Origin of the sequence: Shewanella oneidensis MR-1 (assembly GCF_000146165.2) — a bacterium.
Taxonomy (GTDB): Bacteria; Pseudomonadota; Gammaproteobacteria; order Enterobacterales; family Shewanellaceae; genus Shewanella; species Shewanella oneidensis.
Map to the genome: position 1 here is coordinate 114953 of NC_004349.1, position 46661 is coordinate 161613.

Consider the following 46661-nt stretch of genomic DNA (forward strand, 5'->3'; position numbering starts at 1 on the left):
GCTGTGTTTCCGTATGAGGAAAGATACTGGCTATGGCCTCAGGGAAACCGGTCAAGCCGTCAACACAGGCGATAAGAATATCTTTTACACCACGATGATTAAGATCGGTCAGTACGGATAGCCAGTAATTAGCGCCTTCATTTTCGGATAAGTGAAGCCCTAAAATGTCCTTTTTTCCTTCCATATTAAGCGCTAACAATGTGTAAACGGCTTTACTGACGTAGCGCCCATCCTCTTTGACTTTATAATGTATCGCATCAAGCCACACGATAGGATAATGGCTATCTAATGGGCGCTGCTGCCACGCTTTAAGTTCTGGGATGAGTTTGTCAGTGATAGCACTGACTGTTGCGTTAGACACATTGAGCCCATACATATCTTCAACATGTTGATTAATATCGCGATAGCTCATACCTATACTGAACATCGATAACACTTTACGTTCGATTTCATCGGTTAGTGTAGTTTGATTTTTCTTAATCAACTGAGGCTCAAAGGTGCCATTGCGGTCTCTAGGAGCGTCTAACTCAAAGTTACCGGACGGATGCTTAATGGTCTTAGGGGTTTTGCCATTTTTACGATTAGGCTGAGGATCATGCGCTAAATGCTGCTCAAGCTCAGCCTGGAGAGCGGCTTCAGTGAGTTGCTTGATCAGTGGGCCAAGAATGCTGTCTTTACCTGTGAGGCTTTTACCTGATTGCAGATCTTTAAGGGCTTGTTCGAAGTTAAAAGGTTGGGTCATGTGTCATTCCTGTTTTTGAATATTTTACTGAAATGACACAGAATTATGAACACTACCGTATGTGGCCTTATTACGACGGATACCTGTGGGCAGTCTATTACTGGGTAAACCATTTCAAGTGTTTGGTTATCAAGTGTAACTGATCCCTGCTCGACCAAAACCGTTTGCTAAAGCTGATTTACGCGGGTATGTTAAAGACCAGTTGAGCACTGGACTCACTAAAAATTTGGCGCTATCACAACTCTTAATCCATTTTTAATGGCTGCTTATAATACACTGTTAACCAGTGAAATTAACTTGAGGAAGAAGCTGTTTAAAATATGTGATTATCTGATATGAATTGTCAAATTATATTTATCAGAGTTAGCTATTATGGGCTGCGTTCAGCAAGGTTCTAACTGCCATCTTACATATTAAATATCTCGAGTTAATTCCAGCTTCTTATTGCTCATGTGCACTATGGCTTTGTTTTTTTTGTACATTATCACATAATAAATGTTAAATGGGTCTATTGGCCAATGTTCAATGATTCTAATTTTGTTAATCACAAAGCCATTTTTATTGCTTTTTCTAGAGAAAGGTATGTAAATAATTTTTTCATCAGTAAACTTAAGTGCTATAGCTATATTTATAAATATAGGCTCTGAGTCTACAGATGTTATTATAGTTGCAAATCCAGCTGTGTGTGATATTTTTGTTGAAATGCGTTTTCCATTTTCAACAAAAGATATCTGTCTAACTTCTGAAAAAAACACCCCTTGAATAAGGGGGTATAGTAATAAAACGAGAATGGTGAAGATATTCCAATAAAATATTTTTTTCATAGTAATATAATCCAAATGTATAGTTTAATGATCGTCATTAAAATAAGGCATGTAATGATGTTTAGAAGGAAAGTTGCCGGGTGATTTTTTATGCTGGTTAAAAATAAATTGATACCCTTTGATAATGAGTTTAAAGCCGCAGGATCATTAGATTCTTTTATGATTATTTTTTCAGAAAGTTGATAACCTTCACCTCTAAGGGTTACAATGAAATCTTGAATATTTTCTTTTTGAAAAAAACTTCGTATATTGCTGATTGCAACATTTACGGAATTTTCAGTAACGACTTTTCCTTCCCAACAATTTTTCAAAATCTCATCTCTATTTGATGCAAGTGGATAATTTTTTGCTAAAAAAGTTATTATTTTAATTTCGTTATCAGATAAACTCTCCATGGAAATATTTCTACCATCCGGCATGACTAACAATTTAAATTTTAACTGAATATAAGCCATGTATCTTTACCAATTTTTAAAGTGTAAAATCATGCAATGAGAATGCACGTTTGCATGCGGTTTAGTGTTCTGGGAAGCATAACTTCCTAAATCTAAATCTAAAAATTTGATTATAGTCTTTGCTGGTCTCGAATTGAACTATGAATGCTATAACCAGTAATATAAGCTGCTAATAAGTGAATTAGCTACTGTAATCCACTTAAAACTTTAAAAATTTTTGGTAGATAGTCTACTGTTCAACCCAAGTTGGACACTGATCTGATCCGTTAACTCTGGACACTTAACTAAGCACTATGTGTCAGTTCAAAATTCTCAGGGCTTAAATAGCCAAGTGAACTATGCCTTCTGGTTTTGTTGTAATCAACTTCTATGTACTCAAATACGGCTTGTTTCATGTTTTCCCGGTCCATGATTGGCTCGTACTAAATAGCCTCAACCTTCAGTGAATGGAAGAAGCTCTCTGCACAGGCAGTGTCCAAGCAGCAAGCTTTGCGGCTCACGCTTTGAGTAAGTTGTTGTTTTTTTGATCAGATTCCGATACGCATGTGAACAATATTGGCTGCCGCGGTCACTATGAACGATTACGTTTTTTGGAAACCCTCGACGAAACAACGCCATTGTCAGCGCGTCACAAGCCAACTGAGCCGTCATGCGATTACTCATCGACCAGTCAATCATGGCGCGCGAGTACAAATCGATAATCACCGCCAGATACAGCCAACCTTCGCTCGTGATCAGCTCCGCCCCATTTTTGGTTCGGGCCGGTGGCATCGAAGTTCTGCTCCAGCAGGTTTGGGGCGACTGTGAGCTGGTGAGCGCTGTCGGTTGTGGTTTTGAATTTACGCGCTGCTTTAGCCACTAAATTCTGCCTTGTCATGCTTTTTCAGATCCGCGTATTCTCCATCTTCGGCGAGGTCGACTTGAATACGCCGAGCGCCTGAACGCTCCTTGCTCTGGACAAAAATAGCTTTGATTTGCTCATCACGGTTGTGCTGTTTGAGCAAGTGTGCACTCGACTCTTTGCTTGAATTTTTGCCACGCATAATACCCACTTCGCGATGACTGGTTGTAGATTTCTTCTCAATGGCAGAGCGCCAGTTATAAAGTTGTGATTCGTAGATTTTGAGCTGCCTGGCCGCTTCAGCAACACCGACACGTTCAACTAACTTCATGGCTTCAGCTTTAAATTCAGCAGTATGGGTCTTGCGGGTCTTTTGGGTTGTCATATTCACCTCGTTAAGTCATTTTACTCACTTAGCGTGGTGTCCAAAAGTATTGGATCAGATCATTATCGTGCACTGGATAAATTCAGTGCTGTGATTGATTTTTACTTGAGTGAAACCCTTGATGAACCTGCCGCGCACGCTTTTTTTACTAAAGCTATCAATCAACATGGCTTACCTGAGAAGGTCGTCATTGATAAAAGTGGAGCCAATGCCGCAGCGTTAGATACTGTTAACATTCGGCTGTGGTTATCTGGATATAAGTTCTTCATGATTGAGGTGCTTGCCGTTAAATATATAAATAATATAGTCGAGCAAAGCCACCGAAAATTAAAGGGTAAAATGCATCAATGCCTAGGTTGGAAGTCCTGGGAAGGGGCGGAGTCTACACCCGCAGGAGTTGAACTTTGGTCCATTATTAGGCAAGTGCAAATGAACACTACCGAAAAGATGACACTATGGGAACAATTTTATTTAGTTTTATCTGAGGGATGCAGCCCCCTCAACTTGGAGCGCTAAGTTCTCAGTTTGCGACAGAACCGTAAATTCAGTTGGGGCATTCGCTGCCCTGTTTTGAATTGATCCTGCATTTGTGTAGACTCCGCTAGGTTTATGGTGTGAATAGTGCAAAGACTTATCAGCAAGGGAAGATTGGTATTATGGGTGTCAGATTATTAATGAGAAGTACCGCAATTTGGGCAAGCTTTGTGGTGCTGATGTGCGTTTTGCTGGGGAGCTTTTATTCCCCTCCCTCCCCTCCCTCCTTTGCCTCTATTTGGGATTTATTTACCAATATGCGAGGAGTGAGTCAGGCAAGCGTCCCTAAGGACAGTTCTCGTATTGAGCTCGTCGGTACGCTACCCGCAGATACTGAGCTAGAGCTTATCGGTTTTTATTATTCTTCGATTTGCACCGAAAAAGAGATGTATTTCCCAAACGGAGATATCGCCAATCCCCAGTGGCGCACCAACGGTACGACCTCTCAATTACGGCAAGTGGTCACCAGTTTGCACAATGCCAGTCATTTTACCCAATCCGTTGCGTTGCAGGGCGGAGGGGCATGTGAGTGGCAGTTGACTAATATCAAATTGAATATGTCACTTCTGCCCAGTCATCGCCTATGGCAGGAAGCACAATCCTTGAAAAAGCAGTATTTGGCTGAGTTACCTGTCGCCAAGGTGAAAGATGAAGCCCTTGACAAAGATGCTTTTAAGCAGTCTTTTGACTTGATACCTACCGCAAAGGAAGCTGATGCGGCCAGCGCGGATAGCAATGACGCCACCATCACCTTTTCACCAATTTATTATCCTATTTACAGTTATGCCCCCGAGGATAAGCAGCCCTTTGATGTTGGGCTGAAAAGCAGTTTGCAGCGCGAGGTTTCTGATCGGTGGAGTTTACAACACTCGAGGCGTATCCGTTTAGCCGATGAACGGGTAACGCGGGTGAATTTTACCCCTCAGATTGCTGAAGATTATGCTGTGAATATCCATATCTTGGACAGAAAATCCAAGGTAAGTTATCCCGATGGCACCGAGTTTACCTACATTAAGGCCGGTTTACGGCTTTATCCTTACGGTTCCGCAGAATCCCGCTTCAACAGCTTACAGCGCAGTGCGCGTCTTGAAGATAAAAGACAGTTAGCCAAGATTTACGATTCAGGCATTGAGCATGTGTTTGAAGGGGATAAAGCCAAGGCTGAAGTCCTGTATCGCGAGTTGGGTGAGGCAGGGGATATGGAATCAATCAACTGGCTGCGAGAACGGGCTCGTTGGGGCTACATTAAAGATGGCCAGTACTGGTTAGCGCGCGCTGCTAAGCTTGGCGATATTCAAGCCCAACTGGAATTAATTAATCAACCCTTATCCGTCATTCCTCAGGGTAAAGTGAATACTGGCCAAGCAAAAATCCGTGAGCAGCAAGCATGGCAAACGTTAACCGAACTGACCAAGCAGGGAATACCTCAAGCCGTCAGCACGATGGCGTATTATCAAGTGTTCTCTTGCTCGCCCTATTTTAATGCCTCCGCGGCGCTGGATAATTATCGTAAAAGTGTTAAAGCTCGGCCTGATTTAGCGCGAGATGCTGCCGAAACCTATTACTATTTTAAAGAGGATTTTGAGCAGAGCGAGGAGTTTTGGGAGATTGCTGCCGAGCAGGATCTTTTTGCCGCAGCCGAACTGGCCAATATACTATTGTTGGAACACCATCGAGATGCGACTAGTAGAGCGCGATACTGGCTAGGAAAAGTGACAACGCTTGGCGTCGATAAAGGTTTGCAGAAAGATATATTGGGTAACGCCTACTTCCAACTCGCAACTTTGTTAGATACAGGCGAGGGTGGAGCTGTAGACTCTAAAGCTGCTTTAGCGCTTTATCAGCAGAGCCCTGTAGGATCCCCTCATAATTCATAGCCCCAACAACCATGAGTTAATGAGAGTTGGGCTAGTTTCTTCGCAGCACAAAGCAAATCATCTGCTGATATGGGGTAGTCATGCCGTCGCCGCAGCAGTTCTTTGCCCATCCTGATTGTTGATAGCACATTCCTTTTCTTTACCGTGTTGGCTTGGAAGTGCCGCTGTAATTGCTGTGTTTCTCCGTATAATCCTACCCACCAAAATGCCAGTTGTACCAATAATGCTATCAATAGCAGTATGTCCATCCTCGCCGCATAACGTGTTCTGCTATGACGTAAACCAAAGCCATAAGCGGGGCTTTTTAAATCTCTAAAGGTTTCTTCTATTTGCATCCGTTTTTGGTAAATATTAACCAGTTTTTGAGGCGACATGGCTTCTATGGTCAAGTTGGTCACCAGTGCCCAAGGCTCTTTGGCGGTCAGTTCATACGTCCATTGCGCCGTATGGTGACAGTCTGTTGTCGTACTTCGCTGACCTTTTCTGCCTTTACTTGGAGCCCTGAACAATACCATCTCGCATAACAAGGGTTTCTTTACCGATAACGCCACTCGCCCAACATGTTTTGCGCGACGACTGGCTTTGGGATAAAGCGCTTTTAGCGAAAATTGGCGACCGAAGGGGTGCAGCCGATAGACACTTAATCCTCTGACACGACCCAGCCAATACCAACCGAGCTGCTCGACTTTTCGAAACCATGGATTACGGAAGCCCGCGTCAGTGACTATCAGCGGGGTAATATTGTCAGGTAACACTTTATGGAGTTCATTCAGAAACTGATTATGGGCAGTTTGTGTGCCTTGTAGTACTAACGGAAATGTTCGCTCGTAGAGCGTGATAGAGCGGCCCTTAATCGCAATAGAGGCGCGTAGTGCAATCAGTTCACGACCTTCACGCATATCAGACCAATCCACCAGTATGGTCGGCATCGTATGTGCTGTTAGCAGCCACTTTGCATGCCACTGATAAACAGCCAGTCTTTCATGGTGAAGGTGCGGGTTGCCCAATAATCTATCCATGCGTTTTATTGAGTGTTTAGTATGAGTGCTGGTGCCATCAATGTGCCGCCCTAAATGCGTGAGGGTGAGACAATCCGCGTTGATGAGGGCTTTGCAGGCGACCATGAGTGTATTCAGTCGCTTTTGATGGATTTCTGGACAATGTTGATAGAGAGATTGATGTAAGATAGTTAACACTTGCACCTTGATGCCCTGTGATTGATGTTTGTTCGCACTTCCATCTGATCACACTTCAAGGTGCAAGTTCACTCTAATTTAATGATTTATCTGAAAATCATCAGGGGATTCTTCAGAGCAGAGCCTTGATGTGGCGGGATACTTTTCAAATGACTATGAAGCAAAGGCAAAGGATAGAGTCCTAGTACTCCAAAGCATGAAGTTGTAGCTTAATACTTATATAGGCTTCTGTCGCAAAGTTGACGATAAGAGTTTCAGAATGGATAATCTTTGGATATAAATTTGGAGTATTCACTGCATGACACTCAATTTTTCTGGCAGGCATTATCCATCAGATATCATCATGCACAGCGTCTCAAGCAGTTACAGCGAGAGTTGGCTGGTTTTGAGCAAATCAAAAAATTTACCCTGCTGCCGGAAGCTTTTTCAATGGAGGCGGGGTTAATTACTCCGACGCTTAAGCAGCGCTGCAAAATGATTTATCACAAGTACGCCCATGAAATTAATGCTATGTATAATAATTGATTGTTAAACATTTGATCTTAAAAGGCCGCTTAGCGGCCTTTTTTGTCTCAGCTACTTCCTGACGCATAATTCTTAGCTTAAAATTCGCCCCGTTTACTGGTGCGCACGAGGCGCAAGGTGTCGGTGTAAAGGATAGTTAAATGGAACTTTCGATTCGTCGTTTATGCACCTCGGTCGGTGCGGTGTGGTTATCTTCTTTTGTGGTCATTCCTGCTGCGGTTGCGGCGGAATATGACAAAATGGTTCACGGTCCCGTGGATCTTCCCAATGGCTCAATTTCTATCAAAAAGATCATAAAGTGTGGGGCGAAATGCTCTATGGCGATGCGCCCGGCGTGCGTCTTGATGATTATGGTTCTGCTGAAGTGGTTGCGGTTTTTTACCTCGATTTTGATAAAGGTGGCAACAAAGAAGTGGTTGTCATGCTGAAAGATGCCGATGGTCAGCATTTACGGGGCTATGGTTTTGAAGGGGATGATCTCACAAAACTCCCCCGTCTACAGGTTGTGCTCGATGAAGTGGCACCAACCTTAACCTCGTTTACCGTAGGTAGCGTTCGTAAAGTACTAAGCCAAATTCCGCCGCAACAATACCGTATGACCTATGATGTTGACGCGATTGAAGATCCCGCCATTAAAGCGATTGTCGATGGTTCTACTAAGCTCAAGCCGACCTTAGTGGGTTATCGTAATTCCGAAGGTTCACCCGTAGATGTGAAGACCGCCGTCGAATATAAATTACGTTATCCACTGACTCGTAAAGATAAAGATGCCCAAGGTAATGAGCATCAATATAGCCTTGTGACCACCTTTGATCGCAGTGGATATAGTGAAGAAGACGGCAGTTTTGTATTGGTGAGCGTGGCCTTTGAGGCTGATGACTTTGATTGGCTTAAAAGTGGTGGTGCCGTGATCCCTAAAACTGGCCCATCCTACGATTTTATGAGTATGGGCATGGGGAGCACTTGGGCAGGGCTTGCCAGTGAAAGTCATTATGCCCAAGGCGTGCTCGATGGCCCGTATGCAGCCTACGATGGTCGCAATGGTAGCGTGGTTTACTCTGGTAACTACAAACAGGGCAAAAAAGTCGGTAAGTGGATGGAGACAGAGAACCAAGCCATTTATTGGGAAGGCGAATATCTTGACGGTAAAAAACAGGGTAAATGGGTTTTACAGTCAGTCATGGATGATGCCGACAACTATGGCTTTATCCATTACAACAAGGGCGTGCCTGATGGCCCGAGCGAAATCTATACCCCAGATTACGATTCGGGCACCGAAGGCGCGAAGAAATTGTCCGAAAAGGGCATTTATCTTAATGGCGTAAAAGACGGTGAGTGGCTTGAGTCCGATGGCAGCAAAGGCCTGTATCAAAAGGGTGTGAAGCAAGGCGCTTGGACGGAAAAGGTTACCCAAGGGGATTATCGCTTTCAAACCGGTGACGGCAACTATCTCGATGGTAAACGTTCAGGCACTTGGGTCTATATTCGAACGCCTGATACGAATGATGCTTTTACTACAAGACAATCAGTGACTTATCTCTACAAGGCCGAAGTCAACTATGAGAATGGCCTGCGCCAAGGTGAGGCAAAGTTATTCAATAAAGATAATTTTATGTTTGCCCTCAAACATTACGATAAGGGCAGACTCCATGGTGAAAGTTTATGGTATTCAGCGCCGAATATTGTCAGCAATGTTGCCAATTATCGTCAAGGCGAGTTAGACGGCCTGCAAATGTGGCTCGAGCCTAACGGCGATCTCAATGAATTGAGTCAGTATAAGTTCAATGCAGCGGTAAAACTTAAACCGTCGCAGGATGAATGCATGATGCGAAAAGAGCCCTACGCAGGCGATTGTGATGGCGTGTTAATCTCAAAAGATGCTGAGACTAGCTCGATTAAAGACGGTGAGCAGCGTGTATATCGTGGCGGCCTACTATCCGAATTAACCTATTACACCAATGGGTCGGTCGATAAAGAATATCGATTTGATTCCAACGGTCGCTTAACGTCCCTGCAGGCTTATAAAGCGGGCAAGGAATACGGCCCAAGCATCCGCAATTCCACCGACGACGGCTATTCCCTAAGTAGCTACACTCAGATGATCAACAATCGTGCAGCAGGGGCTAGCTACAGCTTCCACCCTAACGGCCAACTTCGTGATTTATCGAATTTTTGCCAGCAAGAAGGTGAAATGTGGAATGGTCAACCGTACTTTTGGAGTAATGCGGGTGAACGTTGTGGCATTCAGCGGGAATATTTTGATAATGGTGTCGTGAGTTGTATTGAAGAGCTCGACAGTGGTTATGTCGTGGATAAAGTCTGTTACGACCGCAATGGCAAGTTATCGAGCGAAATGGTGCGGATTGATGAGCAACATGTGGTGCATAAGCGCTATATCAACGGGGTCATTTATCAAGAAGATCCGGGGTTCTCTGATTCTTCAAATGTGGTTAAAGGGCGCAAAATTTATTACTTAGAAAACCCTAAAAGCCATGGTGTGTTTAAGTCCTACCGTAATGGTCAGCTAGAATACGAAAAAATCTATGATATGGGTAAAGCTGGCTGTATGAAAAAGTACGATGCCAATGGTAAGCAAACCCCAGAAACCGCGAACTGCCAGTTCTAGCATCGCGCTTCTCTTTTCTGTTAGGCTTGGTCGGGATAAACAGGGCAATCGCTGTGTTTATCCCATTCACAGCATAAAAGTATAATAACAACAAAAAGGAAGTCTCTTGCTGTAAAATATTATGTACTCTCAATCACTAAATATTGCAGATTAAAAATATGTTCAGCTTTAACACAATGTGTATAGTCTGGCAGCGGTTTTATGCTCTGTCGAAGTTAAACGCTTAATTTAAAAATAGTTATTAGGAGCTTTATAAAACGATGTCTTTAAATAATCGAATAGTTATTCACTCAAGTGCTACTCGAGAAAATGACAATGCAGAGTTTGCATTATGTATTGAAGCAGATTTAAGTTTTAACCAAGCCATGAAATCAGTGCAAGATTACGACTGGTCATTTAACGTCAAACAACTGAAAAGTGGCCAAGAATGTAACGCATTCTCTTTATCAAAAGCAGATGATGCTGATAATTATATGCAGTTTTTTATCTTCGCAGTTGATGATGACTTATTCAGCATTCAACTTAATATCATGAATAAAAGAAACCGTCGTTATATTTGGGATCGAACATCCGTTTCAGTTGATTTAGGTGTTTGTACTAAATCTGAACTACAGAAGAAGCTTGAACCTCTAAGAAGCTATAGTGTTAGCAGATTGTATAAAAAGCATCGTTCTAAAACATGGTTAAATAAACATAGTTTGCTTGTAGTTTTTTTGTTGTTTGTAGTGTTAGGGATAATGATTGAACGTTGGATAAAGCCATTACATAGTCCCTCTTTTGACGCTTTACTTTGGAACCCTGTTATTTATATTGGTGCCAGCGTATTTAGTACCTGCTTCTTAGTTTTAAAACGTGTGCGGCAGGGATTGAGGGGGGGAACTTGGAAGGACAGAGTATCTATTTGTTTAGGAATGATTTGCCTTGGGCCATTAATAGTTTTCAGCTTTATGCTTAGTTTCGGTACTTACTGGCATATGCTGACTAAAAAGCCTGCAAGTCAAGTTGAAGTCGTTGCAGAACTACCTTCAACTTGGAGTTCGACTGGCCGTGGAAGTTGTACCGGGAAGCTCTGGGTTCACCCACCAGGGGAGCCTCAGCATGAAAGGATACTTTGTTACGTGCCTAAAGAATTATGGGCAGAGCTGAAAGTTGGAGATAGATTGTTGCTAAATGGTGATCGTTCTTCGGTAGCATTCACTCCCGCTGATATTTTAATCTTACCAAATTAGCGCAAGTGCAACAATAATCTTCATGGCTTAGCTTTATGTATCAATCTCATGCATTTATTCAGGTGGAATATGTTTTTAAAGTTTTCTTGGATGAGATTCATTGCACCTCAATTTATAGCCGCAAGATCTCAGTTTGCGACAGAACCCAAATTCCCTATCTTATCTATAATGTCGTCAATTAAATATCAATAAATCTACATTTCAACAACATAAAAATTAAAGGGCACACATGACCATAGTAAAATACAAGGCAGTTAACCCAGTAATCGGTATAACAGTGCTAGGCATCGCCGTCATGCTTGCTGCCTGTGATAACTCATCCACAGACTCGAACAATATCAGCATCCCCACAGAGCGTGAATATCAAATCATTTCGAGTGAGACCAATTTAACTGACCGTGACTATTCTGGTAATAACAATACTATGCAGGCCAGGATGATATTGAAGTATCAATTGCAATCGACACACAATGATGCAGCAACATTGTCGAGCCCACTGAGTACGAGTGGCAACTTTATTATCACACCCAGCCTACTGCAGTTTGCCGACCGCGCCATTCCTTTACCTATCAGCAATATCGATGAGCGTATCCAGTCCAATGAACTCTCATTGATGATTAAGGATGGGTTTAACCTGAGTGTTAATGAAGGTGAAGTGATGGCCCTATCGCCCATAGATAAGCCACAAGAGCAAGATTTAGCCAAGATGTTTGAGCAATGGGACAATCTTAAATCGCTGTTTCAACAGGTGCCTATGCTCCCCGTTAAGCTTGAACCTAAGGTGGGTTTTAGCAAGGTATCCCCAAAGGATAAACACTTAACATGGACCGTTGAGCAAGTCACTGAAGATACCTTAGTCGCTGTATTACAAGGTGAAAATACAGAATCACCAGAGCAGTATCAAAAAACCTATGGCGCGTTTGAAGTTGACCGAAAAACCGGCTGGCTCAATAGCCTGGTATTGATTAATCAGTCGATGCGTAATGGACGACTGGTTAATCATCGTTTGGCCATGGCGCCAAAGGATAAACCCTTTGTAATGAGCATTATTTGGCACGCCTATGCCGACTATGATGCGTTACGAATAGCTGAAGATAGCCAGCGAACACTCAATGATATTCATAAAGATAATCTCATTTACCAAGATATGGATAGCCAGATTGTGCAAGCTTTACTGCCTGAGCATCAAGGCATCATTGATAACATTGGCAGCTGGGGTGAAGATGCAATGAAAGAGTTGCAACTGCGCTTTGTGCACGGGTTAACGAAAAAGTATTTTTCCGGTGAGGTTCTTTACCAAGATATCCAAGCTTTTGATGATAAAAATAACCCTATCGATATCCAATTTTGGCAACACAACCGTTCATGGGTGAATAACTACGGCGGTAAGATTGAATCGGCAAGTGATTTACTGCCGATAGGCTGGGACAATACCGCGAGCAAGATCAAGAAAATTAATCACATCAGTGCCAAATTAACACTCATACCCGAAAAAAATCGTTTGGTAACAAGGCCTTGGAGCGAACTGTTAGCCAAACCTTATCACTTTGGTGGCGCCAGTCTACAGATCACCTTAATCGATGCTAATACTCACCTCTATAAAGTCGTTATGCGCCAAACTGCTGAAAAGGGGATTAATATTAACTTTAGCCAGTTTAATGGGCAAATGGGTGATGCGATGGTCGATCAGGGTTACCCTACATGGTTGAGCGCCTCTGAGCAGGATTTGCTAAATGTATTATTTAAATATGGCGAAAAACACGTTAACAGCAATGCTACGGCTTTCTTATTAAAGCTGACTGATATCCCCGAGACCATGAGCTTTTATGAAACCGAACCTCAACCGCAAATGGCGCACACAAATCCGGTCACCTTTATGCATATCAGCGACTACTACAAGGATCTTGCTAACCCAACAAGTGGTTTCGATTACTCAAGAGAGACGGATTTTTTCCTCACAGATCCAAGCCAGCTGCAGCTAAGCGTGAAAGAAATCAGTGACGTTAAGGATATCAAATCGATTTCAGATGATGGCCACAATTTTTATATTCCAATGTCACCAGCTCTTGCTATGAGTTGTAAACCCGAAATTGAACAAGGTTTTACTGAAGGAAAGCAACCAGTGACTTGGGTGTATGACACCAAAGCGTTAACAGGACCCGCCTATCATCTGGCAAGTCCAGACGGTGTGAGGCGTTATTTTTACGATAAAAAAATCCAAGGCAAGATCCATTGCCAAGGCGACGTGACATGGCAGCATGTAACGCTTCAACCCGGCGAAAGACCATGGCTTGTTGATATTGGCCCTTGGCTAACACAGCCTAGTATGGCAGAGAATCCCAGCGAATTACTTAAGCAGTATTTCAAAATACAGGACGATGAAGGCACAAACTTAACCATAAGGCTTCCCGAAAATAGTGCCGAGCTGAGCATCAAAGACGTTCTGGTCGATGGGAAATTTATCAGTGTGTCTGGCGCTGCTGCCAAGGTCAGTATCATGCAAATATCAGCTAAACCTATTGAATTACCATATCAATTCACCTTTAAGCCCCTGCCTTAGGAGCCGTTATGCGCAACATTATCCATTTGCTCCTTGCCGCTCTCGTGCTTTTTAGCGCCAATGCTAATGCTGAAAATGTGTTACTCGATTCAAATTGGAATGTCGTCAAAAGTAAAAAATCGGCACATTATTATTTAAAGCCACCCGTTGAGACTGTTGATGGGGAATTTAAAGTTGAGATTTATTATCAAGACAACGATGCACTGTTCTGTGCTGGGACGCTCTTAGATAACAAACTGGGTAAAACACTCAAGATTGAGCAATTTCGCGGAGCTTATCAATGTTACTTCGATGATGGTAATCCCTACCAACAAGCGTTTATCAACGATCAAGGTCAACTTCATGGCTTGTTCAAAAAATATATCGCAACGGGTTCGCACTATGTGGAATCACACTTTGAGAATGGTGTACAGCAAGGTCTTGAAACGGGTTATTGGGAAGGGGGGAATGTCCGCTACAAAACAACCTATCAAAATGATAAAGAAGTCGGCATAAGTGAACATTTCAGCCCAGAAGGCGAATTAACCGCAAAAATTTGCAACGACGCTAATGGTGTGAACCAATATTTTAATCTCGGCAAACTCAACCGTGAAGTCCATAAAGTCGATGGCCTATTGCAAGGCATAGAGACCACTTGGGGCCTTAATGGGCAAGTGATATCGACCCAAGAGTACGCCAAAGGCCAAAAACAAGGCGACTATTTTGAATATTTTGACGATAACAAAGTTAAACGCCATTACCGCTACGACAATGATTATAAAGTTGGTGAGCAGCTCGACTTCCATGAAAATGGCCAACTCGCCAGAAAAGAAATCACTGAAGCTCCATGGAATGTGAAGCTATCGGAGCAATACAATGATCAGGGGGAAATACTGAGTTCAACTGAAGAAAAACATCAAGGGGACCGCTGGATTTATCAGAAAAGACAATACTTCAAGCAAGGAAAACTCATCAGAAGTAACGAAGAAGACCAACTTAAAAAGTGGTCTTTATATGAGGAGTTTAGTGAAGGAGAGCTCGTTGCACGAACAGAATCAATTAACAATAATCGAACCGGACTCTATATCGTGTCCTCTGGTTTTTTTGAAGACAAACCCTTGCTCACTCAAGAATATTATCAAAACGGGCTTCGTCATGGCACCTATGAACGCATTCAGCTTAATGATAAACAGCGCACAGTGATTGAACGCGGCCAATATACTCACGACAAACCCAGTGGCACTTGGATGAAACGACAATTTGAACATGGCAAAAGTACCTTTAGTTATGACGATAAAGGTGAGCTCCATGGCGAATACCGTAACGAAACTGATTCAGGGCAACTGCTTGAACTGCTGACGTTTACTCATGGTAAGGCGACGGGACTGTGTCAGCGTTATGCCAATAATGGTCAGCTATATGAAAAAGGCGAATACCGTGATGGCAAGCGGCACGGCGATTGGATTTTGGCTAAAGAATACGCTTATATGGCCTATCCTCAACCGAATAGGCTGTATTGGATTGGCCGATATAATATGGGGGCGCAAGTTGGACTTTGGGAGCAGGTCAATATGAATAATTATCGATTAAAACAAGAAAAATATGATGACAAAGGCAATCTTCATGGAAAACAGTATACCTTTGCCGAAGATGGCTCAATGGAAGAAATCGCTGAATTTCGCCATGGAGAATTCATTTCAGTAAAGCATGAATTTCCTACGTCATCTCAATGGATGGATTTACCGTCGCCTTTAACATAGCGACTTTACAGCGGTGAGAATAACTATGGCTATGTGCCCAATCCGGTGAATTGGGTTGAACCGTTGGGGTTGGCAGGGGGGAAGTTGATTGTTAAAAAAACCAAAAATTCTAAGCAGTAATAACTTAACTGATAAGGAAAGGTTCTATCTTCAGTGGCCGTTTATGAAAAACAAAATGCTTTGAATAGAGCCGCCAAACGTGGCGAGTTAGTTTGAAACTAAGGAGCTTATGATGTAAGGATATCTTCTTTGCGGACATTTGTTTTGGCTGCAAGACAAGTGAAGCATTAAACTGAATTAGTCTCGACTTGATCTGACACATCGCCTTGAAAAGGTGAGAGTTACCAGTTTTGATTGTGGGTGTCGAATCCTTAATCAAAACCAAGGAGGTAACTCTCATGCTCCATAGTAACAATCCAATCATCAAACACAAAACAGGTTTACTCAATCTGGCAGAGGAACTGAGCAACGTCTCCAGAGCCTGCAAAGTCATGGGTGTGTCTCGTGATACGTTTTATCGTTACCGCGAGTTAGTGGACGATGGCGGTGTTGATGCACTGATCGAAAAAAGTCGTAGAAGTCCAAATCTCAAGAACCGTGTCGAAGAAGCTGTTGAACAGGCAGTGATGGAGTATGCGATTGAATTTCCCGCCCATGGCCAACACAGAACCAGCAATGAACTGCGCAAAAAAGGCGTGTTTGTTTCTGGCAGTGGTGTCCGCTCAATCTGGTTGCGACATGATTTAGAGAACTTTAAGAAGCGACTGAAAGCCTTGGAAGCCAAAGTAGCTCGCGATGGCATTCAACTTACTGATGAACAGATTGCGGCACTTGAGCGCAAAAAACACGACGATGAAGCCTGTGGTGAGATTGAAACCGCGCACCCAGGCTACCTTGGGTCGCAAGACACGTTTTATGTCGGAAACCTCAAGGGCGTTGGTCGTATCTATCAGCAAACCTATGTCGATACGTACTGCAAAGTCGCTCATTGCAAGCTCTATACTACGAAAACACCTATCACTGCAGCGGACTTATTGAACGACAAAGTATTGCCGTTTTACGAGTCACAGCAGTTGCCGGTGCTGCGTATTTTAACTGACCGTGGCACAGAGTATTGCGGCAAGGTCGAGCACCATGATTACCAGCTATATCTGGCGATTAATGATATCGACCACACGAAAACCAAAGCGATGTCGCCGCAAACGAATGGGATCTGCGAGCGGTTTCATAAGACGATCCTGAACGAGTTTTATCAGGTGACCTTCCGCAAAAAGCTGTACCAAACGCTGGAGGAGCTGCAAAAAGATCTGGACGAGTGGCTGTCTTACTACAACAATGAACGCACTCATCAAGGCAAAATGTGCAACGGCAGAACGCCAGTTGAAACATTGATTGATGGGAAACGGGTTTGGGCGGAAAAGAATCTGACTCGAATCTAATCTGACAGACACCAGCATAAAACTGGTAACTGTCAGATCAAGTCTGAGCTAGTACAATTAAACCGTGTCCATCTGTTTGCTGTACCTTGAGCGACATAACAAACCTGTTGCCTTACTTTTTGCATCCATGGTCAAACTGTACTGGTCAACCCAAACTGGACACTTTTACTTGAGAATTCTCAAACTCTACAGGTGACAGATCGTTATTAGCAGAATGAAGTCGCTCCAAGTTGTAATATTTGATGTAAGCCGTCACATCTTGCTTCATAAACTCCCTTGTTGGTTGAGCAACTTTAAAAATCCAATCGTGTTTCAAGCTACCAAAGAATCGCTCAACAACGGCATTATGGTAGTGTTCATAATTCTGTGTCATTTCAGTAAAATATTCAAAAACAGGAATGACACATGACCCAACCTTTTAACTTCGAACAAGCCCTTAAAGATCTGCAATCAGGTAAAAGCCTCACAGGTAAAGACAGCATTCTTGGCCCACTGATCAAGCAACTCACTGAAGCGGCTCTCCAGGCTGAGCTTGAGCAGCATTTAGCGCATGATCCTCAGCCTAATCGTAAAAATGGCAAAACCCCTAAGACCATTAAGCATCCGTCCGGTAACTTTGAGTTAGACGCGCCTAGAGACCGCAATGGCACCTTTGAGCCTCAGTTGATTAAGAAAAATCAAACTACGCTAACCGATGAAATCGAACGTAAAGTGTTATCGATGTTCAGTATAGGTATGAGCTATCGCGATATTAATCAACATGTTGAAGATATGTATGGACTCAATGTGTCTAACGCAACAGTCAGTGCTATCACTGACAAACTCATCCCCGAACTTAAAGCGTGGCAACAGCGCCCATTAGATAGCCATTATCCTATCGTGTGGCTTGATGCGATACATTATAAAGTCAAAGAGGATGGGCGTTACGTCAGTAAAGCCGTTTACACATTGTTAGCGCTTAATATGAAAGGAAAAAAGGAAATTTTAGGGCTTCACTTATCCGAAAATGAAGGCGCTAATTACTGGCTATCCGTACTGACCGATCTTAATAATCGTGGTGTAAAAGATATTCTTATCGCCTGTGTTGACGGCTTGACCGGTTTCCCTGAGGCCATAGCCAGTATCTTCCCTCATACGGAAACACAGCTATGCGTTATCCACCAGATCCGCAACTCAATGAAGTATGTCGCCTCAAAAAATCAGAAAGCGTTTATGGCTGATTTAAAGCCTGTGTATCGAGCCGTGAGTAAAGAAGCCGCAGAGATGGCATTGGACGAACTGGAGGCCAAATGGGGTGATGCTTATCCGCTGGTAATCAACTCTTGGCGTCGCAAATGGCATAATTTGTCCCATTATTTTAAGTACCCAGAACATATCAGGAAAGTGATTTACACGACCAATGCAGTTGAGGCTGTGCATCGCCAATTTAGAAAGCTCACCAAAACCAAAGGTGCATTTCCTAATGAAAATAGCTTGTTGAAGCTACTTTACGCAGGCATATTAAACGCCTCAGATAAATGGACCATGCCAATCCACAATTGGAGCCTTTGTTTATCACAGTTAGCGATTTATTTTGAAGGGCGTTTAGATAGCGTGCTAGAAATTTAAAAATTAGCCTGACACAGAATTTTGAACGCCCTCGGCATTATCCCAACACGCACCCACATCACCCATGCTGGCTCGGATACCATAGCTCGATAGCAGCCTACCGAATTGTTTACTGGTATATTGCGAGCCTCGGTCACTGTGAAATACCAGCCCTCGCGCTGGTTGTCGCAGGTTGTAGGCTTTTATTAATGCCTTGGATATCAAATCTGTGGTCATGCGTTTGTCTATGCGCCATCCCACAATCCGGCGTGAATATAAATCCATCACCACAGCTAAGTACATCCAGCCTTCACCCGTCTTTAAATAGGTCACGTCACCCGCCCAGACCTGATTAGCCGATACTGGATTAAAGTTCATGTTTAACAGGTTATCAGCCACTGCATCTGAGTGTTTTCGCTGTGTCGTCACCTTGTAAGCACATCGCTGGGTTGCTTTGAGTCGAAGGCGGTGCATAATTTTACGAACGAGATAGCGACCAACCTGGTAGCCTTCCTTGCGCAATTTCTTCACCATTTCACGATTCCCTAAGCTGCCTCGACTTTGCTTAAATAGCTGTCGAACAAGGCGATAAAGCTTCAGTGTTTCAACGCTTATCACGTTTGCAGGGCGTTTATGCCAATCGTAATAGCCTGACTTACTGACACTCATTACTCGACATAACAGTGTTATGGGAAACAGGTGAGATTGCAGTTTGATGAAACGAAATCTTACTTCATTTCTCTCGCAAAGAAGGCGCTTGCCTTTTTTAGAATTTCTTTCTCCATGCGTAATTCTTTGTTTTCTCTACGCAATCGCTTCAACTCATCACGCTCAGACTCTTCTAAGGTGATGCCTTGTTGCAGGGCTTCGTGTTTTTCCTTCCAGTTGTAAAGCAGGCTCGTGCTAACTCCAAGAGACTTTGCCGCATCGGCAACGCTATAACCTTGCTCCAGCACCATCAAGACGGCTTCATCTTTAAATGCCTGCGGATAACTCTTATGTGATTTTTTCAGACTCATATAGACCTCTTAATTTATTGACCATACTGTCTCAAAATTAAGTGTCCGATGGGATTAGACCAGAACAAACTTTAGTCCACCTCTTTTGATGATACGTTGGCATGTATCAATTGTAACTTTCAGGCTAACATTAAAATTACAGAGATAATTTCAATTTAATAAGAGGCTGTTAATAATTCTGTGTCAGGCTAATTCCAAATGAATCAAAAATTTGCATTGGGATGAATCTAAATCTGTGGTTTAATTTAACTAGCACAAATTTATTAGTCAAAGGACGGTTATGGGGAAAATAGTTATTCTTTCTTGCTCATTACTTGCAGCACTTCTGATGCTATTCGTTGCAATGAGTCACGATTTTGGTGACTTCTGTATTATTAGGAATACTCAATTTTCCTGTGTTGAATGGGATTTGACTTTTCTCTTTGGATACATAGGGGCATATTTAATATATGGCGCTCTGCTTGGCGCTGTTATTTGGTGCTTATGGTGTCGCTGTCGGTTATGGCTCGTCATTCTGACTAAGAAATTTAGCTGCCGATGAAACAATGAAATTGGTGCTCTAGGTTGTCCATTATGTCAATAATGCGGTAGGTTCAGAAAAGATAACCCCGAATCTTTGTGTTGGTGTACGAACGGCTAAATAATATGGCTATATCCACTCATTTTGAGTTACCTTAACCATGTTGGGCAAGTACAAATTTATATGATTAGGGTCATCAGCACATTCCACATCGTTATGCAGTAGTCGTGGTCACATGGCATCATAGAGGATTTAGTCATATCATCTCTGGGAGACACATATTACGGCTTGCATATACTGGTATTTGAAGTTACATCTGCGATGAGTTCTGTCACCGCAAATACAACTGAAAATCAGATTGATTTTACCGGTTCAGTTGAAAAGAGTTTAAGTGGTTTTTTGTCTGGTACAGGCGGCGTTTTTTGATATGAAAACAATGAGTAAAAAAACATTTTCCATAGTGGGGATAACAGCCACAATACTTCTCCATTTCATTATTATGACGGTAGTTTTGACGCTGGTTTTATTGAATATAAAATATGGTGCTGAAGCTGATTTGATGAGTACAGAATCCTTCTACTTGGTTGATTCAATATATGGCATGGTTCACCTTCTTTACTTTAGCTCGTTAATTTCATTTGTCGTGTTTTTTTGTCTTTTGTCTTTATTTCCAAGTGGATGAAGAACAGAAATGCTTAATGCCCTAAACCTCGACTCGGCTTTTCACCTTGTATGGAGTGTCATCCACAGTGCTTAGAAAATTCAGTTTGATTACTTATTTTCTTGCATCTACTGTATTAGCTTCAGATGTCGGTGACCATAAGGCTGGAATTTGGTCAATAGAATCTGCCCAAGATATGACTCGGTGGATTATCATTCATAATATTGAGAGTGATGCAAATACTGCAGTATTTCACATCGAGGTTATTGGCAGAAAACATGGGCATGCAGTTTGGCAGATTGAGCGCTTAGTTCACCATATGGCGATCACAGAAAAGGCATTGAAAGCCAGTGTAAAAATCCCCCTAAAAAGCGGAGCTGTTTACCCTGAATCTTTTAACCACGCTTATTTGTCTTGGCAGAAAGAAAACAATGGCATGGGTGGAGCTATCTGTGACACCTCCGTAATAGAATGTTTTTAAATGCATAGAAAGCGTTGCTGGAAGTGTATTACATTACGGTGCTTTTATGCAATTCGCATCGTTGATTTACTAAGCAAAAGTCTGCTCCATTTTGGTATCAATGAACTCATAGATTTTCTAATGGATGTTCGCTCTTAAATCGTGTTAGTGGATAACTCTAAGACAGACTGATTCACGCACTGAAAATTGACATTTGTCGCAGTTTCGGATTAACCAGCTTTTGCCCCAAAGCAATTTTTAACCCTTTATAATCACTGATCGCGAAGTAGCCTGATCCCTAAATTTTTGTAATGATGGCAAGTGCCTACTTTTAATTACTTTCGTGCAGGTATAAGGCGTTAAGCGCAAAGGTACTACCACTATTTTGGATAATGATGAAACTTACAGCATTAGTTGATAATACTCGTTTAGACAGTAGGCCAGAGCTAGCTGTTGAGCGGGGGCTCTCTTTTCATGTAGAGACAATGGGAAGCCAAATTCTGTTTGATACAGGAAGCAGTAGTACGTTCTGTGAAAATGCGGCATTGATGAATATTAGCATTCAAGATGTTGATCTTGCAGTGATATCTCATCGTCACCACGACCATTGCAACGGTACAACTCACTTTATTGAACGAAATTCCAAAGCAAAGATATATCTGAAAGACTGTGAGGATAAAAACTATCTATTTAAGGCGTTTGGTTTTAAGAATGATGTTGGTATTAATAAAGAATTGCTAAAAAATGCTAGTGAGCGCTTAATTTTTGTTGAACATACAACAGAGATATTGCCGAACATTTTTATTATAACCGAAATTAGTGATAAATATGAAAAACCAAAAGGGAATCGGTATCTCTATACCCAATCAGAAAATGGTTACAAAAATGATACATTTGACCATGAATTACTATTGGTAGTTAAAGAAAGCGATGGCCTAATCGTCTTTACTGGTTGTGCTCACAGCGGTGTTTTAAATATGGTTGAGACTGCTATTGAACTGTTCCCTAACCACAGAATAAAAGCAGTTGTTGGAGGTTTTCACTTGGTTGGTTTGCCACTATTGAATAGCATTGGTGGGACTAAACAAGATATTCAAGCAATCGGTCAGGCTTTGTCACACTATCCAATTGATAAGCTGTACACAGGACATTGCACAGGAATGAAAGCATTTGGATTACTTAAAGAAGTCCTTGGAGATCGTCTAGAACATTTACCAACGGGGCGAAGCGTATTAATTTAGTGATCTCAGTACACTTGCGCTACAGCGCGGATACCGGGCTAGTCAGTATCCACAATAGAATGGGTGAAAAAGAGGTTAGCAAGATTACGGATAACCAAAAGGGAGGTTATTAATGCGCTGGATACTATTATTGCTGCTGTTGCCATTGACCACAGCTTGTCAGACCGTTCCAACTGAGCCAAAAAATCTAGAGTGGCGCCATATGGTGGGTTCCAACTCAGATGAACTTTGGGTAACCGAGGTACTCTTTTATCGTCAGGGTAAGTTGGTGGATGCCTCAACCAATGGTTCTGCCGGATTTTTCGGGGCTGAAGGATTAAAAGAAAAAGACTATCGCTGGAGTATTTCTAAAGGAAGTCACACCACACGGCCGATTCCGGATCAGGTGGAGCTAGAGTGGATTTCATTTCACGACAAGAAGCGCTATCGAATAAGTTTGGCGTTGCCAGCAGAGTTAGAAAGCATAATTGCGCAACCTTATCGCTTCAAAGTGAGGGATGAGTGGCGTGAAGAGCGTCGTAGGAATATTGGGTTGGGTATGGCGACCGGAGGTTATGTCGAGGCGTTTTTAACCAATGCCAAAGTGAAGCCTGATATCCTGCTGGCTAGGGGGATTGCTAAGGAAATTCAAACCTCGCAAGACAAGGAAAATTCCGTCACCAAAGTCTACAAAGTGTGGTTCGACGATTTTGATAAAGCATATGGTGATGCCTATCAACAGTACCCCACACCCAGTGGCATGGCTTGGGCTCCGATCATGGATGCTTACCGTGCCGCACAGCCCAAAACAGATACAAACCCCGTGCAATGATGATATCAATTGTACTAGCTCAGACTTGATCTGACAGTTACCAGTTTTATGCTGGTGTCTGTCAGATTAGATTCGAGTCAGATTCTTTTCCGCCCAAACCCGTTTCCCATCAATCAATGTTTCAACTGGCGTTCTGCCGTTGCACATTTTGCCTTGATGAGTGCGTTCATTGTTGTAGTAAGACAGCCACTCGTCCAGATCTTTTTGCAGCTCCTCCAGCGTTTGGTACAGCTTTTTGCGGAAGGTCACCTGATAAAACTCGTTCAGGATCGTCTTATGAAACCGCTCGCAGATCCCATTCGTTTGCGGCGACATCGCTTTGGTTTTCGTGTGGTCGATATCATTAATCGCCAGATATAGCTGGTAATCATGGTGCTCGACCTTGCCGCAATACTCTGTGCCACGGTCAGTTAAAATACGCAGCACCGGCAACTGCTGTGACTCGTAAAACGGCAATACTTTGTCGTTCAATAAGTCCGCTGCAGTGATAGGTGTTTTCGTAGTATAGAGCTTGCAATGAGCGACTTTGCAGTACGTATCGACATAGGTTTGCTGATAGATACGACCAACGCCCTTGAGGTTTCCGACATAAAACGTGTCTTGCGACCCAAGGTAGCCTGGGTGCGCGGTTTCAATCTCACCACAGGCTTCATCGTCGTGTTTTTTGCGCTCAAGTGCCGCAATCTGTTCATCAGTAAGTTGAATGCCATCGCGAGCTACTTTGGCTTCCAAGGCTTTCAGTCGCTTCTTAAAGTTCTCTAAATCATGTCGCAACCAGATTGAGCGGACACCACTGCCAGAAACAAACACGCCTTTTTTGCGCAGTTCATTGCTGGTTCTGTGTTGGCCATGGGCGGGAAATTCAATCGCATACTCCATCACTGCCTGTTCAACAGCTTCTTCGACACGGTTCTTGAGATTTGGACTTCTACGACTTTTTTCGATCAGTGCATCAACACCGCCATCGTCCACTAACTCGCGGTAACGATAAAACGTATCACGAGACACACCCATGACTTTGCAGGCTCTGGAGACGTTGCTCAGTTCCTCTGCCAGATTGAGTAAACCTGTTTTGTGTTTGATGATTGGATTGTTACTATGGAGCATGAGAGTTACCTCCTTGGTTTTGATTAAGGATTCGACACCCACAATCAAAACTGGTAACTCTCACCTTTTCAAGGCGATGTGTCAGATCAAGTCGAGACTAATTCAGCTAAGGAGATTAATCACGTTTTGGACTTGGCCGCAGTATATCCGTGTCAATTGGTATAAATGATGCTATAGGAACTGGCAGTAGTGTTCAAATTTCTGCGTCATTTCTTTAAACTATACCAAAAAGAAGGGCCGCCGGGATTCTTCCCCTCTGCCAAATCAGGCCTAATTATTTGTTATAGTTAACAATATCCTAAAAGTATCAACTTTACCATTTTGCAAAAAAACAAGCTCTGCGTCGAGAACCATCTAGCACATCGAGTTTACCATTCACTTATCTAGCGACAGCAGGGTAAAATTGCTGGAAGGCTAATGAATCAAGATCTTGTAGAGAATTAACATTTAGAGGGGCCGTTTTCCAAGCGGCCCCTAACAGTACCCTCAAAGATCACTAAAAATAAGTCATAAAATTTTGGCGGTTTTCCGCTTACAACCCCAGGACGGAAATTTCGGCGGTTCCGGCGTAGAACCCCTAATTGTGTCTACACTGACACCCATCGTGGCAGCAAATTCGGCCTGCGTCACTTTAAGCAGATCTTCACGGATTGACTTAACATCAGCAACTTCATAACGAGTTACTCGAGCGGGCTTTTTGAGACCATGATGAATTTCTACCGCTTCTTCAAGGGAGGCTTGAAGTTCGTTAAATATACTCATTTGCTCTCTCCTTTAAGTGATTGAACGATTAGTTTTAATTTGGCCTTTTCTTCCGCTGTTAGGCTATCTTTAACTGCTTTTGGATAAGCGAGCACCAGGTAAATTTTATCGGCGAGCTTTAATGCTTCTACTTTAAATACAGCAGTATGAATTTTACGCATTTTGTGTGTTGACATGGTTTCACCTCGTTAAATGATTTTACTCACTTATCAAGATGTCCAAAAGTGTTGGTACGGATCATTATTCACAATCCCTTAATTGTGAAATGAATGTCGGTGTGTGTCTTCCCACAGAGCAGAATTTTATCACCAAACTGGGTATGCAACAGAATTATGCGAATGTTAAATAATAAATCCCCTAGAGTCGTAAAATTCTAGGGGGGTTATTTCAAATATCTAAGCATCTTTCTTTAATTTACGTGAGTAAATCAGTAGATAAAGTGCGGGTAGTAGAAACAGTGACAATAATGGGGCAGTAACCATACCACCGACCATAGGTGCGGCAATTTTCTGCATCACATCGTTACCCGATCCTGCACCCCACATAATGGGGAGTAGGCCGAAGAAGATGGTCGCTACTGTCATGGCTTTGGGGCGGATCCGCATAACGGCACCTTCCATTAACGCTTCTTTTAAGTCGCTGACGCTGTGGTAATTATCTTTTTCTTGCCTGTGCTTGATGGCGTTATTGAGATATACCAACATCACCACCCCAAACTCGGCGGCGACACCCGCTAAGGCAATCATACCGACAGCGACGGCCACTGAGATGTTGTAATCCAGCAGATACAACAACCAAGTGCTGCCGACCAATGCGAAGGGGAGGCTTAGCATAATAATGCTAGCCTGAATGGTGGAGCCGAAGGTCATCATCAGCAGGATGAAGATGACGGCTAATGCCATAGGGATCACTTGTTTAAGCTTAGCATCGACCCTTTGCATATATTCGTACTGACCCGCAAAGCTATAGCTGTAACGGGGTGGGACGACGAGTTCGGCATCTAAGGCCGTTTTCGCGGTGGCAATATACTCACCGATAGAGGTGCCCTCGATATCGATAAACACCCAAGAGATTAAGCGGCCATTCTCACTCTTTAACATAGGCGCGCCATCGTTAATTTCGATGTCGGCCAAGTTACGTAGCGGCAGATAATGCCCCGACTTAGTGATCACAGGGAGTTCGCGCAGCTTTTCGATATTATCGCGTAGCTCACGGGGATAACGCAGGTTGATTGGATAACGTTCGGCGCCTTGTACCGACTCACCAATATCCATACCGCCAATGGCATAACGCACCACATCTTGAATATCCTGCAACGTCATACCGTAACGTGCGGCCACATCCAGTTTCGGACTGATATCGATATAACGGCCGCCGCCACTGCGTTCGGCGTAGGCCGATTTGGTGTGTGGCACTTTGCTTAAGATAGCTTCAATCTTAGTGCCAATGCTTTGCAGTTCGTTGACATCGGCCCCAGTGATCTTAATGCCGACAGGGGTTTTGATCCCCGTCGAGAGCATGTCGATTCGGGTTTTGATGGGTTGCACCCAAGCATTGGTGAGTCCAGGTACTTTTACGGTTTGCTGTAGCTGGGCAATAATGCCATCTAAGGTCATGCCTTCACGCCATTCGTCATGGGGTTTAAGCATGATAGTGGTTTCAAGCATAGTCAGCGGCGCGGGATCGGTCGCGGTTTCGGCGCGGCCTACTTTGCCAAACACGCGGGCCACTTCGGGCACGGTTTTGATTAAACGGTCGGTTTGCTGCAGCACTTCGGCGGCCTTGCTGGCACTGATGCCGGGTAATGCCGTTGGCATGTAGAGCAAATCGCCTTCTTCGAGTGTGGGCATAAACTCGCTGCCCATGCGGGTCATAGGATACCAAGCGCTGGCCAGCGCGATTAACGCTAACATCAGGGTGACTTTAGGGAATTTCAGCACCAGTTTTAGTGAAGGTTGATAAATCGCGATCAAGAAACGGCTGATGGGATTGCTACGTTCGCTGGGGATTTTGCCGCGAATAAAGTAACCCATCAAAATCGGCACTAAGGTGATCGATAAAAAGGCCGCCGCTGCCATGGCGAAGGTTTTAGTGTAGGCCAATGGCGCGAATAATCGACCTTCCTGCGCCTCGAGCGCAAACACAGGTACAAAGCTTAAGGTAATAATAATTAATGAGAAAAATAACGCAGGGCCGACTTCAATCGACGCTTCGGTGACGATGCGCCAATGCTCTTTCGTATCGGGTTCGCGATTATGATCCGCTTTAAAATGCTCTAAATGCTTGTGCAAGTTTTCGATCATTACAATCGCGCCGTCCACCACGGCGCCGATGGCAATGGCGATGCCGCCAAGGCTCATGATATTGGCGTTAACACCCATTTTATTCATCACAATAAAGGCGATTAGGATAGATAGCGGCAGGGTGATCACGGCCACGAGTGTGGAGCGCGCATGCAGCAAAAACAGCAAACAGACTAAGCCGACCACCAACATTTCTTCGACGACCTTGCTAAACAAGTTGTCGACGGACTTAAGGATCAAGTGAGATCTGTCGTAGGTTGGGATAATCTCAACCCCATCGGGCAGGCCGGCTTTGAGTTCTTCGAGTTTTGCTTTCACCGCATCAATCGTCGCTAAGGCGTTTTCGCCGTAACGCATCACCACAATTCCGCCAACGACTTCACCTTCACCGTCGAGTTCGGCTATGCCGCGGCGTGAAGCTGGGCCTTTACGCACAGTAGCAACATCTTTGAGGGTTAAACCTGTGCCAGAGGGACTGGTGATGCCAAGGGGGATTTCACGAAAATCCTCTAGCGTCTGTCGATAGCCTTTGGCGCGTACCATATACTCGGCTTCAGCCATTTCGATGACCGAGCCGCCAGTTTCGCTATTAGATTTTTCTATCGCATCTTTAATGCTGGCGATATCCAGTTTATAGATCGCCATTTTGTCGGGTTCGAGTACGATCTGGTAGGTCTGCTCCATACCACCAACGGTGGCGACTTCAGACACGCCCGCCACGCTTTGCAGCTCTAGCTTGAGGTACCAATCCTGCAGACTCTTGAGTTGCGATAAATCTAAATTGCCGGAGCGATCGACCAGCGCATATTCAAACACCCAACCAACGCCAGATGCATCTGGGCCGAGGGAAGGTTGCACATTTTGCGGTAAACGGCTGCTGATCTGACTCAGGTATTCGAGCACCCGTGAGCGAGCCCAGTAAATGTCGGTGCCTTCTTCAAAAATTACATACACGTAAGAGTCGCCAAACATGGAATAACCACGCACGGTTTTAGCACCAGGTACGGCTAACATGGCGGTAGACAAGGGATAAGTCACTTGTTCTTCAACCAATTTTGGCGCTTGACCCGGATAAGGGGTTTTAATGATCACTTGCACATCGGATAAATCCGGCAGCGCATCGAGCGGCGTTTTTCGCAGCTCCTGTACGCCCCAAACAGTGATCATGATGGCGATAATCAACACCATAAATCGCTGCCTGATGGACGCCTCGATAATATATTTCAACATAACGCGCTCCTAGTGCTGATGACCGCTGCTTAAACGCATTAAACTGCCCTTGAGGCTAGCCTCGGAGTCGAGTAAGAATTGCCCCGAAATCACCACACGTTCACCTTCATTCAGGCCTGAAATAATCTCGGCCTTACCTTGGCTCATCATGCCGACAGTTACGGCCTTGGCGGTAAAACTGTCGTCGGTTTGCTTGACGATCACGCGGTTTTCTTTGCCCGTTTGAATTAAAGCTTCCTGCGGGATTACTAGCACATCTTTATTCGGGCCACCGAATAGTGAGACTTTGGCGAGGGTTTTAGGTCTTAAATCTACCTCGGTATTGTTGAGCACGACTCGTACTCGCAGGCTGCGAGTGACAGGATCAAGCTCAGGGTAGATGTAATCGATCGTGCCTTCGATACCGCTGATATTCATGGCGGGAACGGCAATTTCGGCCTTCTGACCTTTGGCAATCCAGCTTTGCTCGTTCTCAAAGACGTCGGCAATCACCCAGACTTTAGAGAGATCCACCACAGACATGACTTCGGTCGACGGTTGAATATACATGCCATCGCGAATGTCGAGAGCCTTCACTATGCCGTCTTCTTTGGCGTAGAAAGGTACTCGATATTGGGTTTGATGTGACTCGGCTAATTGTTTGATTTGCCTGTCGTTAAAGCCAAGAAAGGATAAGCGTAAGCCCGCATTGCGCACCAAATCTTTGTAGCGGCCTTGGCCGTTTGCTTTAGCAGTATCCATAGCGAGCAGGTAGTCATCTTGGGCGTTGATTAAATCGGGGGAATAGATCTCGTAGATCAGTTGGTCTTTCTTGACGGTATCACCCACGGATTTGAGCATCAGTTTTTCAATCCAGCCAGTAACGCGGGCATGGATATGGGTGATTTGGCTTTCGTCATAGTCGATTTGACCGACGGTTTCGACAAATTTCCACAGTGTGTCGCGTTCAACCTTGGCCACCTTTAACGCCAACGCTTGCTGCATGCTGCCGGATACATTGATGTTGATTTCTTGGGTATTGCCGCCCGTTTCGACTTTTTCTAAGTTCATACCGCAGATAGGGCAAGTGCCGGGTACGTCACTGATAATGTGGGTATGCATAGGGCAAACGTACTTGATTGTTGTCTCGTTATTTTGAGCTTTAACTAAACTGTCGGCCTTAGGTGTTGGGGTATCGAATACCTGACTCGCAGCTTTGGCGGCAGAGGTGTGCCCATGCTCAGAGGTTTGGTGATCTGCGGCTTGATGCTGTGCATGCTCGGCCGCAGGGTTCGAGGCATCAAGTTTCTCAACTAAAAACATATTGCATTTAGGGCAGCGACCCAGCTCATGGCTGATCACTTCGGGATGCATAGGACAAGTGTAGGTTTTGACTTGATTTAACAGATTATTCTTAGGCGCAGTTGCAGAATTTGCTGCCGCTTCGGTCGCCGTGTGCTCTTGTGTGTTCGCCAGCTGGGCATGGCTCAACCAAGGCGTACTGATGAGTAAGCTACTCAAGATCAGTACGGCCTTAGGGGCCTGCTTTTTTACTGTATTAAATTGGTTCATATGCCTCATCTCCTGCCTAGCTTAGTGGTGTTCGTGCGCGTTGTGCATCGTACCTTCAGCCGTTTTTACTTCCGTCGCCTTTGGCTCTAAGTCCATGCCACATTTAGGGCAAGTATCGCCTTTATTGCCAGTCACTTCAGGGTGCATAGGGCAAACATGGGTATGGGCTTGTTGCTGTGGATTGGCATTGTCGTGTTGATGTGCGTGCGGCGCGGCCGTTGCAAACACGCTTGTACTGGTCAGCAAGAATGCGATTAAGGCGAGATTAGTTAGTGTTTTCATATTATTCACTCCATCGGATTAATGGCCGAATATGAGCGCATAACGTCAGTGAGCACAGTGGATCAAAGCGGTTCGTTTCGATAGACGGATTGATGCCACAATTTGGCATTCGGCTCAGTAATCAACGTTTTGCTAGACTCGGGTGCACGATTTAATGATAAGGCACCACAATAAACGGCTAAATAGGGCGTTAGCTTAGGGCTAACAGCATTGTCGTTTTAGCTTGGTCGTTTGGCTTTTTTAAGGGTTTATTTGCCCAATAAGCACAAAGTAGAGCTAGGCTATCGGTGGTTTAAAGGCCGAAGACAAAGAGATAGAGTGGAAATGAGGCATAGGAGTGGCCATTGCAGTATCGCTCATACTCACACTTGACCAGAGGTGTGGGCTGAATAGAGTGCCAGCGACTGAAATCGTCAAACAATGACCACAATCATTGGAACATGATGTGGTGCCATCACAGCAATGCTGTTTCGCGCCGGGAAGCATTTTATCGTTGCAGCAATCTGTGTTGGCCATTGAATGTGAGTCAGAACTGTTCTCCGTGTCCATCTGCATCATTGTAGCGTGGTGCATTTGGGAGGGAACCTCATGATTCATCGCACTCATATCCATAGTGTGTGGCACCATGGCGTGACCATTAGACATGACACTTTGCCCGACGAGTGCGAGTAGAGTGAATATGACTAAAAAATAACGACCGAGTGTGTGATGCATGAGTCTTCCAAATGATGAACGGCTCGATTCTAGCATAGAGGCATTATGCTGTAATGATTTAACTCACACTTCAGCACATGCCTCAGATTAAATATTTAACTCATCTAAATTAGAAAGCGGGATTGCTGACTAACATTTTCACCATCAGTTGGCTGTGGCTTTGTAGTGGATATTCGCCCGCTTTGTCACCATTAATACTGAGTTGAATCGTTGGATATTTAATAAATTGGCGCGCTTCAGCTTCAGTCATTATTTTGGGCTGGGTGATTTGGTAGCTATCATTCGCCTTCACATCTAGCACTAAGTAAAGCGGCTCTGATTTAACCCAGTTGCCACTATCATCGGCGCGATAATCAAATATCTCCTGATATTTTAGCTCGAGCAGTACTTTCCCTGCAGAGAGTTGGATAGGTTTAAAAGGCTTCGCTGGCACACCATTGATACTGATAACACTGAGCGCATCAGTGCTTTTTAAGCTGGCGGCAGTGACAGTCGCGCTACTTAATAAGGCACCGATAACGAAAGTAAGGCCTAGTAAGCTTTTGTTCAATAAAGTGGTTTTCATAATAAACTCCAAAAATTCTCTGTACCTCGTTGCGGTGCGAATATGCAGCAGCGCAATCAAAGGTGTTTAGTCGGTTTTACGTTGAAAAAAACGAAAGACGTTACAGTGAATTGGAGGCTGTGTGATGAGTCCAAGATCGGCAGTTTTCATCGCCCAGCCTTGGATGGCAATACGCTTGCTTGCTGGGTTGGCGAAGGTCAGTTCTAGTACTGCAGGCTCAATGTAAAGTGATGATACGCAATGGGTTTGACAATGACTTGTCATGCTATCTTGGCAGTATTGCAAACAATCGGATGTGGAACAATCTGGCATGGTGCAGTTCATTTCTGCGTCCATCACCAGAATGATTTGACCGCTGCGGCCACTAGTGCTGGCTGAAGTTGGCATAGCATTCACCATCGCCGATTGGGCAATTAGCGAAAATAATACTGCTATGGTGATCCAAAATTTAGCCATGAAAACTCGGAAAATTAATTATCTATCATTATAGTATAGCCGATAAAATTTCATACATTATCAAATTTTTTATTTTAATGATTAAAAATATTAACTATGTCACATTTCTATTTTCTAGGAATGATTTTAAAAATTGTTAATTCTCAAGGGGCTCTACGTGGGAACCTCCGAAATTTCGGTTCTGTCGCAAACTGATATTTAGCGGGGCTTTGTTCGCTGACTCGATTTAGGAAAAAAGCCTAAAATGGAACCTATTATCTAAACGGATAATAGGTTTTTTATGAGACGGGAATATGGATTAGTGGCTATGCCCCTGAGATAGGTTGATCATTATCACACCAAGAGCAACCAACAACATGCCAATCCAAGCTGTCATGTCCAGATGCTGACGATAGAAGAGTGCTGACAGAAGTGTCACTGTAACAATAGCCATTCCAGCCCAGAGCGCATGTACGACACCGACAGGCATTCCCTTCATCGCCTGGCCTAAGAAAATAAAAGCCGTCAAATGCCCCAAAATCACCATGACAGCAGGGATTGGTCGCGTGAAGCCATCGGTCGCCTTAAGCGCCACATGAGATAAGGCTTCAGCCATGACACCCAGTAATAGAAAGATCCAACTCATAGTATAAGCCTTAAATTTAAAATGTTCGGCAGAATAAGTCCGCTGCTTTGAGCGAAATGATGATTTGTTGCGGCTATTATATTGATATTGACGTAGATGATAATCGAGTAAAATAACAAATGATTTTTACTCATTCGTAATAAAAATGGGTAGCCAAAAATAAAAAGGTGTCGCCACAAATGACAACACCTTTTCAGTCAGATCTTATTAGTTAAAATAAGTTACTGGTTTAAGTTTAATTACTTGCCCAGATGCTCGGCATGAAAACGCAGATGGTTTTCGATAAAGCTGGAGATGAAATAGTAGCTATGATCATAACCTTCTCGATAATTAAGCTCTAGAGGGTAACCCTTAACCTTAGCTGCAGCTTCGAGCACTTCGGGCTTCAACTGCTCAACAAGAAAGTTATCGGCGTCACCTTGGTCTACCAGAGCCGGTACAAATTGGGCCGCCTGGCGCATCAAGACGCTGGCATCATATTCCATCCATGTCGCCGAATCTCGGCCTAAATAGGTAGTCAACGCCTTCTTGCCCCAAGGACAATTAATCGGGTTACTGATCGGGCTAAAGGCCGATACTGACTGGTATGCATCAGGGTTACGCAGCGCGACAACTAACGCACCGTGCCCGCCCATTGAGTGGCCCGCAATAGAACGTTTATCACTGACAGGGAAAATAGATTCAATCAGTTTTGGCAGTTCATCGACGACGTAATCGTACATGCGGTAATGGCGATTCCACGGTGCCTGCGTCGCATTGACATAAAAGCCCGCCCCTTTACCAAGATCGTAGCCTTCATCATCGGCGACATTCTCGCCTCTGGGGCTGGTGTCCGGTGCGACGATAGCAATACCAAGCTCTGCAGCCAGTGCTTGTGCCCCCGCTTTCTGCATAAAATTTTCATCGGTACAAGTCAAACCTGAAAGCCAGTACAGAACTGGGACCTTCTTGCCACTTGATGCTTGTGGTGGCAGATAGATAGCGAACCGCATCCCACAATTTAACGTTTGGGAGTGATGACAATACTGTTTATGCCAACCACCAAAACTCTTACTAACACTAATATTTTCAATTGTCACGCTTGGGTCTCCTTAATCGCTCCGACTTAGCCTGTGGTAACACTGATTAAGCCGAAGCTGCAGGATGAATTATCTTATCGATGAGTATTACTTATCAAAATGAATAACAGTACGGATACTCTTACCTTGGTGCATAAGATCAAACGCATCATTGACCTGCTCAAGACTCATGGTGTGAGTGATGAAGTCACTCAACTTAAACTCACCCGCCAGGTAACGTTCGACATATTCTGGTAGTTCAGAGCGACCTTTAACACCACCAAATGCACTGCCTTTCCATACACGACCCGTGACTAACTGGAATGGACGAGTCGAAATCTCTTGACCTGCACCTGCAACACCAATAACTACTGACTCACCCCAACCTTTATGGCAGCACTCAAGTGCAGAGCGCATCACATTAACGTTACCGATACACTCAAACGAGTAATCGACGCCGCCGTCGGTCAACTCAACAATCACGTCTTGAATTGGCTTGTCGTAGTCTTTCGGGTTAATAAAGTCCGTAGCACCCAATTTACCGGCTAACTCAAACTTACTTTCGTTAATGTCAATAACTATGATGCGAGACGCCTTAGCCATAGTCGCACCGATAACTGCCGATAGCCCTATACCACCCATACCGAAGATAGCAACCGTAGCACCCTCTTCAACTTTAGCCGTATTCATTACCGCGCCCATACCGGTAGTCACACCACAACCCAACAAGCATACTTCTTCAAGTGGCGCATCAGGGTTCACTTTTGCTAGTGAGATCTCTGGTAATACTGTGTATTCAGAGAAGGTCGAGGTTCCCATGTAGTGGTAGATTATCTGGCCATCTTTCGAAAAACGGCTAGTACCGTCTGGCATCAAACCTTTACCTTGGGTTTCGCGGATCTTCTGACAAAGGTTAGTCTTGCCAGACTTACAGAATTTACATTCGCCACACTCAGGTGTGTAGAGTGGAATAACATGGTCACCTACTTGAACACTAGTCACGCCCTCACCAATGGACTCGACGATACCGCCGCCTTCATGGCCAAGAATACAAGGGAAGATACCCTCTGGATCATCACCAGAAAGAGTAAAGGCATCGGTATGACAAACGCCAGTCGCGATCATCTTGACGCGTACTTCACCCTTCTGTGGTGGCATAACATCGACGATTTCGATCGATAGTGGCTCGCCTACAGCCCAGGCGACTGCGGCTTTAGATTTAAGTATTTGTGCTGTCATCTTAATATCCTAAATTGATAATATTTGAATAGCGGTCTTACCGAATAAGCGCCATGGTTAATATACAACTATTATAGCTAGCGCTCCGAGATTAATAATCCCTCCGTTATGAAAATTACTTTTACTAGAGGGTAACAATTGATTGTTGCCTCCTTTGCAATAAGTAATGGCATGGCAGACCTAAGCATCTAGTTTTAGAAAACAAATAAGCCAAACATTAACTAGGGTCTGTTGATCTTTGCTGTACAAATGTTCTTCAGCAATACATCGGCAACCACATTAACATAAACGCCAGTGACACCATACTGGCGTAATTTCTTGCTAGCTTGTCATATCTTGTTGATATTGCTCGATAGTGTTTTATTCTTCCAAAAGCATTCTCCACTAAATGTCGATACCGATATAAGCACCAATCGACTCTTTCTTGAGGTGTATTCTTATAGCGGCGCCTTGGAATAACAGATTTCCCGCCTTTATTGGCGATAAGTTCACGAAAAGCATCGCTGTCATAACCTTTATCTGCAATGACGGTATCAACCTGCTTCAGGTGCTCAATTAAGCTGGGGGCGTGTGTAATATCGTGTTTTTGGCCTTCTGATAATTCGAAATAAATCGGTAATCCTCCGCTGTCGACGGCTAAGTGAATTTTGGTTGAATTACCGCCTCGACTTTTACCAATACTCTCATTACTTAGCGTCGCTGCACCTGCACTGTGCTGGTGAGCTCGCACTATCGAGCCATCAATAAAGACCCATTCTATATCAGCAAGGTTGGCTAAGGCCTTGAATAAATGTGCTAGAACGCCTTTCTTAGACCATAAATGAAACCGTCTAAAGACCGTGCTCCAATGACCGAACTCTTTAGGTAAATCTCGCCAAGGGATACCTGTTCTAAGGCGGTAAAGAATACCTTCGAATGTTTGTCTATGTTCAGGTTTGTCATAAACACGGCCTGTGCTTTTCATTAAATGAAATAGCTTTTCCCAGCGTGCATCGGTTAGCATAAGTCTTGGCATGGCTTGAGGTTATGGTTACTTTTGGCGAAGCAAATTATAACGTCTTGGCATGCTGTCTAAAAATCACTCTCGAAAGATCAACAGACCCTAGTACTGGCACGGCGATGAACCTTGCTTACCTCTTTTTGTCTTTTATCCGACTTACTTTGGCAGCCAACACAGAGTCGAACGCCTGCAACTGCTTTTCTTCGAGCCTCAGGAATTGGACATTTACATTCCTCACAAGAAAGTAGACTTTGACCGACTGGTAATTGACTCCTAGCTTTGGCTACGCCATTCTTAACACTGTTGTCTATTTGATCTTACACCGTCATCCAAATGCCATTATCTCGACTAACCACCAGTCATCAGGTTCTTCTACCCATTATTAACTAATCAAGCTTAGAGTCGCTTGAAGTCAATCACTCAACGGATGAATGAGATTGAATAGGTAACACCCAACGCTATAATCACAGCTGCCGACGCCCATACATATTCTGGTCACACCTCTTTAAAATCTAAGACGATAATTTTTCTTGTGATGCTCATCTGTGCGGTCGAAATAACTATCTGCGCTAGTTAACTACAGTAGGGTTGCAACAATACAATATCGCCGGATAACCGGACATAACGTGCTGGAGCCATGACCTTTTAGAAATAGAAGTGCCAGTGCACTTTATAGTAGTAATTATATTCAAGGCTTTCTTTAATTCTTTCAATGCAAGTTTCGCACCTATAAATTTTATTTCGTTCCATCAATGTATATATCGATCATGGCTATCGCTGAAATCTGACATAAAAAGTGCCATAACGCTTTTTTTATTAAATCCCGTTCCTCCCAGAACGGGAATTGATTGATGAAACAGAAACGAACTTAGCCGTTATTCGCTACATGAGTAGCGATGGCATCCATCAATACAGGAGATAAGCAGTCGTAAGGTTTAAGTCCCAACTCTTTAAGGGTGTTACGTACATCCCCCATGGATTCAGGCGCTGCGCCCGACTCTATGATCGATGACACAAACGCCGCAAACTCTGGTGCAGACCAACCTTGTTCTGAAGATAGTTCCGTATGGACAAAATCTAAACCATGGAAGGGGTGGCCCGTGTTTTCTATGCGGCCAAACATATGCGTACCGCACTCTTTGCCGGCATAACGCTGAATAGTTGCCGATTTGTCGATAATGATCAATTTATGGGGATTTTCAGTGACGCTCACCTAGTCACGTGCGACAACGGCGACTTGAGAAAACAAGGCTCCTTCTGGCTTCCAACATTTGCTACAACCGCAAACATGATTGTGGGCAGTCTGAGCACCAACGGTAACTTCAACGGGCTTACTACTGCACTTACATAATAAATAACCGCCAGAAAAGTCATCACGACCGGCAATAATACCGTTATCGACTTGAGGGTGAATTAAAGTTTTAATAGTGATTACTCCATGGATATTTAGTTAAGACAGCCTCCACCTGAAGCTGTCTGTCTGGTTTGAATTACATAGCTTTCTTGAAAATATTAATAATATCTTCAGTGGTTGCCTTTCTTGGATTTGTTAAGGAGCAGGCATCATTCAGGGCGTTGATTGCCATAAACTCAAGCTTGTCCTCCTTAACACCAAGGTCAGACAGTTTCTGATCTGTACCAACCGAAGCGGATAGCTTCTCGATAGCAAGGATGCCAGATTCAGCAGCATCGATTAACGTCATGCCTACAGTATCTACACCCATTGCTTTCGCCACCTCGGCAAAACGCTCCACTTTTTCAGCCGAGTTAAAACGTGACACTACCGGTAACAAGATGGCGTTACAGAGACCGTGCACCAGGTCATAGACACCACCGAGTTGGTGAGCCATCGAGTGTACATAACCTAATGAAGCATTAGAGAATGCCATACCGGCAAGGTACTCACCGTATTGCATAGCCTCACGAGCTTCACGATCTTCACCATTGTCGACTGCCGCTTTCAGGTTTTGGGCAATAAGTTCAATAGCTTTAATTGCTGACGCATCGGTTATTGGCGTTGCTGCCGTCGACACATAAGCTTCTACCGCATGAGTCAATGCATCCATACCAGTCGCTGCCGTGAGGAACTTAGGCATTGCAACCATCAGCTCTGAGTCGTTTACTGCAATTATTGGGGTCAGGTTTTTATCTACAATCGGGTATTTAGTTTCATCTTCCTCATTGGTCACGATGGCAAATATCGTCATCTCCGCTGCAGTGCCAGCTGTAGTATTCACCGTCACCAGAGGAAGTTGTGGCTTAGCCGACAGATGAACCCCTTTAGAGTAATCACGAATGTGACCGCCGTTGGCTGCGACCAATGCGATGCCTTTAGCACAGTCATGTGAAGAACCTCCGCCGAATGAAATAACGAAATCACATTTTTGCGCTTCGAGCAGAGCTAAACCCTGAACAATATTTTTTTCTGTTGGGTTCGGCTTAACGCCATCAAAAATTGCGAATGCGATATCGTGGGCAGATAACTCATCTGTCAGCTTATCCACCAACTTGATATCTACTAATGCCTTATCTGTAACAATCAGTGCCTTGTTGAAGTTTCTTGCCTGCAGTTCTGTGCCTAACAATTTGATAGCATGTTGTCCCATCAGAGACATTGGAGGCATATAAAATGTAGTACTCATTTGTCTTTCCTTGTATTGAATAAAAAAGGGTAAATTTGCTAATGGGTCGAGAGTTTTGAGGCGATAAGCTGGCCTGGGTTGATGTCAAAGCCTGAATATCTTTGTCTGTATTACTTGGACGACAAGGATTATATTCCACTCAAAAGTAATGATAATCCCATTATTTTGGAAATATCTTTTCCTTCTCAGTAACAATTTTGAATGTAAAAAGCGCTATCTCTATGTGGTGTGAGAACAAAAGAAAATTCACTTTTTATTTAAGATACAAATTGCATCCACAATATTTTTGACGATAATGAGTGTTATTGAAGGCTTATAATTACTAGGAAGCAACAATGTTTAATTGGGAAGGCGTTAGCGAATTTGTAGCCGTTGCAGAGGCAGAGAGCTTTACTAAGGCTGCAAAACAGCTTGGGATATCTACCGCGCAAGTCAGCAGGCAGGTCAGCGCATTAGAAACCCGAATGGCTACTAAGCTGTTTCACCGCACCACACGTAAAGTGTCGGTGAGCGAAGTGGGCCGGATCTATTATCAACACTGCAGACAAGTGCTGGATGGATTAGAAGAGGCCGAGCGCGCGATTACTAATTTACAGAGTACACCGAGAGGGCTGTTAAAAATTACCGCCCCAGTAACTTATGGTGAAAAAACGCTTGTGCCGCTGGTGAACGATTTTATCGCTAAATACCCAGAGCTTGAAGTAAAGATAAATCTAACGAATCAGAAGGTCGACTTAATCGATGATGGGTACGATCTCGCCATTCGACTCGGACAGCTTAAAGACTCGAGTATTATGGCCAAAAGACTAGGCTCAAGAACTCAATATGTCTGCGCCTCCCCAGATTATGTTTCAACTTTTGGAATACCTCACTCACTGTCTGAGCTGGAACAGCATAACTGTCTGTTGGGAACATTAGATTACTGGCGATTTCAGGAAAATGGAAAGACGAGAAATGTCAGGGTTAAGGGTAATTTGACCTGTAACAGTGGCTATGCACTCGTTGATGCCGCGATAAAAGGCATAGGCATCATTCAGCTACCTGAGTACTATGTATTGCCTTTTTTAGAAGATGGACAGCTTGTTCCACTGTTGGAGCAAAACCGTCAACCTAAAGAGGGGATCTGGGCACTCTATCCTCACAACCGGCACTTATCACCTAAAGTGCGCATGCTACTTGATTATCTGAGTGAAGCTCTGAGTTAAGTTCTGAGTCCGTGGGAACTTGAGCATCGAGACTATAAAATTTTCTGTGTAAGTGGCTGTTGATCATAACGACACACGGTCACTGTACATGATCATAAACTGCGTCATGGCAGGCTTCCAATCTCGTAGTGGCATTGTCCACTTTTTAGCAATCTGGTGTAAAGCCAGATACAGTAACTTCAGCACCGCGTCATCGCTCGGAAATGACCGTCTGGTCTTGGTCACCTGACGTAGGCTGGCATTGAGTGATTCGATGGCGTTGGTGGTGTAAATCACCTTGCGGATTTCCGGGGGATAGTCGAAGAAGGGGTCGCCTCAGAAAACGGAAAAAATCGTACGCTAAGCCGGTGATAGAGGTCGTAGAGGCCTGAATTTACCTGAACCTATCTTGGCGCTGCTGCGCCACAGATAATCCCCTGTCAGGTTGATGTGCTCCCAGCCTAGCGGCGATAGGTACTGCAATAACTCTTCATCGACGGCATGTCCCTTGGCACGTAACCCATGTGCCACCCTTTCCAGATAGACGGTGTTCCATAGCACGATGGCGGCAGTCACCAAGTTAAGGCCACTTGCCCGGTAACGCTGTTGCTCAAAACTGCGGTCACGGATCTCCCCCAGTCGATTGAAAAACACGGCACGAGCCAAGGCGTTACGAGCCTCCCCCTTATTCAGTCCGGCATGTACCCGGCGGCGGAGCTCGACACTTTGCAGCCAATCCAGAATGAACAGCGTGCGCTCGATACGCCCCAATTCGCGCAAGGCGACCGCCAAGCCATTCTGACGTGGGTAGCTGCCAAGCTTCCTCAGCATGAGTGAGGCCGTCACCGTTCCCTGTTTTATCGAGGTAGCCAGCCGCAAGATCTCGTCCCAATGTGTACGGATTAGCTTGATGTTGAGCGTCCCGCCAATCATTGATTTCAATCCCTCGTAGGTGACATCGCGCTTTGGAATGTAGAGCTTGGTCTCACCCAAGTCGCGGATACGCGGTGCGAAGCGAAACCCCAACAGGTGCATCAACGCGAAAACGTGATCGGTGAAGCCAGCCGTGTCGGTGTAGTGCTCTTCGATCCGTAAGTCAGATTCATGGTAGAGCAGGCCGTCGAGCACGTAGGTTGAGTCGCGCACACCGACATTGACCACCTTAGTATGAAATGGTGCGTACTGGTCGGAAATATGCGTGTAAAAGGTCCGTCCTGGACTACTGCCATATTTCGGATTGATGTGCCCCGTACTCTCCGCCTTGTTGCCGGTGCGAAAATTCTGGCCGTCAGAGGAGGATGTAGAACCATCGCCCCAATGTTCGGCAAACGGATGCCGGTACTGCGCATTGACCAGCTCGGACAAGGCCGCGCCATAGGTTTCGTCACGGATATGCCAGGCTTGCAGCCAAGCGAGCTTGGCATAAGTCGTTCCTGGACACGATTCTGCCATCTTGGTCAGACCCAGATTGATCGCATCGGCAAGGATAGTCGTCAGTAGCAGGTTCTTGTCCTTGGCCAGAACACCAGATTTCAGGTGTGCGAAGTGCCTGGTAAAGCCCGTCCATTCGTCCACTTCAAGCAGTAACTCAGTGATCTTGACGTGCGGCAGGATCCTAGCAGCCTGATCGATAAGGCGCTGCGCGGTATCTGGTACTACTGCATCCAGCGGCGTTATCTTTAGGCCAGAGGCCGTGATGATGGCATCCGGTAATTCGTTAGCCTGCGCCATGCTGTTGACGGTGGCGAGCTGCGTTTCCAATTGCGTCAGCCGTTCATTCAGATACTGCTCACAGTCGGTGGCTACGGCCAGCGGCAATTGATTGGTCTGCTTGAGACTGACGAATTTCGCGGGTGGTACAAGGTAGTCCTCGAAGTCCTTGAACTGGCGCGATCCCTGTACCCAGATGTCACCGGAACGCAATGCGTTCCTCATCTCCGACAGCGCGCATAGCTCGTAGTAACGCCGGTCGATGCCGGTATCGGTTATCACCAGCTTCTGCCAACGCGGCTTGATGAAATCAATTGGCGCATCTGCAGGTACTTTTCGGGCGTTGTCGTTGTTCATGCTGCGCAGTACTTCGATGGCCTCCAATACACCTTTGGCAGCCGGTGCGGCCCGCAACTTTAGCGCGGTGAGGAAGGTCGGTGCGTAACGGCGTAGTGTGGCGTAGCTCTCACCGAGACGGTACAGGAAATCGAATTCCTCGGGCTGCGCGAGCGATTGTGCCTCTGTCACGCTCTTGGCAAAGGCCTCCCAGGATATGACGCCCTCGATAGCAGCAAACGGATCATCACCCGCTTGCTTAGCGTCGATCAACACTTGGCCGATACGGCCGAACAGGCGCACCTTGGCATTGATAGCCTTCCCCGATGCCTGAAACTGTTTCTGATGTCGCTTCTTGGCATCATTGAACAGCTTGCCCATGATGCGGTCATGCAGATCAATAATTTCATCTGTAACAGTGGCCATCCCCTCGATGGCTAGCGCAACCAAAGTCGCATAGCGGCGTTGTGGCTCGAACTTGGCCAAATCGGCGGGGGTCATCTGTCCGCCTTCTCGGGCGATCTTGAGCAATCGGTTTTGGTGGATCAGACGATCGACACCAATAGGAAGATCAAGCGCCTGCCATACCTTGAGTCGTTCGATGTGCTCAAGCATGTGCCGCGAATTGGGTTTGACCGGAGACAGGCGAAGCCAAGCCAGCGTAGTCGTTTTGTTGTTGTCCCGAAGCTTGAGCAGATCATCGAGCCGGTGGCGGTGCGAGCCTGATAGTGGTTCGGTCAAGGTGTCGTAGATACGCCGGTTTGCACGGGTTAGAGCCTCGGCACAGACGCGCTCGACAACATCTAACGTTGGCAAAATGATGTGTTTATGACGCAGCGTCTCGACTACGCTGTTGGCCAACACTATGCCCTTGTCAGTCTGCAAGGCCAGTTCGGTCGTGGTATGGACAGCCTGCCGATGGTGCACTTGACTAAATGGTTCCATGCCAAGATACACCCGCAGTTCGAGCAAGTGCTCGCGCCGTGTCTCCTCTCGCTCGGCATACTGCGGCCAACATACAGGATCGAGCTGTAACTGTTGTCCTATCCATTGCAGCAGAGGCATTGGCACCGTAGCGTCGGGCAACAAGCCCTGGCCTGGGAAGCGCAGCAAGCATAACTGTACCGCGATCCCCAAGCGGTTAGCATCACCGCGCCGCTGCCGTATCAGTGATAGATCGGGTTCGCTAAACGTATAGTGGCGGATCAGTTCGTCTTGGGTATCGGGTAACACCAGCAGGCTGTCTCGCTCTGCGGCGGATAGGATTGAGCGGCGAGGCATGCGGTTTCCTTCTTCTTGAAAACGTAGGTTTGTAAGAGCAACGACAAGAGCTCTCGGACACAACAGCAGATCAAGGGGTTATGATTCTCAAAAATCATTCTTGAAATATTATTCTCAGTTGCATATCATTTCAACGAGTTTTGATAATAAGGAAATAGCCATTATGAGACCATCCGCAGTGCTCGCTCTTAAGCGAAGCGTTATTCGTGAGACCGCGAGTCGTTTTCGCGTAACCAATCCACGTGTTTTTGGTTCAGTGCTCGATGGGACAGATCTCGATGGTAGTGATCTGGACTTATTAGTTGATGCCCTCCCTGGAGCGACACTTTTTGACTTGGGAGGTTTACAAGATGAACTTGAATCGCTGCTCGGCCTTCAAGTTGATCTACTGACCCCTGGCGATTTACCACCGAAATTTCGAGCCCAAGTACTCGCGGAGGCACGACCTGTATGAAGGTGAACCGTTTACCTGATTATCTTGACCACATGCACCAAGCCGCTTCCGATGCGTGTTATTTTGTTGAAGGGTTGGATAAAGATGAATTTTTAGTGGATAAACGTACCCAACAGGCTGTCATCATGAGTCTGATCGTAATTGGTGAAGCATCAACTAAGGTGATGGACGGTTATTCTGAGTTTGTCATTGCCCATTCAGACGTTCCATGGCGTAGTATGCGTGGAATGCGCAATCGCATTGCTCATGGTTATTTCGATATAAACCTTGATGTGGTTTGGGATACGGTACAAACGGCGCTGCCAACATTATTATCGCAGCTGGCAGCGGTTAGATATGATGTAGATAAAAATGAAGGTCATGATTTATGCTGATCGGTTATGCAAGAGTATCAACACAAGATCAGCACCTAGAACTTCAGCGAGAAGCCTTGCTTAAAGCGGGGTGCGAAAAAGTGTTTGAAGATACAATCAGTGGTACTCGGGCTGACAGGCTTGGTTTGAGCAAAGCCCTTGAAATACTGCGCGAAGGGGATACATTGGTTGTTTGGAAGCTGGATAGATTGGGCCGGTCAGTCAAACAACTGGTAGAGCTGGTCAGCGATCTGCACAAACAAAACGTCCAGTTTAAGAGTCTCACCGATTCTATCGATACCGGCACGCCATCGGGCCGATTCTTTTTTCATGTCATGGCAAGCCTCGCAGAGATGGAACGAGACTTGATCGTCGAAAGAACCCGTGCGGGGTTGGACGTTGCCAGACAACTCGGTCGTAAAGGCGGTCGCAAGCCGAAGATGACCGACAGCAAGATCGAATCAGCCAAAAAGCTATTAGCCAGTGGAGTCCCCCCCAAGGATGTGGCTAAGAATCTTGGCGTGTCGGTTCCTACGCTATACCGCTGGCTCCCTGCCTCTGCGCATGCTTAGCGTACGATTTTTTCCGTTTTCTGAGGCGACCCCATAAAGGCACAGGGTTGAGGGCGGAACAGGGCGAAGGAGGGGTTTATCGGGCGCCAGTGGCATATTCATTTGAGGGTGGGAAAGCCCCGCGGCTGATGTTCAGGGGTGGGGCGGCTCACGCGGGCTGTCAGACTGCTGCAAAAGTTCAGATGATAGGGATCTTCCAGAAAAATAATTAGTCTAGATATTTAAATAACAATGGCTTATGTTAATAAAAATGAAATTCAACATTTAACAATATGAAAAACTTATTGATTTTTAGCTTTATTCTACTTGCTGTAGCATTTTCAATTACGCAAATATCCCCTTATTACCACAAATATTCCTACTGTAAATTGCAATCAGAAGAACAAACTCAACCTAACTATGGTTACAAATTACCAAAGGAGTTTGAAAATATTGGCAAAAATTCAGATACAAATAACCTGTCCGATAAAGATTTAACTCAACTCAAGAAAGAACGGGAATTGTCATTTCAAAAGTGCATGACAAAATAGTCAGATCCGCATTTCTAGCTGGTCGCGTTCGCGCAAGCTGTGGCGCTTGATATAGTCGTTAACTGTCGTTGATGGTTCATCGATCAACTTGGCAATAGAACGGATACTCAAGCCCTTATCTAAATAGCTTTCAATCGCTTTACGATGTTTATCTAACTTGGTCTTTTCTGCCTGGCCGGCTGGGCGACCAAGTTTCATACCTGCAGCCTTACGGGCGGCTAATGCTTCTTTGGTACGCAGGGAAATAAACTCGCGCTCAATCTCTGCCGCCAAACCTAACACGGTCGCGGTGATCCGACTCTGCATCGAGTCATCGAGGATCATTTTTTGTTTGGCGATATACACATGAATTTGGCGTTCGGTGCAAAATTCGAGGATTTCGAGCACTTGTAATGTGCTGCGGGCCATGCGCGAAACTTCGGCAAATACAATCACATCCTTTGGGGCCAGAGACTCTAACAAATCACCGAGTTTTCTCGCACGCCATTTGTGCTTACCGCTTACTGTATCTTCAACGAATGAGAGATTACTCAAACCATGTTGATTAGCAAACTCTAAAATACCGTGTTTTTGATTATCAACATCTTGTGCATCTGTTGATACACGTAAATACGCATAATTTGCCATAAGTCACCGTTCGGCCTTATATGATTTAATTCGAACACCTTAATTATAGTGTAGCAATAGGTTTTATTCGAACAAAATCACGTGATTTTAACTGCATTCTAAGGCGTCAGGCAGTAAAATTTTTGGATCGCGAAAGATCCTGCGTATTGAAGATGATTAAGTTACAAAATCAAATTAGGTTTTGGGTAACATGGGTTCCGTTCTAAAGATAATGTGCTGTTTTTTATCCTGCAGTGAACGCAAATACACAGGTTCTGATTCAGAAGCACGGTAACTTTTATCAATCATCGCGGTATCATCAAGATGGGTGATCAGTGCTTGAATGGCTTCTTTGTACTTTTCAGGCACCCGCATTACCACGGTTTTTTCATACTTGGTTTTGCGTCCTGCTCCTGGACGAAAGCCACCGTGATTAGGATTTTTAGTTTTTTCTTCTTCCATGCTCTGCTCCAAAATGATTAAGTTACATAATCAACTATAAATGATAATGTAACAAAATCAAGTTTTTCTCTCTGCTAAGCCGCTTTTGCTTTTTAACTAAACTAACAGCGCGTTTGCAGGTAAATGGTCGGAGACAAAACCAAGTTACAGCGCGGCTTTGGCTGTTGTTATCGCCCGTAGCGCAGCTACGAATTGGCGAAGCCTTTATCTTTGCTCTTTGGGGGGCGCCGGAGCGAGCGAAGCGAGGGGAAGGGCCGGCGGGGGCGAAGCCCCCAGGAGGGGTTCATACTCCGCAAAATTGAAAAGTTTTGCACAGGCCAGATCCAATAAGATCCATCTTTTAAGATCCAAAAAGATCCTAAGAGATC

General features: G+C 44.7%; 36 protein-coding genes and 9 pseudogenes (1 of these 45 cut by a window edge). 17 read left to right on the forward strand and 28 right to left on the reverse strand.

The window, feature by feature from the left end; all coding sequences use genetic code 11:
* The 4 genes and pseudogenes from SO_RS22730 to SO_RS22745 all read right to left on the reverse strand — a co-directional run.
* Window positions 1-742 carry the 5' portion of an IS256-like element ISSod4 family transposase gene (locus tag SO_RS22730; protein ID WP_011074430.1) on the reverse strand. The gene continues 461 nt to the left of window position 1, outside the view, so the window shows 742 of its 1203 coding nt (coding positions 1-742); the start codon lies at window positions 740-742; its stop codon lies beyond the left edge, outside the window.
* A gap of 413 nt (window positions 743-1155) precedes the next feature.
* Window positions 1156-1566 carry a hypothetical protein gene (locus SO_RS22735; protein WP_011074431.1) on the reverse strand — a complete coding sequence of 137 codons (411 nt, stop codon included), beginning with the start codon at window positions 1564-1566 and terminating at the stop codon, window positions 1156-1158.
* Window positions 1563-2021 (reverse strand): winged helix-turn-helix domain-containing protein, encoded by a 459-nt coding sequence (locus SO_RS22740; protein ID WP_011074432.1) that lies wholly within the window; start codon window positions 2019-2021, stop codon window positions 1563-1565. The genes SO_RS22735 and SO_RS22740 overlap by 4 nt, the downstream gene beginning before the upstream one ends.
* 284 nt (window positions 2022-2305) lie before the next feature.
* Window positions 2306-3247: pseudogene (locus tag SO_RS22745) on the reverse strand (IS3-like element ISSod24 family transposase).
* 60 nt (window positions 3248-3307) lie between these two features.
* Between SO_RS22745 and SO_RS22750 the strand changes: the two are divergent.
* Together SO_RS22750 and SO_RS22755 are read left to right on the forward strand one after the other, a co-directional pair.
* Window positions 3308-3763, forward strand: a pseudogene (locus SO_RS22750) (DDE-type integrase/transposase/recombinase); the annotation flags it as partial.
* 140 nt (window positions 3764-3903) lie between these two features.
* On the forward strand, window positions 3904-5658 hold the full coding sequence (locus tag SO_RS22755; protein WP_164925951.1) for a sel1 repeat family protein: 1755 nt from the start codon (window positions 3904-3906) through the stop codon (window positions 5656-5658).
* Here the strand turns inward: SO_RS22755 and SO_RS22760 are convergent.
* A complete protein-coding gene (locus tag SO_RS22760; protein WP_011070548.1) occupies window positions 5646-6860 on the reverse strand; it encodes an IS4-like element ISSod3 family transposase in 1215 nt (404 codons plus the stop codon). The genes SO_RS22755 and SO_RS22760 overlap by 13 nt on opposite strands.
* A gap of 333 nt (window positions 6861-7193) precedes the next feature.
* On the opposite strand from SO_RS22760, the pseudogene SO_RS22765 reads away from it, so the two are divergent.
* From SO_RS22765 to SO_RS22790, 6 genes and pseudogenes are all read left to right on the forward strand, one after another.
* Window positions 7194-7379: pseudogene (locus SO_RS22765) on the forward strand (long-chain fatty acid--CoA ligase); the annotation flags it as partial.
* A gap of 140 nt (window positions 7380-7519) precedes the next feature.
* Window positions 7520-10005 (forward strand): annotated as a pseudogene (locus SO_RS22770) (toxin-antitoxin system YwqK family antitoxin).
* Between the two features lie 260 nt (window positions 10006-10265).
* Complete coding sequence (locus SO_RS22775) at window positions 10266-11234, forward strand: hypothetical protein (protein ID WP_011074433.1); 969 nt, start codon at window positions 10266-10268, stop codon at window positions 11232-11234.
* 229 nt (window positions 11235-11463) lie between these two features.
* Window positions 11464-13794: a hypothetical protein gene (locus SO_RS22780; RefSeq protein WP_011074434.1), complete on the forward strand. Its 2331-nt coding sequence runs from the start codon at window positions 11464-11466 to the stop codon at window positions 13792-13794.
* Between the two features lie 8 nt (window positions 13795-13802).
* On the forward strand, window positions 13803-15533 hold the full coding sequence (locus tag SO_RS22785) for a toxin-antitoxin system YwqK family antitoxin (protein WP_011074435.1): 1731 nt from the start codon (window positions 13803-13805) through the stop codon (window positions 15531-15533).
* 398 nt (window positions 15534-15931) lie between these two features.
* Complete coding sequence (locus SO_RS22790) at window positions 15932-16972, forward strand: IS481-like element ISSod13 family transposase (protein ID WP_011073373.1); 1041 nt, start codon at window positions 15932-15934, stop codon at window positions 16970-16972.
* Window positions 16973-17117: 145 nt separating this feature from the next.
* On the opposite strand, the gene SO_RS22795 is transcribed toward SO_RS22790, so the two are convergent.
* Window positions 17118-17372: an IS3 family transposase gene (locus tag SO_RS22795; protein ID WP_274544499.1), complete on the reverse strand. Its 255-nt coding sequence runs from the start codon at window positions 17370-17372 to the stop codon at window positions 17118-17120.
* Window positions 17373-17377: 5 nt separating this feature from the next.
* On the opposite strand from SO_RS22795, the gene SO_RS22800 reads away from it, so the two are divergent.
* The gene (locus SO_RS22800; protein WP_005054087.1) at window positions 17378-18580 is read left to right on the forward strand and encodes an IS256-like element ISSod4 family transposase; all 1203 of its coding nucleotides are present in this window, start codon (window positions 17378-17380) and stop codon (window positions 18578-18580) included.
* A gap of 33 nt (window positions 18581-18613) precedes the next feature.
* Here SO_RS22800 and SO_RS22805 read toward each other — a convergent pair.
* A pseudogene (locus SO_RS22805) lies at window positions 18614-19578 on the reverse strand (IS3-like element ISSod1 family transposase); the annotation flags it as partial.
* Window positions 19579-20847: 1269 nt separating this feature from the next.
* Between SO_RS22805 and SO_RS22810 the strand changes: the two are divergent.
* From SO_RS22810 to SO_RS22820, 3 genes are all read left to right on the forward strand, one after another.
* The gene (locus SO_RS22810) at window positions 20848-21240 is read left to right on the forward strand and encodes a DUF5086 family protein (protein WP_011074462.1); all 393 of its coding nucleotides are present in this window, start codon (window positions 20848-20850) and stop codon (window positions 21238-21240) included.
* Window positions 21241-21614: 374 nt separating this feature from the next.
* Window positions 21615-22460, forward strand: a complete 846-nt coding sequence (locus tag SO_RS22815; protein WP_164925959.1) for an MBL fold metallo-hydrolase — start codon at window positions 21615-21617, stop codon at window positions 22458-22460.
* Window positions 22461-22572: 112 nt separating this feature from the next.
* Entirely contained in the window at window positions 22573-23271 is a 699-nt protein-coding gene (locus SO_RS22820) for a DUF2931 family protein (RefSeq protein WP_006081628.1), read from the forward strand.
* A 66-nt stretch (window positions 23272-23337) separates the two neighbouring features.
* Here the strand turns inward: SO_RS22820 and SO_RS22825 are convergent, their stop codons facing one another.
* The 4 genes and pseudogenes from SO_RS22825 to SO_RS22835 form a co-directional block, all read right to left on the reverse strand.
* Window positions 23338-24378, reverse strand: coding sequence for an IS481-like element ISSod13 family transposase (locus tag SO_RS22825; RefSeq protein ID WP_011073373.1), 1041 nt, complete (start codon window positions 24376-24378; stop codon window positions 23338-23340).
* Window positions 24379-24663: 285 nt separating this feature from the next.
* A pseudogene (locus SO_RS23365) lies at window positions 24664-24835 on the reverse strand (ParB N-terminal domain-containing protein); the annotation flags it as partial.
* A 50-nt stretch (window positions 24836-24885) separates the two neighbouring features.
* A complete protein-coding gene (nadS, locus tag SO_RS22830) occupies window positions 24886-25140 on the reverse strand; it encodes a NadS family protein (protein WP_011074463.1) in 255 nt (84 codons plus the stop codon).
* The gene (locus SO_RS22835) at window positions 25137-25316 is read right to left on the reverse strand and encodes a hypothetical protein (protein WP_011074440.1); all 180 of its coding nucleotides are present in this window, start codon (window positions 25314-25316) and stop codon (window positions 25137-25139) included. Before SO_RS22835 ends, nadS begins: the two co-directional genes overlap by 4 nt.
* Window positions 25317-25354: 38 nt before the next feature.
* On the opposite strand from SO_RS22835, the pseudogene SO_RS23600 reads away from it, so the two are divergent.
* Window positions 25355-25468: pseudogene (locus tag SO_RS23600) on the forward strand (hypothetical protein); the annotation flags it as partial.
* A gap of 67 nt (window positions 25469-25535) precedes the next feature.
* Here SO_RS23600 and SO_RS22840 read toward each other — a convergent pair.
* From SO_RS22840 to SO_RS22900, 13 genes and pseudogenes are all read right to left on the reverse strand, one after another.
* Window positions 25536-28673, reverse strand: a complete 3138-nt coding sequence (locus SO_RS22840) for an efflux RND transporter permease subunit (RefSeq protein ID WP_011074441.1) — start codon at window positions 28671-28673, stop codon at window positions 25536-25538.
* Window positions 28674-28682: 9 nt separating this feature from the next.
* Window positions 28683-30224 carry an efflux RND transporter periplasmic adaptor subunit gene (locus SO_RS22845; RefSeq protein WP_011074442.1) on the reverse strand — a complete coding sequence of 514 codons (1542 nt, stop codon included), beginning with the start codon at window positions 30222-30224 and terminating at the stop codon, window positions 28683-28685.
* Window positions 30225-30245: 21 nt separating this feature from the next.
* Complete coding sequence (locus SO_RS22850) at window positions 30246-30506, reverse strand: heavy metal-binding domain-containing protein (protein WP_011074443.1); 261 nt, start codon at window positions 30504-30506, stop codon at window positions 30246-30248.
* Window positions 30507-30782: 276 nt separating this feature from the next.
* On the reverse strand, window positions 30783-31220 hold the full coding sequence (locus SO_RS22855) for a hypothetical protein (RefSeq protein WP_164925952.1): 438 nt from the start codon (window positions 31218-31220) through the stop codon (window positions 30783-30785).
* A 109-nt stretch (window positions 31221-31329) separates the two neighbouring features.
* Entirely contained in the window at window positions 31330-31785 is a 456-nt protein-coding gene (locus tag SO_RS22860; protein ID WP_011074445.1) for a DUF2057 family protein, read from the reverse strand.
* 66 nt (window positions 31786-31851) lie between these two features.
* The gene (locus tag SO_RS22865; RefSeq protein ID WP_011074446.1) at window positions 31852-32241 is read right to left on the reverse strand and encodes a hypothetical protein; all 390 of its coding nucleotides are present in this window, start codon (window positions 32239-32241) and stop codon (window positions 31852-31854) included.
* A gap of 298 nt (window positions 32242-32539) precedes the next feature.
* Window positions 32540-32866, reverse strand: coding sequence for a DMT family transporter (locus tag SO_RS22870; protein WP_011074447.1), 327 nt, complete (start codon window positions 32864-32866; stop codon window positions 32540-32542).
* A 239-nt stretch (window positions 32867-33105) separates the two neighbouring features.
* A complete protein-coding gene (gene fghA / locus SO_RS22875) occupies window positions 33106-33945 on the reverse strand; it encodes an S-formylglutathione hydrolase (RefSeq protein ID WP_011074448.1) in 840 nt (279 codons plus the stop codon).
* An 87-nt stretch (window positions 33946-34032) separates the two neighbouring features.
* Window positions 34033-35163, reverse strand: coding sequence for an S-(hydroxymethyl)glutathione dehydrogenase/class III alcohol dehydrogenase (locus tag SO_RS22880; RefSeq protein WP_011074449.1), 1131 nt, complete (start codon window positions 35161-35163; stop codon window positions 34033-34035).
* A 256-nt stretch (window positions 35164-35419) separates the two neighbouring features.
* Window positions 35420-36178: an IS5-like element ISSod6 family transposase gene (locus SO_RS22885; protein ID WP_011071076.1), complete on the reverse strand. Its 759-nt coding sequence runs from the start codon at window positions 36176-36178 to the stop codon at window positions 35420-35422.
* A gap of 77 nt (window positions 36179-36255) precedes the next feature.
* Entirely contained in the window at window positions 36256-36474 is a 219-nt protein-coding gene (locus tag SO_RS22890; RefSeq protein WP_164925960.1) for a TraR/DksA family transcriptional regulator, read from the reverse strand.
* Between the two features lie 557 nt (window positions 36475-37031).
* Window positions 37032-37589, reverse strand: a pseudogene (gfa, locus tag SO_RS22895) (S-(hydroxymethyl)glutathione synthase).
* A gap of 64 nt (window positions 37590-37653) precedes the next feature.
* Window positions 37654-38805, reverse strand: a complete 1152-nt coding sequence (locus SO_RS22900) for an iron-containing alcohol dehydrogenase (protein WP_011074450.1) — start codon at window positions 38803-38805, stop codon at window positions 37654-37656.
* Window positions 38806-39140: 335 nt separating this feature from the next.
* Here SO_RS22900 and SO_RS22905 point away from each other — a divergent pair, with 335 nt between their 5' ends.
* The gene (locus SO_RS22905) at window positions 39141-40010 is read left to right on the forward strand and encodes a LysR family transcriptional regulator (protein ID WP_011074451.1); all 870 of its coding nucleotides are present in this window, start codon (window positions 39141-39143) and stop codon (window positions 40008-40010) included.
* Window positions 40011-40073: 63 nt separating this feature from the next.
* Here the strand turns inward: SO_RS22905 and SO_RS22910 are convergent.
* Together SO_RS22910 and SO_RS22915 are read right to left on the reverse strand one after the other, a co-directional pair.
* Window positions 40074-40319: pseudogene (locus SO_RS22910) on the reverse strand (transposase); the annotation flags it as partial.
* 30 nt (window positions 40320-40349) lie between these two features.
* Window positions 40350-43316: a Tn3-like element ISSod9 family transposase gene (locus tag SO_RS22915; protein WP_011074356.1), complete on the reverse strand. Its 2967-nt coding sequence runs from the start codon at window positions 43314-43316 to the stop codon at window positions 40350-40352.
* 163 nt (window positions 43317-43479) lie between these two features.
* Between SO_RS22915 and SO_RS22920 the strand changes: the two genes are divergently transcribed.
* From SO_RS22920 to SO_RS22930, 3 genes are read left to right on the forward strand one after another with little or no spacing between them, the layout of a single operon-like run.
* Entirely contained in the window at window positions 43480-43770 is a 291-nt protein-coding gene (locus tag SO_RS22920; protein ID WP_011074357.1) for a nucleotidyltransferase family protein, read from the forward strand.
* Window positions 43767-44144, forward strand: coding sequence for a HepT-like ribonuclease domain-containing protein (locus tag SO_RS22925; protein ID WP_011074358.1), 378 nt, complete (start codon window positions 43767-43769; stop codon window positions 44142-44144). The genes SO_RS22920 and SO_RS22925 overlap by 4 nt, the downstream gene beginning before the upstream one ends.
* Window positions 44138-44695 carry a recombinase family protein gene (locus tag SO_RS22930; RefSeq protein WP_011074359.1) on the forward strand — a complete coding sequence of 186 codons (558 nt, stop codon included), beginning with the start codon at window positions 44138-44140 and terminating at the stop codon, window positions 44693-44695. Before SO_RS22925 ends, SO_RS22930 begins: the two co-directional genes overlap by 7 nt.
* 530 nt (window positions 44696-45225) lie before the next feature.
* Here the strand turns inward: SO_RS22930 and SO_RS22935 are convergent.
* Window positions 45226-45852 (reverse strand): recombinase family protein, encoded by a 627-nt coding sequence (locus SO_RS22935; RefSeq protein ID WP_011074453.1) that lies wholly within the window; start codon window positions 45850-45852, stop codon window positions 45226-45228.
* Window positions 45853-46026: 174 nt separating this feature from the next.
* Window positions 46027-46293, reverse strand: a complete 267-nt coding sequence (locus SO_RS22940) for a hypothetical protein (RefSeq protein WP_011074454.1) — start codon at window positions 46291-46293, stop codon at window positions 46027-46029.
* Between the last annotated feature and the right edge of the window lie 368 nt (window positions 46294-46661).

Excerpts from the sequence above, each read along its gene's own strand:
- SO_RS22815 (WP_164925959.1), top strand. The coding sequence starts at position 21,615 with ATGAAACTTACAGCATTAGTTGATAATACTCGTTTAGACAGTAGGCCA.
- SO_RS22820 (WP_006081628.1), top strand. The coding sequence starts at position 22,573 with ATGCGCTGGATACTATTATTGCTGCTGTTGCCATTGACCACAGCTTGT.
- SO_RS22855 (WP_164925952.1), bottom strand. The coding sequence starts at position 31,220 with ATGCATCACACACTCGGTCGTTATTTTTTAGTCATATTCACTCTACTC.
- SO_RS22740 (WP_011074432.1), bottom strand. The coding sequence starts at position 2,021 with ATGGCTTATATTCAGTTAAAATTTAAATTGTTAGTCATGCCGGATGGT.
- SO_RS22885 (WP_011071076.1), bottom strand. The coding sequence starts at position 36,178 with ATGCCAAGACTTATGCTAACCGATGCACGCTGGGAAAAGCTATTTCAT.
- SO_RS22930 (WP_011074359.1), top strand. The coding sequence starts at position 44,138 with ATGCTGATCGGTTATGCAAGAGTATCAACACAAGATCAGCACCTAGAA.
- SO_RS22835 (WP_011074440.1), bottom strand. The coding sequence starts at position 25,316 with ATGTCAACACACAAAATGCGTAAAATTCATACTGCTGTATTTAAAGTA.
- SO_RS22920 (WP_011074357.1), top strand. The coding sequence starts at position 43,480 with ATGAGACCATCCGCAGTGCTCGCTCTTAAGCGAAGCGTTATTCGTGAG.
- SO_RS22850 (WP_011074443.1), bottom strand. The coding sequence starts at position 30,506 with ATGAAAACACTAACTAATCTCGCCTTAATCGCATTCTTGCTGACCAGT.
- SO_RS22780 (WP_011074434.1), top strand. The coding sequence starts at position 11,464 with ATGACCATAGTAAAATACAAGGCAGTTAACCCAGTAATCGGTATAACA.
- SO_RS22915 (WP_011074356.1), bottom strand. The coding sequence starts at position 43,316 with ATGCCTCGCCGCTCAATCCTATCCGCCGCAGAGCGAGACAGCCTGCTG.
- SO_RS22790 (WP_011073373.1), top strand. The coding sequence starts at position 15,932 with ATGCTCCATAGTAACAATCCAATCATCAAACACAAAACAGGTTTACTC.
- nadS (WP_011074463.1), bottom strand. The coding sequence starts at position 25,140 with ATGAGTATATTTAACGAACTTCAAGCCTCCCTTGAAGAAGCGGTAGAA.
- SO_RS22755 (WP_164925951.1), top strand. The coding sequence starts at position 3,904 with ATGGGTGTCAGATTATTAATGAGAAGTACCGCAATTTGGGCAAGCTTT.
- SO_RS22845 (WP_011074442.1), bottom strand. The coding sequence starts at position 30,224 with ATGAACCAATTTAATACAGTAAAAAAGCAGGCCCCTAAGGCCGTACTG.
- SO_RS22880 (WP_011074449.1), bottom strand. The coding sequence starts at position 35,163 with ATGACAGCACAAATACTTAAATCTAAAGCCGCAGTCGCCTGGGCTGTA.
- SO_RS22860 (WP_011074445.1), bottom strand. The coding sequence starts at position 31,785 with ATGAAAACCACTTTATTGAACAAAAGCTTACTAGGCCTTACTTTCGTT.
- SO_RS22925 (WP_011074358.1), top strand. The coding sequence starts at position 43,767 with ATGAAGGTGAACCGTTTACCTGATTATCTTGACCACATGCACCAAGCC.
- SO_RS22870 (WP_011074447.1), bottom strand. The coding sequence starts at position 32,866 with ATGAGTTGGATCTTTCTATTACTGGGTGTCATGGCTGAAGCCTTATCT.
- SO_RS22865 (WP_011074446.1), bottom strand. The coding sequence starts at position 32,241 with ATGGCTAAATTTTGGATCACCATAGCAGTATTATTTTCGCTAATTGCC.
- SO_RS22800 (WP_005054087.1), top strand. The coding sequence starts at position 17,378 with ATGACCCAACCTTTTAACTTCGAACAAGCCCTTAAAGATCTGCAATCA.
- SO_RS22785 (WP_011074435.1), top strand. The coding sequence starts at position 13,803 with ATGCGCAACATTATCCATTTGCTCCTTGCCGCTCTCGTGCTTTTTAGC.
- SO_RS22900 (WP_011074450.1), bottom strand. The coding sequence starts at position 38,805 with ATGAGTACTACATTTTATATGCCTCCAATGTCTCTGATGGGACAACAT.
- SO_RS22905 (WP_011074451.1), top strand. The coding sequence starts at position 39,141 with ATGTTTAATTGGGAAGGCGTTAGCGAATTTGTAGCCGTTGCAGAGGCA.
- SO_RS22775 (WP_011074433.1), top strand. The coding sequence starts at position 10,266 with ATGTCTTTAAATAATCGAATAGTTATTCACTCAAGTGCTACTCGAGAA.
- SO_RS22935 (WP_011074453.1), bottom strand. The coding sequence starts at position 45,852 with ATGGCAAATTATGCGTATTTACGTGTATCAACAGATGCACAAGATGTT.
- SO_RS22840 (WP_011074441.1), bottom strand. The coding sequence starts at position 28,673 with ATGTTGAAATATATTATCGAGGCGTCCATCAGGCAGCGATTTATGGTG.
- SO_RS22940 (WP_011074454.1), bottom strand. The coding sequence starts at position 46,293 with ATGGAAGAAGAAAAAACTAAAAATCCTAATCACGGTGGCTTTCGTCCA.
- SO_RS22735 (WP_011074431.1), bottom strand. The coding sequence starts at position 1,566 with ATGAAAAAAATATTTTATTGGAATATCTTCACCATTCTCGTTTTATTA.
- SO_RS22825 (WP_011073373.1), bottom strand. The coding sequence starts at position 24,378 with ATGCTCCATAGTAACAATCCAATCATCAAACACAAAACAGGTTTACTC.